Annotated in this window: 32 protein-coding genes and 5 pseudogenes (2 of these 37 running past the window's edge); 23 read left to right on the forward strand and 14 right to left on the reverse strand. The window is 71.1% G+C overall.

The window, feature by feature from the left end; translation table 11 throughout:
- The 6 genes and pseudogenes from ACH4U7_RS22130 to ACH4U7_RS22155 form a co-directional block, all read left to right on the forward strand.
- On the forward strand, nt 1-547 hold the 3' portion of the coding sequence (locus tag ACH4U7_RS22130) for an HAD-IIIC family phosphatase (protein ID WP_398529571.1). It extends 560 nt beyond the left edge of the window; 547 of the gene's 1107 nt are visible here — the last part of the coding sequence; its start codon lies beyond the left edge, outside the window; it ends in the stop codon at nt 545-547.
- 141 nt (nt 548-688) lie between these two features.
- Nucleotides 689-15238, forward strand: coding sequence for an SDR family NAD(P)-dependent oxidoreductase (locus ACH4U7_RS22135; RefSeq protein WP_398529572.1), 14550 nt, complete (start codon nt 689-691; stop codon nt 15236-15238).
- Between the two features lie 58 nt (nt 15239-15296).
- A complete protein-coding gene (locus ACH4U7_RS22140; protein WP_398529573.1) occupies nt 15297-19154 on the forward strand; it encodes an amino acid adenylation domain-containing protein in 3858 nt (1285 codons plus the stop codon).
- A gap of 60 nt (nt 19155-19214) precedes the next feature.
- Nucleotides 19215-20351 carry an OzmP gene (locus ACH4U7_RS22145; RefSeq protein WP_398529574.1) on the forward strand — a complete coding sequence of 379 codons (1137 nt, stop codon included), beginning with the start codon at nt 19215-19217 and terminating at the stop codon, nt 20349-20351.
- Nucleotides 20352-20362: 11 nt separating this feature from the next.
- Nucleotides 20363-22909 (forward strand): type I polyketide synthase, encoded by a 2547-nt coding sequence (locus ACH4U7_RS22150; RefSeq protein ID WP_398529575.1) that lies wholly within the window; start codon nt 20363-20365, stop codon nt 22907-22909.
- Between the two features lie 969 nt (nt 22910-23878).
- Nucleotides 23879-24324 (forward strand): annotated as a pseudogene (locus ACH4U7_RS22155) (transposase); the annotation flags it as partial.
- Nucleotides 24325-24385: 61 nt separating this feature from the next.
- Here the strand turns inward: ACH4U7_RS22155 and ACH4U7_RS22160 are convergent.
- Nucleotides 24386-25039, reverse strand: coding sequence for a class I SAM-dependent methyltransferase (locus ACH4U7_RS22160; protein WP_398529576.1), 654 nt, complete (start codon nt 25037-25039; stop codon nt 24386-24388).
- A gap of 140 nt (nt 25040-25179) precedes the next feature.
- On the reverse strand, nt 25180-26394 hold the full coding sequence (locus ACH4U7_RS22165; RefSeq protein ID WP_398529577.1) for an MFS transporter: 1215 nt from the start codon (nt 26392-26394) through the stop codon (nt 25180-25182).
- Nucleotides 26395-26467: 73 nt separating this feature from the next.
- Here ACH4U7_RS22165 and ACH4U7_RS22170 point away from each other — a divergent pair, with 73 nt between their 5' ends.
- The 5 genes and pseudogenes from ACH4U7_RS22170 to ACH4U7_RS22190 all read left to right on the forward strand — a co-directional run bounded on the left by ACH4U7_RS22170 (nt 26468) and on the right by ACH4U7_RS22190 (nt 30013).
- Nucleotides 26468-27310: a LysR family transcriptional regulator gene (locus ACH4U7_RS22170; protein WP_398529578.1), complete on the forward strand. Its 843-nt coding sequence runs from the start codon at nt 26468-26470 to the stop codon at nt 27308-27310.
- Nucleotides 27307-28046 (forward strand): annotated as a pseudogene (locus tag ACH4U7_RS22175) (transposase). The gene ACH4U7_RS22170 and the pseudogene ACH4U7_RS22175 overlap by 4 nt, the downstream one beginning before the upstream one ends.
- A 556-nt stretch (nt 28047-28602) precedes the next feature.
- Entirely contained in the window at nt 28603-28770 is a 168-nt protein-coding gene (locus tag ACH4U7_RS22180; protein WP_398529579.1) for a hypothetical protein, read from the forward strand.
- A gap of 464 nt (nt 28771-29234) precedes the next feature.
- On the forward strand, nt 29235-29393 hold the full coding sequence (locus tag ACH4U7_RS22185) for a hypothetical protein (RefSeq protein ID WP_398529580.1): 159 nt from the start codon (nt 29235-29237) through the stop codon (nt 29391-29393).
- A gap of 215 nt (nt 29394-29608) precedes the next feature.
- Nucleotides 29609-30013, forward strand: a complete 405-nt coding sequence (locus tag ACH4U7_RS22190) for a peptidase inhibitor family I36 protein (protein WP_398529581.1) — start codon at nt 29609-29611, stop codon at nt 30011-30013.
- Between the two features lie 44 nt (nt 30014-30057).
- Here the strand turns inward: ACH4U7_RS22190 and ACH4U7_RS22195 are convergent, their stop codons facing one another.
- From ACH4U7_RS22195 to ACH4U7_RS22230, 8 genes are all read right to left on the reverse strand, one after another.
- Nucleotides 30058-30495 carry a cupin domain-containing protein gene (locus tag ACH4U7_RS22195; protein ID WP_398529582.1) on the reverse strand — a complete coding sequence of 146 codons (438 nt, stop codon included), beginning with the start codon at nt 30493-30495 and terminating at the stop codon, nt 30058-30060.
- Between the two features lie 572 nt (nt 30496-31067).
- The gene (locus tag ACH4U7_RS22200) at nt 31068-32240 is read right to left on the reverse strand and encodes an SGNH/GDSL hydrolase family protein (protein WP_398529811.1); all 1173 of its coding nucleotides are present in this window, start codon (nt 32238-32240) and stop codon (nt 31068-31070) included.
- Between the two features lie 38 nt (nt 32241-32278).
- On the reverse strand, nt 32279-34651 hold the full coding sequence (locus ACH4U7_RS22205; protein ID WP_398529583.1) for a glycosyl hydrolase family 95 catalytic domain-containing protein: 2373 nt from the start codon (nt 34649-34651) through the stop codon (nt 32279-32281).
- A gap of 99 nt (nt 34652-34750) precedes the next feature.
- Nucleotides 34751-36568: an alpha-galactosidase D gene (locus ACH4U7_RS22210; protein WP_398529584.1), complete on the reverse strand. Its 1818-nt coding sequence runs from the start codon at nt 36566-36568 to the stop codon at nt 34751-34753.
- A 47-nt stretch (nt 36569-36615) separates the two neighbouring features.
- On the reverse strand, nt 36616-37542 hold the full coding sequence (locus ACH4U7_RS22215; protein ID WP_398529585.1) for a carbohydrate ABC transporter permease: 927 nt from the start codon (nt 37540-37542) through the stop codon (nt 36616-36618).
- On the reverse strand, nt 37539-38450 hold the full coding sequence (locus ACH4U7_RS22220) for a carbohydrate ABC transporter permease (protein ID WP_398529586.1): 912 nt from the start codon (nt 38448-38450) through the stop codon (nt 37539-37541). The genes ACH4U7_RS22215 and ACH4U7_RS22220 overlap by 4 nt, the downstream gene beginning before the upstream one ends.
- A gap of 25 nt (nt 38451-38475) precedes the next feature.
- The gene (locus ACH4U7_RS22225; RefSeq protein WP_398529587.1) at nt 38476-39789 is read right to left on the reverse strand and encodes an ABC transporter substrate-binding protein; all 1314 of its coding nucleotides are present in this window, start codon (nt 39787-39789) and stop codon (nt 38476-38478) included.
- 25 nt (nt 39790-39814) lie between these two features.
- Nucleotides 39815-41032, reverse strand: a complete 1218-nt coding sequence (locus ACH4U7_RS22230; RefSeq protein WP_398529588.1) for an ROK family protein — start codon at nt 41030-41032, stop codon at nt 39815-39817.
- A gap of 178 nt (nt 41033-41210) precedes the next feature.
- Between ACH4U7_RS22230 and ACH4U7_RS22235 the strand changes: the two genes are divergently transcribed.
- Complete coding sequence (locus ACH4U7_RS22235) at nt 41211-43349, forward strand: alpha-galactosidase (RefSeq protein ID WP_398529589.1); 2139 nt, start codon at nt 41211-41213, stop codon at nt 43347-43349.
- Nucleotides 43350-43599: 250 nt separating this feature from the next.
- Here ACH4U7_RS22235 and ACH4U7_RS22240 read toward each other — a convergent pair.
- Nucleotides 43600-44285 (reverse strand): annotated as a pseudogene (locus tag ACH4U7_RS22240) (GntR family transcriptional regulator); the annotation flags it as partial.
- 282 nt (nt 44286-44567) lie between these two features.
- Here ACH4U7_RS22240 and ACH4U7_RS22245 point away from each other — a divergent pair.
- The 8 genes and pseudogenes from ACH4U7_RS22245 to ACH4U7_RS22280 all read left to right on the forward strand — a co-directional run.
- Nucleotides 44568-45656: a sugar ABC transporter substrate-binding protein gene (locus tag ACH4U7_RS22245; protein WP_398529590.1), complete on the forward strand. Its 1089-nt coding sequence runs from the start codon at nt 44568-44570 to the stop codon at nt 45654-45656.
- A gap of 35 nt (nt 45657-45691) precedes the next feature.
- On the forward strand, nt 45692-46777 hold the full coding sequence (locus ACH4U7_RS22250; protein ID WP_398529591.1) for a mandelate racemase/muconate lactonizing enzyme family protein: 1086 nt from the start codon (nt 45692-45694) through the stop codon (nt 46775-46777).
- On the forward strand, nt 46774-47850 hold the full coding sequence (locus ACH4U7_RS22255) for an ABC transporter permease (protein ID WP_398529592.1): 1077 nt from the start codon (nt 46774-46776) through the stop codon (nt 47848-47850). The genes ACH4U7_RS22250 and ACH4U7_RS22255 overlap by 4 nt, the downstream gene beginning before the upstream one ends.
- Complete coding sequence (locus ACH4U7_RS22260; RefSeq protein ID WP_398529593.1) at nt 47847-48923, forward strand: ABC transporter permease; 1077 nt, start codon at nt 47847-47849, stop codon at nt 48921-48923. The genes ACH4U7_RS22255 and ACH4U7_RS22260 overlap by 4 nt, the downstream gene beginning before the upstream one ends.
- Nucleotides 48920-50458, forward strand: a complete 1539-nt coding sequence (locus ACH4U7_RS22265) for a sugar ABC transporter ATP-binding protein (RefSeq protein ID WP_398529594.1) — start codon at nt 48920-48922, stop codon at nt 50456-50458. The genes ACH4U7_RS22260 and ACH4U7_RS22265 overlap by 4 nt, the downstream gene beginning before the upstream one ends.
- A gap of 19 nt (nt 50459-50477) precedes the next feature.
- A complete protein-coding gene (locus tag ACH4U7_RS22270) occupies nt 50478-50798 on the forward strand; it encodes an L-rhamnose mutarotase (protein WP_398529595.1) in 321 nt (106 codons plus the stop codon).
- A gap of 117 nt (nt 50799-50915) precedes the next feature.
- The gene (locus ACH4U7_RS22275; RefSeq protein WP_398529596.1) at nt 50916-51671 is read left to right on the forward strand and encodes an SDR family NAD(P)-dependent oxidoreductase; all 756 of its coding nucleotides are present in this window, start codon (nt 50916-50918) and stop codon (nt 51669-51671) included.
- A 95-nt stretch (nt 51672-51766) separates the two neighbouring features.
- A pseudogene (locus tag ACH4U7_RS22280) lies at nt 51767-52266 on the forward strand (amidohydrolase family protein); the annotation flags it as partial.
- 28 nt (nt 52267-52294) lie between these two features.
- On the opposite strand, the gene ACH4U7_RS22285 reads toward ACH4U7_RS22280, so the two are convergent.
- The 3 genes and pseudogenes from ACH4U7_RS22285 to ACH4U7_RS22295 form a co-directional block, all read right to left on the reverse strand.
- Complete coding sequence (locus tag ACH4U7_RS22285; protein WP_398529597.1) at nt 52295-53014, reverse strand: GntR family transcriptional regulator; 720 nt, start codon at nt 53012-53014, stop codon at nt 52295-52297.
- Nucleotides 53015-53519: 505 nt separating this feature from the next.
- Nucleotides 53520-54090 (reverse strand): annotated as a pseudogene (locus ACH4U7_RS22290) (transposase); the annotation flags it as partial.
- Complete coding sequence (locus ACH4U7_RS22295) at nt 54074-54574, reverse strand: hypothetical protein (protein ID WP_398529598.1); 501 nt, start codon at nt 54572-54574, stop codon at nt 54074-54076. The pseudogene ACH4U7_RS22290 and the gene ACH4U7_RS22295, both read right to left, overlap by 17 nt.
- A 230-nt stretch (nt 54575-54804) precedes the next feature.
- Between ACH4U7_RS22295 and ACH4U7_RS22300 the strand changes: the two genes are divergently transcribed.
- The 3 genes from ACH4U7_RS22300 to ACH4U7_RS22310 form a co-directional block, all read left to right on the forward strand.
- The gene (locus ACH4U7_RS22300; RefSeq protein WP_398529599.1) at nt 54805-55905 is read left to right on the forward strand and encodes a Gfo/Idh/MocA family protein; all 1101 of its coding nucleotides are present in this window, start codon (nt 54805-54807) and stop codon (nt 55903-55905) included.
- 197 nt (nt 55906-56102) lie between these two features.
- Complete coding sequence (locus ACH4U7_RS22305) at nt 56103-56942, forward strand: hypothetical protein (protein ID WP_398529600.1); 840 nt, start codon at nt 56103-56105, stop codon at nt 56940-56942.
- Nucleotides 56943-56945: 3 nt separating this feature from the next.
- On the forward strand, nt 56946-57671 hold the 5' portion of the coding sequence (locus ACH4U7_RS22310) for a BTAD domain-containing putative transcriptional regulator (protein ID WP_398529601.1). Its footprint extends 87 nt past the window's final position; only the first 726 of its 813 coding nucleotides appear in the window; its start codon is at nt 56946-56948; its stop codon lies off the right edge, out of view.

The raw sequence follows: 57671 nt of genomic DNA on the forward strand, positions 1-57671 counted from the left end.
CATCGAGCACGCGGGCGACGAGGAGATCTCCCGCGTCGAGGAACTCACCCTGCGCACCAGCCAGATGAACGCCACCGGCGTCCACTACTCCGACCAGGACCTGCGCTCCCTCATCGTGGACGAGCGGCACGAGGTGCTGGTCGCCTCCCTCACCGACCGCTTCGGCCCGCACGGCGCCATCGGCGTCATCCTCCTCGAACGGCGCCCCGACGCCCACCACATCAAGCTCCTCGCCACCTCCTGCCGCGTGGTGTCCTTCGGTGTGGGAGCGGCCCTGCTGCGCTGGCTCACCGACGAGGCCGCCCGCGCCGGCACCACCCTCACCGCGGCGTTCCGCCGCACCGAACGCAACCGGATGATGGAGGTCGCCTACCGCTTCGCAGGCTTCGAGGACGCACCCGGCCGGCCGGACCCGGCGGAGGACGGCGTCCAGACCCTCCTCCTCAAACCCTCCCGCCAGTCCGCACCGCCTCACCTCAAGGTGCTCGCCCCGCGCCTGTTCGGCCCCGGGCGCGAGCTGATCGAGTGGGGCACGGCGGACGGCTGACCCGATCGCCGCGGCTGAAGGGTGTCAGCAGGACCCCGAGTACCTGGTCCGGCTGGAGGCTGCCGAGGGCCCGTACCGAACCAGAGCCACCACCTGCCCGTCCGGACCGGAACGGGCGTACGAAGAGGGGAGACAGGGCCAGTGAGCAGCCAAGAGGTCCAGGCAGCCGAGACGGATGTCGCGATCATCGGCATGGCCGGGCGTTTCCCCGGCGCCGATGACCTGGACTCCTTCTGGCGCCTGCTGAGCGAGGGCCGCGAGGGCATCACACACTTCAGCCGCGAGGAACTGGCGGCGGCGGGGGTGCCCGCCCGGCTGCTGGACGACCCGGAGTACGTCCCCGCCCACGGGATCATCCCGGACGTCGACCTGTTCGACACCGGGTACTTCGAGTTCACCCCGGCCGAGGCCGCGATCACCGACCCGCAGCACCGCATCCTGCTGACCGCCGGCCACGCCGCCCTGGAGCACGCCGGCTACGACCCCGCCCGCTACGACGGGCTGATCAGCGTCTACGCCGGCGCGGCCATCAACACCTACCTCCAGCAGCAGGTCCTGCCCCACGTCGACCAGACCACCACCTCCCAGCACTTCGCGGTGATGGTCGGCAACGACAAGGACTTCCTGGCCACCCGGCTGTCGTACAAACTCGACCTCAAAGGCCCCAGCTACGCCGTCCAGACCGCCTGCTCCACCTCCCTCGTCGCTCTCCACCTGGCCTGCCAGGGCCTGATCAACGGCGAGTGCGACATGGCGCTGGCCGGCGGTGTCACCGTGAAACTGCCGCAGGCCAAGGGGTACCTGTACGAGGAGGGCGCGATCCTGTCCCGGGACGGGCACGTGCGCACCTTCGACGCGGACGCCAGCGGCACCGTCGTCGGCAACGGCGTCGGTGTCCTGGTCCTCAAGCTCCTGCGGGACGCCATCGCGGACCGGGACACCATCCACGCCGTCATCAAGGGCACGGCCACCAACAACGACGGCTCCGGCAAGGTGAGCTTCGCCGCGCCCGGCGCCGCCGGCCAGACCGCCGTCGTCCGTGAGGCGCACACCGTCTCCGGCGTCGACCCCCGCTCCATCGGATACGTCGAGGCACACGGCACCGCCACCCGCCTCGGCGACCCGGTCGAGGTCTCGGCGCTCACCCGGGCGTTCAGGGAGTCCACCGCCGACACCGGGTTCTGCGCCATCGGCTCGGTGAAGTCCAACATCGGCCACCTGGACGCGGCGGCCGGTGTCGCGGGCGTGATCAAGACGGTGCTGATGATGAAGCACCGGACGCTGGTGCCGACCGTCAACCACACCACCCCCAACCCGGCCATCGACTTCGCGGCCGGCCCCTTCAAGGTGAGCACCGACACCGCCCCCTGGACCGGGGAGGGCCCCCTGCGCGCGGGCGTCAGCTCCTTCGGCATCGGCGGCACCAACGCGCACGCGATCCTCCAGGAGGCCCCGCCCGCCCCCGTCACCGGCGACGCACACCGCGCGCAGCAGCTGCTGGTGGTGTCCGCCCGTACCGCGACCGCGCTGGTCACGGCCGCCCAGAAGCTGGCCGCCCACCTCGACGGCGACGACCCGGCCGCGCTCGCCGACGTCGCCTACACGCTGGCGGTGGGCCGCCGCGCCCACGAGTACCGGCTCGCCGTCACCGGCTCCGACCGCGCCGCCCTCGCCCGGGCGCTGCGACAGGCCCCGGTCCCCGAGCGGCCCGGGACCGGCGAGGTCTCCTTCGTCTTCGCCGAGGACGTCCCGGACGCGGAGGGCCTGGCCGACCGGTGGGCCGCCGCCGAGCCCGCCTTCGCCGGGCACCACGAGGCCGCACTCGCCGCGGGCGCCGACCGACTCGGCGAGCGGGGGCGGGCGTTCGCCGTGCAGTACGCGCTCGGCAAGCTGTGGCTCGGCTGGGGACTCACCCCGGTCGCGGTGCACGGCGACGGGCTCGCGGCCCGGGCCGCCGCCTGCGTGACCGGGGCGCTGCGGCTCCAGGACGCGCTGACCGGCGACGGCCCGGTACCGCCCGCCGCCCGCGCACGGATCCCCGTGCGCGGCGCCCACGACGAGGTCCGCGGTGTCGCCCTCGGCGTGACCGACGGCCCCTGGGACGGTGTGGCCCGCGCCTGGCAGGCCGGCGCCGCCGTCGACTGGGCGGCCTGGTTCGAGGGCGAGGAGCGCGGCCGCGTCCCGCTGCCGACGTACCCCTTCGAGGGCCGCCGCTGCTGGCTGACCGGCCCGGACGCCGGCACACCCGCCGACCGGGTCACCGGCCCCGGCCCGCACCCCATGCTGGACGAGAACGTCTCCACTCTGGACGCCCTCGCCTACCGCAGCTCCCGCACCGGCACCGAGTTCTACCTCGCCGACCACCGCGTCGACGCCGAGCCCGTCCTGCCCGCCGCCGGACAGCTGGAACTGGCCCGCGCGGCCGGCGAACTCTCCCTCGGCGGACCGGTCCGGCTGCGGGGAGTCTCCTTCCAGCAGCTGCTCTCCTACGCCACCGGGCCGCGCACCGCGCTGGTCCAGCTCTGGCGCGAGCGCGAGGTGGTCGGGTTCGAACTCACCGCCGACGAGCGGGTGGTCACGGCCGGCGAGATCCACCTCGGAGCCGCCCCGCGCCCGGCACCGGCCGACCCGGCCGCCGTCGCCGCCCGCTGCGCCGAGTTGGTCACCCACACCGACTGCTACGACATCCTGCGCGCTCACGGCCTGGACTACGGCCCCCGTATGCGCGCCCTCACCGAGGTCCGGCTCGGCGACGGAGAGGCCCTCGGCACCCTCGAACTGCCCGACGGCGCCTCGCTCGACGGCGTGGCGCTCAACCCCGCCCTCCTGGACGGCGCCCTGCACGCCCTGGTCGTGCTGCTGGCCCGCGCCTACGGCGAGAGGGCCGACGGCTTCCTGCCGCTGGCCCTGGGCGAACTCACCGTGCACGCCCCCGTCACCGGATCCTGCCACGTCCACGTCACGACCGGCCGGCTGGGAGAGCGGACCGCGCACGCCGACCTCACCGTCGTGGACACCCACGGCCAGGTCCTGGCCCGCCTGCACGACCTCGCCGTGCGTGTCCTCGGCGAGCCCCGCGAGTCGGCCCTGCTGGTCCGCCGCTGGACCGCCGCGCCCGCCGAGCCCACCGGCGCACCCCTCGGCGACACGGCCGCCGTCGTCACCGCCGACCCGGCGCGCGGCGCACAGCTCGCCGCTCACCTCACCGCGCTGGGCATCGGCACGGTCACCCGCGACCTCGACCCCGCCACCGCGCCCGACGTCGTCCTCGTCGACGAACCGACCCCCGAACAGGCGCTGCACGTCGTCCGCACGCTCCTCGCCGCCCGCCCCACCGCGCCCGTGCGCGTCCTGCTGCTGCACCGCCATGACACCGACGGCCCACGCCCCGAACGCGCCGCACTCGCCGCCTTCGCCCGGACCGTCCGCGCGGAGAACCCCCTCCTCGAAGTGCAGGCCGTCGGCCTCGCCGAGGACGTGGCCGAGGCCGACGCGCTCGCCGGCGAACTGGCCGGCCACGGCCGTGACCCGGAGGTCGCCCACACCGCACAGGGCCGCCGGATCCCGCAGGCCGAGCCGGCCCCGGCCGCCGGCCCGGCAGCAGTCCGCGACGGCGGCGTGTACGTCGTGACGGGCGGCGCCGGCGGCCTGGGCCGCGCCGTCGGCGGCCTGCTGCTCTCCCGGGCCGACGCCCACGTGGTCCTGCTCGGCCGCCGCGAACGCCCCGCCGACCTGGACGCGCGCCTGGTCTACCGCAGCGTCGACGTGTCCGACCCGGACGCCCTGACCGCCGGACTCGCCGCCATACGCGAGGAGTTCGGGCCGCTCACCGGCGTTGTCCACGCCGCCGGTGTGCTGCGCGACGGCTTCGCCCTGACCAAGTCCGCCGAGGACTTCGCCGCCGTCCTCGCCCCCAAGGCCGCCGGACTGCGCGCCCTGGACGCGGCCACCGCCGACGACCCGCTGGACTTCTTCGTCGCTTTTTCCTCCATCGCCGCCCACATCGGCAACCCCGGCCAGACCGACTACGCGTACGCCAACGCCTACCTGGAGGCCTACGCCGAACGGCACGGCCGGATCACCGCGATCGCCTGGCCGATGTGGGCCGACGGGGGGATGCGCCAGAGCACCGAGGCCGCCGCGGACATCGCCGCCCGCACCGGCTTCGGCGTACTGCCCACACAGGCCGGCCTCGCCCTGTTCGAGCAGGCCCTCGGCACCCCCGGCGCGCTCGTCGCCGGCTACGGAGACCTCCGCACCATCACCACCGCGCTCACCGCGCCCGCCGCCCGGGCGGCCCGGACCGCCACGGCCACCGCGCCTGCCGAGGGCGGCGGCCCGCACGAGGCGGCCCTGCGGCTGCTGCGCGAGCTGATCGCCGCCGAGACCGGCCTGGATCCGGCCGAACTGGCCAAGGACGCCCCGTTCGACCGGCTCGGCATCGACTCGCTGATGATCGCCAAGCTCAACCGCGAGCTGGACCGGCACTTCGACGCCCTGTCCAAGACCCTGTTCTTCGAATACGCCACCCTGGGCGAACTCGTCGGCTACTTCGCCGAGCACCACGCGGCCGAGCTGACCGGCGGCACACCGGCGGCCGCACCGGTCACGTCCACGGCCGAAGACACCGCCCCGCGCCCGCCGCGCGCCCCGCGCCGTACCGCACGAGCGGGCATCATCGAACCAGCCGAGGACGCCACCGACGCCGCCGACAACACCGACGCCATCGCCGTCATCGGCCTGGCCGGCCGCTACCCGGCCGCTGACGACCTCGACGAGCTCTGGACCACTCTGGCCGAGGGCCGCGACGCCATCACCGAGATCCCCGCGGAGCGCTGGGACAGCCGCCGCTGGTACGACCCGGACCCGGCGGCCCCCGGCCTCGCCCACACCCGGTGGGGCGGATTCCTGCGCGACGTCGACCGCTTCGACCCGCTCTTCTTCGGCATCTCCCCGCGCCAGGCCGAACTGATGGACCCCCAGGAGCGCCTGTTCCTGCAGAACGCCTGGCACGTCCTGGAGGACGCCGGCTACCGCCGCTCCGACCTGGCCGACCGGCCCGTCGGCGTGTACGTCGGCGTGATGTACGGCGAGTACCAGTTCCACGGCGCCCTGGACGCCCTGCGCGGCGGGCGGCCGCTCACCGGCTCGTCCTTCGCCACCATCGCCAACCGGGTCAGCCACGCACTGGACCTGTCCGGTCCGAGCATGGCGCTGGACACCATGTGCTCCTCCTCGCTCACCGCGATCCACCTGGCCTGCGAGAGCCTGCGCCGGGGCGAGAGCGAACTGGCCATCGCCGGGGGCGTCAACGTCTCCGTCCACCCGTACAAGTTCGCCTTCCTCAGCCAGGGCCGCTTTCTGTCCTCCGACGGCCGCTGCCGGGCCTTCGGCGTGGGCGGCGACGGCTATGTGCCCGGGGAGGGCGTCGGCGCCGTCCTGCTCAAGCCCTACCGCAAGGCACTGGCCGACGGGGACCGCATCCACGGCCTGATCCTGGGCAGCGCCGTCAACCACGGCGCCCGGACCAACGGATACAGCGTGCCCAACCCGCGCGCCCAGCAGCGTGCGATCACCACCGCGCTGGAACGGGCCGGCGTCACCCCGCAGGACATCGGCTACGTCGAGGCGCACGGCACCGGCACCGCCCTGGGCGACCCGATCGAGCTGACCGGCCTCACCCACGCCTACCGGTCCGCCGAGGCCGCGCCCGGCACCTGGCCGATCGGCTCGGTCAAGTCCAACATCGGGCACCTGGAGTCCGCGGCCGGCATCGCCGGACTCACCAAGGTGCTGCTGCAGTTCCGGCACCGCACCCTGGTGCCCTCACTGCACTCGGCCGAGCTGAACCCCAACATCGACTTCGAGCGTTCCCCGTTCCGCGTCCAGCGCGAGCTGTCCGCCTGGCCCGACGGGGACCGGCCGCGCCGGGCCGGCCTCAGCTCCTTCGGCGCGGGCGGCGCCAACGCGCATCTCGTCCTGGAGGAGTCCCCGAACCCCGACCCGGTCACCGACGTACCGGCGGGCGAGCAGCGCACCGGCGAACCCGTGCTGTTCCTGCTCTCCGCCCGCGACGAGGAACGGCTGCGCGCCTACGCCGAGTCGGCCGCCCGCTTCCTCCGGACCGAGCGCGTGCCGCTCGCCGACCTGTGCTTCACCACCCAGGTGGGCCGCGAACCCCTCGACGCCCGGCTCGCGGTGGCGGTCACCGACGGCGCCGAACTCGTCGCGGCCCTGCGCCGGTTCGCCGACGGCGGCCCGGCCCCCGACCTCGCCGACGCGGGCCCGCTGGCCGAGCCGGCCCGCCGCTGGCTGGGCGGCGCCGACGTGGACTGGGCGGCCTGGCACACCGGCCGGCCGGGGCCTGCCCCGCGCCGGGTGCGCGCCCCGCGGTACCCGTTCGCCGCGGAGCGCTACTGGATCCCGCTCGACCCCGACCTGGGCACGGCCGCTCCGCATCCGCTGGTCGACGCCAACGAGTCCACCGTCACCGAGGTCCGCTTCCGCAAGACACTGCGCGCGCACGACCCGCTGCTGCGCGACCACGTGATCGAGGGCCGGCCGCTGCTCGCGGGCGCGGCGACGCTGGAGTTCGTCCGCGCCGCCGCCGCGCTCGCCGAGCCCGGCACCCGGCACGCCCTGCGCGAGGTGGTGTGGGGCCGGGCCGTCGAACTCGACGACGGCGAACTGGAGCTGTACGTCTCCTTCCGCCCGGACGGCACCGGGCTGGCCTTCGAGGTGTACAGCGGGACCGGTGCCGGCCGCACCACCCACGCCCGCGGCAGTGCCGTCCCGGCCCCCGCCGCCCCTGAGGCCGCCGAGGACCTCGCCGCGCTGCGCACCCGGCTGTCCGTCGTACGCGACGGACCCACCGCGTACACCGAGTACGCGGCCGCCGGGTTCGCGTACGGCCCCTCCTTCCACGTCATCGACGAGATCCGGGTCGGCCCCGGCGAGGCGCTGGTCCGGCTGGCCCAGGCCGGCACCGCCCCGGGCACCCAGCTGCCCCCGGCGCTCCTCGACGGCGCCCTGCGGGCCTGCCACTGGACCGGCCGGACCACCGCGCCGCGCCCCGGTGAACTCGCCGTCCCCTTCAGCCTCGGCGCCCTGGACTCCTTCGCCCCGCTGCCCGAGGTCTGCCACGCGCACGCCCGGCTGGCCGGAGAGTCGGCGGGCGTGCGCCGCTTCGACCTGACCGTGTACGACGACCAGGGCCGCGTGCTCGCCTCCGTACGGGACTTCGCGGGCCGTCTGCCCGCCGCGCCCACCGCGCAGGCCGAGCCTGAGCCCGCCTCCGGCGAACCCCGCCTCTACGAGCCGTACTGGCGCCCCGCCGCCGACCCGGAACCGGCGGACACCGCCGGGACCCTCGTCCTGCTCGGCCGCCCCCCGGAACTGGAGTCCGCGCTGGCCGCGACCGGCGTGTGGCGGCGCGTCGTCGCCGTCGGCGAGGACACCGGCCGACTCGCCCCCCTCGCCGACGAGGACGGGCTCGACCTCGCCGTCGTCATCGGCGACGTCCTCGGCGACGCGGACGACGGCTCGCCCGCCGACCTGCTCGACCGCGCCTGCGCCCCCGTCCTGGACGTGCTCGACTCGGCCCGCACCGGCGTGCTGCCCGGCCGGGTGCGGTGCCTGGTGCTGCACCCGCAGAAAGCCGGCGAGGACCGGCCCGAGTGGGCCGCCCTGGCCGGGTTCGCCCGCTCCACGGGGCCGGTCGCGCCGCGCCTGGAACTGCTCACCCTCGGCGTTGACATCGCGGCCCCGGCCGCCGAGGTCGCCCAGGCCGTGGCGGTGGAACTGCGCGCCGCGCCCCGCGCCGCAGGCCTGGAGGTCCGCCGTACGGCCTCCGGCGAGCGGCAGGTACGGGCCCTGCGCCCGCTCACCGGCCCGGCCGCCCCGGCCGACGTGCCCCTGCGGGACGGGGGCGTGTACGTCGTGACCGGCGGCGCCGGTGCCCTCGGCCGTGTCCTCGCCGAGCATCTGGCCCGCACCCATGCGGCCAAGCTGGTGCTGATCGGCCGCTCCGAGCCCGACGAGCGGACCCGCGCCTGGCACCGCACGCTGACCGGCCTCGGTGCCGAGGTACTCGCGCTGCGCGCCGACGTGGCCCGGGCCGACGAACTCGGCGCGGCGCTGGCCGCCGCCCGGGACCGGTTCGACGCCCTGCACGGCGTGTTCCACCTGGCGGGCGTCGCCGACGAGGGCCGCGCCGACGGCGACCGGGAGCGCTTCGCCCGGCTGCTCGGCGCCAAGACCCACGGCCTGGTCCACCTGGACCGGCTGACCCGCGAGGACCCGCTCGACCTCTTCGTGGTCTTCTCCTCCGTCTCCTCCCTCATCGGTGACTTCGGAGCGGCCGGCTACGCCACCGCCAACCGCTTCGCCGACCTCTACACGGTGGACCGCGACCGCCGGGTGCGCCGGGGCGAGGGGCACGGCCGCAGTCTGTCCCTGGCCTGGCCGCTCTGGGCGGTCGGCGGGGTCGACGGGCTGGTCCACGAGGAGGAGCTGGCCGCGTACACCCACCGCAGCGGGATGCGGGCGCTGACCGCGGAAGCGGGCCTCGACCTCCTCGCCCGCTCCTTCGCCCCCGGCGCCCCGTGGCTCGTGCCCGCCTGGGGCGACCCGGCGGCCGTCGACGCCGCCCTGACGGGTACGCCCGCCCCGTCCCGGCCCGTCGCGGCGTCGCCCGGCGCGGCGTCGCCCGGCGCCGCCGCCCGCGCCGGCCGGCTCCGGGACCAGTTGGTGGAGCATCTGCGCGAGGTCCTCGCGGGCGTGCTCAAACTGCCCGCCGGGCGCCTCGACAGCCGCGTCCCGCTGGACGACTACGGCCTGGACTCGGTGCTGGTCATGGAGTCCAACTCGCTGCTGGGCAAGGACTTCCCGGGTCTGCGCGGCACCGTGTTCTTCGAGTTCCGGACGGTCGACGAGCTGGCCGGCCACATCCTCGCCGAGCAGCCCGACGCCGTCACCCGCCTGTTCCCCGAAGGGACCGAGCCGTCGCGGCAGGAGACACAGCCGTCGCGGCAGGACGCCGCGCCCGCGTCCGCGCCCGCACCGGGCCCGCACACCCCGCCCGCCCGCCGGGACGCCGACGAGCCGATCGCCATCATCGGCATCAGCGGCCGCTACCCCCAGGCGGACACCCTGGAGGAGTTCTGGCGCAACCTCGCCGAGGGCCGCGACTGCGTCACCGAGGTCCCCGCGGACCGCTGGGACGCCGACGCCCTGTTCGACGCGGACCCCGCCGCACCGGGCCGCAGCTACAGCCGCTGGGGCGGCTTCCTGTCGGACGTGGACTCCTTCGACTCGCTGTTCTTCCAGATCGCGCCCAAGCAGGCCCGCACGATGGACCCGCAGGAGCGGCTCTTCCTGGAGACGGCCTGGTCGGCGCTGGAGAACGCCGGTTACCCGCCGTCCCGGATCCCGGCGCCCCGCCACGGCGGCCAGGGACATGACGTCGGCGTGTTCGTCGGCGTCATGTGGGACGACTACGCGATCCTCGCCGCCGCCGAGTCAGCCCGCGGCAACCACCAGGTCGTGCTGGCCAACCGTTCCGCAATCGCCAACCAGGTCTCCTACTTCGGCGACTTCCGCGGCCCGAGCGTGGTGATCGACACCGCCTGCTCCGCGTCCCTCGTCGCCGTGCACCAGGCCTGCGAGAGCATCCGCCGCGGCGAGTGCTCGTACGCCGTCGCGGGCGGCGTCAACGTCGCCGTGCACCCCGACAAGTACGTGCACCTCAGCCGCAAGTCCATGCTGTCCGCCGACGGCCGCTGCCGGTCCTTCGGCGCGGGCGGCACCGGGTACGTGCCCGGCGAGGGCGTCGGCGCGGTGGTGCTCAAGCGGCTGTCGGACGCGGTCCGCGACGGCGACACCGTGCACGCCGTCATCCGTGCCAGCGCCGTCAACCACGGAGGCCGGACCAGCGGCTACACCGTGCCCAACCCGCAGGCTCAGCAGGCGCTGGTGGAACAGGCACTGGCCGCCGCGGGCATCGACGCCCGCACCATCGGCTGTGTCGAGGCGCACGGCACCGGCACCGCCCTGGGCGACCCGATCGAGCACACCGCGCTGGCCCAGGCCTTCGCCCGGCACACCGGCGACACGGGATTCTGCGCGCTCGGCTCGGTGAAGTCCGCGGTCGGCCACCTGGAGGGCGCCGCCGGGATCGCCGGGCTCACCAAGGCCGTCCTGCAGCTGCGCCACGGCACACTGCTGCCCACGCTGCACGCCGAGGAACTGAACCCGGTCATCGACTTCGAGAGCTCGCCGTTCACCGTGCAGCGACAGAAGGCGCCGTGGCCGCGCGCGTACGACGGTGACGGCCGTCCGCTGCCGCGCCGCGCAGCCGTCAGCTCGTTCGGGGCGGGCGGCACCAACGCGCACGTCGTCGTGGAGGAGTACCTGACCCCCGAGCCGGCCCCGGACGGGCCCGAACAGCCCGAGCAGCCCGAGCTGATCGTCCTGTCCGCCCGCGACGAGGACCGGCTGCGCGCCCGCGCGGCCGACCTGGGCCGCGCCCTCGCCGTACCGGGTGCCCCGAGGCTGGCCGACGTCGCCCACACCCTGCGCGTGGGCCGCGAACCCCTCGCCGTACGGCTGGCGTTCGTCGCCGCCGACCTCGCGGACGCGGCCGGCAAGCTCGCCGCCGTCGGGCGGGGCGAGGGCGGCCAGTGGCTGCACCGGGGCCGGGTGGAGCAGCACCCGCCGCTGGCCGGCCTGCTGACCGACGGCATCGGTGGCGAGGACTTCCTCGCCGCCCAGATCGCGGCCGGCGCCGACGACCTCCTCGGCCGGCTGTGGGTTTCGGGCGTCACCGTCGACTGGGACCTGCTGCACCGCCTGCGCCCCGCCGAGCGCCGCCGGGTGCCGCTGCCGGCGTACCCCTTCGAGCGGGTACGGCACTGGCTCGACACCACGCCCGCTGCCGCCCCTGCGCCAGGCCCGCGCCGGTGGGAGCGCCGGCTCGCCGCCGACGAGCCGGTGCTGCGCGACCACGTGGTCGACGGGCGGCCCATCCTGCCCGGTGTCGGCCACCTGGACCTGGTCGCCGAGGCGAGCGGGGGACTGGCCGGGCGGGCCTGTGTGGACGTCCGCTGGGTCGTCCCGCTGGCCCTGGGCGGGGCCGAGGAGACGGTGGCGGTGGCCTTCGACGGCGACCGGTACGAGATCCGCGGCGCCGACGACGCCGTACGCTCCTGCGGCCGCCTCGCCGCAGCCCCGCCCGCGCCCGCCCCCCTCGACGTCACCGCGCTGCGCGCCCGCCTGGACGAAGGCCCGGGCGAAGGCTCCTTCTACCGGGCGCTGGCCGGGCAGGGACTGCCGTACGGGCCGTTCTTCCGCCGCGTCCGGCAGGTGTGGACCGGCCGGGACGAGGTGCTCGGCCGGATCGGCGAGGCCGCAGGCAGAGACCCGGCGCACGCCCTGCACCCGGGCGTCCTGGACGCCGCCCTGCACACCGTCGCCGCCCTGCTGGTCCGCCGCCGGGGCGAACACGCCCGGCCGATGCTGCCGTTCGCGGCCGACCGCGTCGAGGTGTTCGGCGCCGTCCCCACGACCGGCTGGTCGTATGTCCGGGAGACCGCAACCGACCGCTGCGAGGTGTTGCTCTGCGACGACACCGGCGCGGTACGGGTCCGGTTCGAGGGCCTGACCTACCGCGAGGCCAAGCCGTCCGCGGTGGTCGTGCACCGGCCGGTGTGGACCGCCCGGCCCGCCGAGGAGCGCGCCGCGGCAGCCCACAGCGTGCTGCTGGTCGGGGAGCGGCTGGACGCCGAGCCCGCCTCCGGCATCGCCCGCGCCCATCACGGCGCCGACGTACGACGGCTCCCGGTCGGCCCCGGCGGCCTCACGGACGCCGAACTCGACCGCGCCCTGGCCGGATCCGGCGCACCGGACCTGGTCTACTTCCTTAGCCCGGCCCCCGGGCGCGAGCCCGCCGGCCGCGCCGAGCTGCGCGCCCTGACCGACCGGGGCCCGGTCGCCCTGTACCGCCTGGTGCGGGGGCTGGCGCGGCACGGCCTGCTGGAGCGCGAGACACGCCTGAAGGTCGTCACCACGGATGTCCACCCGCTGGAGGCGGGCGACGACTCCTCCCCGTGGGCCGCCGGGACCGCGGGCCTGGCCGCCGTCGCGGCCAAGGAGTTCCCCGCGCTGCGCGTGGCGCTCGTCGACGTACGCGCGGCGGAGGCCGCCCAGGCGGCCGACGCGATCGTGGCCGAGCCGTTCCCGGCCCGGCCGGTGCCGGTGTCGCTGCGCGCGGGCGTCCGCCGGGTGCGCACCCTGGAGCGGGTCAAACTGCCCGCCGCCGCACCCCGGTTCCGCCCGGGCGGCGTCTACCTGGTCGTCGGCGGGCTCGGCGCCGTCGGCCGGGACACCTGCCGGCACCTGGCCCGCGGCTACGGAGCGAAGCTGGTCGTGGTCGGCCGCTCCCCGCTCGACGAGACCCGGCGGCAGACCGTCGCGGAGCTGGAGAAGGCGGGCGCCGAGGTCCGCTACCTCGCCCTCGACGCCACCGACCCGGACGCGCTGAAGGAGGCCGTCGAGAGCGCCGTACAGGAGTTCGGCGCCCTGCACGGGGTGATCAACGCCGCGATGGTGCTGGTCGACCAGGTGCTGAGGGAGCTGCCTGAGGCCGGGCTGCGGACCGCCCTGGAGTCCAAGACCGACTCCACCTGGAGCCTGCTGCACGCGGTGCGCGAGGTGCCGCTGGACTTCGCGCTCTTCTATTCGTCCGGCGTGGCCTTCGAGGGCAACCACGGCCAGGCCGGCTACGCCGCCGGCTGCACCTTCGCCGACGCCTGTGCCCTGCACGCCGCCCGCACCCTGCCCTTCCCGGTGCGGGTCCTCAACCTCGGCTACTGGCACGCGGGCGGCGACCCGGAGCGGGAGCGGGTGCTGCGCCGCTTCGGCGCCGCCGGCCTCCGGCCGCTGAGCGCCGAGCAGGGCATGACCGTCGTCGAGCGGACCCTCGCGGCCGGGCTGCCCCAGGTGTTCGCCCTGGACGCCGACCGGCCCATCCTGGCCAACCTCGGCATCGACCCCGACCGCACCCTGAGCGTGCTGCCGGGCGGTGCGCCGGACCCGCTGCCCGAGGTCCGCTTCCCGGGAGCGCCCGGCCCCGAACTGGTCACGCATCAGCACGCGGTCGCCGAGCTGGAGCGACTGGCGGCGTCCCTGCTGGCGTCGGTGCTGCACCGGGCGGGCCTGTCCGACGCGGGCGAGGCGTCCGGAGCGGAACTCGCCGGACGCCTGGGCGTGGTGCCCGAGCACGCCGCGCTGTTCCGGGCCCAGCTCGACATCCTCGCGGAGACGGGCTGGCTGACGGTCACCGGCACCGGTGGTTTCCGCCCGACGGGCCGGGCGGTGGAGCCCGAGGCCGTGTCGCTCGCCGCTCTGGACGGGCTGACGGTCCGCCACCCGGCCCTCGCACCGGTCGGCACGCTGCTGCGCGACTGCCTGACCGAGCTGCCCGGCATCCTCACCGGCCGCCGCCCCGCCATGGAGATCCTCTTCCCCGACGGATCCGCCGAGCGGGTGGCCGCCGTGTACCAGGGCGACCCGGTCACCGACCGCTGCAACGCGGAGGTGGCCCGGCTCGTGGTCGAACAGGTCGAGGCGCGCCGGGCCGCCGACCCCGCGACACCGGTTCGGATCCTGGAGGTCGGCGCCGGGACCGGCGGCACGACGGCGACCGTCCTCGACGCACTCGCCCCCTACCAGGACGCGGTGGAGTACGTGTTCACCGATGTCTCCTCGGCCTTCGTCCGCAAGGCCAGGAGCCGGTTCGGCGCGCGGTACCCCTTCGTCCGCTTCGAGACGCTGGACATCGAGGCCGACCCGGCAGGGCCGGGACCGACACCCGGTGGCCACGACGTGGTGCTCGGCACCAACGTCCTGCACGCCACCCGGCGGCTGTCCGACACCTTGGCGCGCGTCAAGGCGCTGCTGCGAGGGGGCGGGGTGCTCCTCCTCGTCGAGGGCACCAGGCCCCGGCACCAGCTGGCGCTGATCTTCGGCCTGACGGCGGGCTGGTGGCTGTTCGCCGACCCCGAGCAGCGCCTGCCCCGTTCGCCACTGGCGAGCGAACGGCAGTGGCGGGACGTCCTGGCGGCGTGCGGATTCCCGCACATCAGCGCGGCGGCGCCCACGACGGAGGCCGGAGCGGCCTTCCAGAGCGTCATCGCCGCCGTCAGCGACGGCGTGGTGTCCGTCGTCGGGCGACCGGCCCCGGTCCCCGCCCCTGTCTCCCCGTCCCCCGCCCCCGCGTCCGCGCCGACTTCGGCTTCCCGTGACGACGACGAGCTCCGGCGGGTGACGGAGGTCTTCGCCCGGGTCCTGGAGATGACCCCCGACCGGCTCGACCCCGACCTCACCTTCGAGAACTATGGAGTGGACTCGCTGGTCGTCCTCGAACTGACCAGAGCCCTGGAAGTGGTGTACGGCCCCCAGCCGGCGACTCTCCTCTTCGAGCGGATCACCATCCGGCAGCTGGCCGACCACCTCCGCGTCGAGACACCCGCCCCCGCCCCCGCCTCCCCCGCCCCCGCGGAACCCCGACCCGCCCGACCCGCCCGGGCCGACGACGCCGAGCGGCTGGTCGCGTCGCTGTCCGACGCGGCGGTCGATGAGCTGCTGGCCGAACTGCTCTCCCAGCGCGGCGAGCCCGAAGAAGGCGGACGATGATCGCCCTGCCGCGCCCGTCCGCCGCGGGCCCCGACACTGACGAAGGGAACCGCCCGTCATGACGGCGTACCAGGCGGCAGAGCCGTACGAGTCACCGCTCACCGCGCTTCAGCACGGGATGCTGTTACACAGCCTCAGCGCCCCGGACGACGGCGTGTACGTCCAACAGAAGATCGTCACCCTGCGCCATGCCGTCGACGCGACCGTGCTGCAGCGGGCGCTCGACGACCTGGTGGCCCGGCATCCGGTGCTGCGCACCACCTTCGTACTGGATGACCCGGCCGCTCCCCGCCAAGTGGTCCATCCGCACGGCCGGGCCCCTCTGATCCGCGACGACTGGCGCGGCGACGCGGACCCCGACGGCCGCCTGCGCCGCTTCCTGCGCGAGGACGCCCGGCGTCCCTTCGCCTTCACCGAGGAACCGCCGACGCGCTTCGCCCTGCTGCGCATCGGCCAGGCCGAGTACCGACTGCTGTGGACGTCGCACCACGCGCTGATGGACGGCCGCTCCTACGCACTGCTGCTGACCGAGCTGTTCGAGTCGTACGACGCCGCGGTCGGGGGCCGCGAAGCCGTGCTGACACCGCGGCCCGGGTTCGAGGCGTATGTGCGTCGGCTCACCGAGCAGGACCCCGCGCCGGGTGAGGCGTTCTGGCGGGAGTACCTGGACGGGGTCCGCGGCCCCACGCCGCTGGTGGTGACCACCGAGCGCACGCTCGGCCCCGGCGAGGACGCCTTCGGCACCGTCCGGGCGGAACTGGACGCGGACACCGTGGAAGCCGCCGCCGCGTTCGCCGAGCGGTGCGGCGGCACCCTCAACAACGTCGTCCAGGCCGCGTGGTCCCTGCTGCTGGGCAGCTACAGCGGCCGCGGCGAGGTGGTGTTCGGCGTCACCAAGTCCCGCAGGTCGTTCGCGCCCGAAGGCCGCGACATGGTGGGCCTGCTGATCAACACCCTGCCGCTGCGCGTGGTTCTCGACGCCTCGGCCACCGGAGCCGACCTGGTGCGCGCCCTGCGCGAAGGGCATCTCGCCCTGCGTCGCGGCGAGCACATCGAGCTGCCCCGCATCCACCGGCTCAGCGCCGTCCCGGACGGCTCCGCCCTGTTCGACAGCGTCGTCGTCTTCGAAAGCCGTACCGTCCAGGCCGAGCTGCGGCAGCGGGGCGGAGCCTGGCGGGACCGCGACTTCCACCTGGAGGAACGCAGCAACTACCCGCTCACCCTCAGCGCCTATCAGGGCGAGCGGCTGCTCCTCAAGCTCGGCCACGACCGCCGGCAGCTGACGGACGCGGTCGCCCGGCAGGTACTGCACGACACGGTGACGCTGCTCAGGGCGCTGATCGAGGCACCCGACCTGCCGACCGGAGACCTGTGCGCCGGGACCGGCCCGCTCTCCGGCGCGCTGGCCCGGCGCCGGGCGGCGTGCCGCCCCGACGCGGAGCGGCACTGGGCCGAGCGGACGGCCCGGCTGAACCGCCCGCAGGCCGACCCCACAGGGCCTGCCCACGTGGTCCGGCTGGACACCCGGCGCACGGCCGATCCGGAGCTGCTGCTCGCCGCGGTCCTGGCCTTCGTCTCGCGCGGCACGGAGGAGGCGGACACCGGGGTCGCCCTGCGTTGGCGGCACCTGGCCGCCTGCCCGCCCCACCCGGCGGTGGCGACCCACGTTCCGTTCCCCCTGCCGTTCATCGCCGACGGCAGGCCCTTCGCCCGGATCCACGACGAGGTGCGGTCCCTCCTGCACGACGACGAGACGATGGGCGTCCCCGCCCGGGATCCGCGGACGGCAGGCTGGCCGGTCCGCATCGAACTGCACACCGGCGCCGCCCCGGGCGGCGCCGCGTTCCCCGACGAGGCGACCGGTCTCGCGACGACCCGGCTCGTGCGGATCGCCGAGGACGGCTCGTGGGTGCGCTGGGCGGACCCCGACCCGGCGGCGGCCGCGCGGTTCGCGGCCTTCCTCGACGCCGTCGCGGCCGACCCCGGCCGACCGGTGACCGAGGTGGCGGAGCTGACACCCGACGAGCGCGCACGTGTGCTGGAGGAGTGGAACGACACCGCGGCCGACTACCCGTCCCACCTCTGCGTGCACCAACTCTTCACCGCCCAGGCCCGGCGCCGCCCCGACGCCGTCGCCGTCGCCTGCGGGAACCGCACGCTCACCTACCGGGAACTGGACGAGCAGTCCGACCGACTCGCGGCCGAACTCGCCGCACGTGGCGCCCTCCCCGGTGAGCTGGTCGGCGTGGCCCTGCGCCGCTCCCCGGAACTGCTGGTCGGTCTGCTCGCCGTGCTGAAGGCGGGTGCCGCCTACGTCCCCCTCGACCCCGTGTACCCGCCGGAGCGCATCACCGCCATGGCCGACGACTCGCGGCTGCGGCTGGTGGTCACCGAGTCCGCGCTGCGGCCCGCCCTGAGCGGCGTACACGCCGACCTGCTGCTCCTTGACGAGGACCGGGAACGCCCGGCCGGCCAATGCGTCCCGGCCGGTGCCGATGACCCGGCCTACGTCATCTACACCTCGGGCTCCACCGGGAGCCCCAAGGGCGTGCGGATCGGGCATCGCGCGCTGACGAACTTCCTGTGCGCCATGGCCCGGCAACTCGGCTGCGCCGAGCACGACCGGCTGCTGGCCGTGACCACCGTGTGCTTCGACATCGCGGGACTGGAGCTGTACCTGCCGCTGATCACGGGTGCGCGGGTGGAGATCGCGCCCGCCGAGACAGCGGCGGACGGCTTCGCCCTGGGAGCCCTGCTGGAGCGGACCAGGCCCACCATGATGCAGGCCACGCCCGCCACCTGGCGCATGTTGCTCACCGCGGGCTGGACGGGACATCCGGGCCTGAAGGCGCTGTGCGGCGGTGAGGCGCTGCCGTCGGACCTGGCCGAGGAACTCCTCGCCAGGGCCGGGGAACTGTGGAACCTGTACGGGCCCACCGAGACCACCATCTGGTCGACGGTCTGCCGCGTCGAACGCGGTGACCGGGTGACGATCGGTCGTCCCCTGGCGAACACCCGCTGCTATGTGCTGGACCGCTTCGGCGAACCCGTCGCTCCGGGGACACCGGGGGAGCTGTACATCGGCGGGGACGGTGTGGCCGACGGATACCTCGGGCGGCCCGAGCTCACCGCCGAGCGGTTCGTGAAGGATCCCTTCGGGCCCGGCGGTGCGCGGATGTACCGGACCGGCGACCTCGTCCGGCAGCTGGCCGACGGCCGACTGGAGTACCTCAATCGCATCGACAGCCAGGTCAAGCTGCACGGTTACCGCATCGAACTGGGCGAGATCGAGCATCACCTGCGCGCCCGGCAGAGCATCCGGGAGGCGGTCGCGGTGGTCCGCGAGGACAGCCCCGGCGACCGTCGGCTCGTCGCCTACGTGGTGGCCGACCCCGGCACGGAACCGGACACCGCGGCACTGCGCGACGCCTTGCGCGGCGTGCTGCCGGGCTACATGGTGCCCGCGGCCGTGGTCGTTCTGGACGAGGTGCCGCTCACCCACAACGGCAAGGTCGATCGCAAGGCCCTGCCCGGCCCGGCCCAGGCCGGGCCGGACAGGGCCCAGACGGGGCCGGACGCGCTCACCACCGACACCGAGCGGGCGGTCGCCGCCGTCTGGCGCCGGGTGCTCGGCGTGCCCCTGGTCGGCCCGCGCGACAACTTCTTCGACCTGGGCGGCAATTCCCTTCTGCTGATGCACGTGGTCAAGGAGTTGCGGGACACGCTGGATCCGTCGGTCACCCGCGTCGACGTGTTCCGCTATCCCACCGTCGGCGAGATGGCCCGCCACCTCGCCGCCCCGCGGGCCGGCGAACGGCCGACCGCCGCTGCCCGGCCGACCCGGGCCCGGCGCGAGTCGCTGGAACGGCTGCGCCGCAGACGCACCACGAGGGGAACGGGCCCCACCGCCACCTGACGACACACGTCATTACGCCCGCGTCATTCCGCGTACGACCATCCGTGAAGGGAAGGACCCATGGCCCACTGCGCCGTGTGCTCTCTGCGAGAGGGCCATCCCGGCATCACCCTGGACGAGAACGGGACCTGCAACCTGTGCAACCTCGAAGTGGCTGATGAACTGCTGGAGAACTTCACCTACACCAACCGGATCTTCGAGGAGTTCACCGCCGCCGGCCCCAACCTCGACGGCGAGTTCGACTGCCTGTTCATGTACAGCGGCGGCAAGGACAGCACGTACATGCTGGACAAGTTCGTCAACGAATACGGCAAGCGTGTCCTTGCCTATACCTTCGACATCCCCTTCGAGAGCGAGCACGCCGCCGACAACATCAAACTGGCGAAAGAGAAGATCCCCGCGCATTTCGTGCTGGATTCGGACGAGGCCGGCATCACGACGATGATGCGCGACGTCTTCAACCGGCCCGCACCACAGAAGCCCGGAGAGTATCTCGACGAGAAACTGCCGTGCGTGTCCTGTCGGACGTTCTTCGTCATCCGGGCCATCCTCTGCGCGATCCGTAACAAGATCCCGTACATCGCCCTGTGCGCGGACCCGCAGCAGATCCTCACCATGGAGTCCAACGTCCGGGAGATCGCGCGCGGTTTCTACGAGACCTTCGGCCGCGAGCTGACGGGTCGGCTCTTCGGGGAGGAACTGGAGAACGTGCTGTTCGCCACCGACGAGGAACTTCCGAAAATCGTCTTCCCGTTCATCGCGATGCGCTACGACTACGACCCCGACGCGATGGTGCGGGAACTGAAGGAGAAGGGGCTCTACCAGTCCTCGCCGCTGGAGACCCACTGCACCCTGTATCCGCTGCTGAACTACTACTCGTTCAAGAACTGGGGCTGCATGTTCTACAAGCTGAACGCTTCCAGTTACCTGCGCGCGGTGAAGAAGAACAAGAACTACGACCGCTCCACCTACAGCATCAAGTTCCCGCGCGCGGCGAATCTGCCGGACATCGAGCAGCGTCTCCAGGACATCGTCTTCGACATTGCCCGGGGTGATGCCGACCCGCGGGCACACGAGCCGGCGCTCGTCGAGATCTTCAGGGAACTCCATGGAGACGAGAACGCGGCCCACTTCGTGGCCCGCAGTTTCCTCGACATGCGCAGGACGGCCACCCGTATGGGAATCAAGCTCGCCTGAAGGAGGCAGAGATGGACCAGCACGACGTCAGGGAATCCGATATCGCCATCATCGGCATGGCATGCCGCCTGCCGGGCGCTCCCTCCGTGGATGCCTTCTGGCGCAATCTGCGGGAGGGCGTGGAGTCGACGACCTTCCTGTCCGACGAGGAACTGCTCGCCGCGGGCGTGGATCCGCAGCTCATCGATGACCCGAGCTATGTCAAGGCCGCCCAACTGCTGCCCGATATCGACAAGTTCGACGCCGACCTCTTCCGTGTCACCGCGGACGAGGCGGAGATACTCGACCCGCAGCAACGGCAGTTCCTCGAATGCGCCCTGGAAGCGCTGGAGGATGCCGGATACGATCCCGGCGCCTACGACGGCGCCATCGGCGTGTACGCGGGCGCCGGCCTGAACACGTACCTGCTGCACAACCTCCACGACCGCTACCGCAACGCCTCCACCCTCGACGACTACCGGCTGATGCTCGCCAACGACAAGGACTTCCTGGCCACGCGGGTGTCCTACAAGTTGGACCTGCAGGGCCCCAGTCTCAGCGTCAACACCGCGTGCTCCACCTCACTGGTCGCCGTGCACACCGCCTGCCTCAGCCTGATCAGCGGCGACTGCGACGCGGCGCTGGCCGGGGCGGTGCACATCAAGGTGCCCCAGCGGAAGGGGTACCGCTACCAGGAAGGCATGATCCTCTCCCCGGACGGACACTGCCGCGCCTTCGATGCCAAGGCGCAGGGCACCATCGTCGGGGACGGCGTCGGTGTGGTGGTCCTCAAGCGGCTGCGCGACGCCCTCACTGACGGCGACTTCATCCACGCGGTCATCAAGGGCACCGCCGTCAACAACGACGGTGCGGCGAAGGCCGGATACACCGCACCGACCGTCGAGGGCCAGGCGGCCGTCATCCGCGACGCCCAGCAGATCGCCGACTGCCCGCCGCACACCATCGGATACCTTGAGGCACACGGCACGGGCACACCGCTCGGCGACCCCATCGAAGTGACCGCGCTCAACGCGGTGTTCACCGAGGACACCGAGGCGATCGGCCGCTGCGCGATCGGCTCGGTGAAGACCAACATCGGCCATCTCGACGTCGCCGCGGGCATGGCGGGCCTGATCAAGACGTCGCTGATGCTGCGCCATGCCGAGCTGGTCCCCAGCCTGAACTTCGAGTCGCCCAACCCGGAGATCGACTTCGACGCCGGGCCGTTCCACGTCGCCACCGAACTCACCGACTGGCCCGCCATCGACGGCGCGCCGCGCCGCGCCGGCGTCAGCGCGTTCGGGATCGGCGGCACCAACGCGCACGTCGTCCTGGAGGCGCCGCCGGCCCGCCCGGCGCCGTCCAAGCCCCGCCCGGCCGAACTCCTGGTGCTCTCGGCCCGCTCGCCGCAGGCCCTGCAGCGGGCCATGGCCGACCTGGCCCGGCACCTGCGAAAGCATCCGGAACTCTCGCCCGCCGACGTGGCCAAGACCCTCGGCGTCGGCCGCCGTGCCCATCGTCACCGCTGCGCCGTGGTCTGCTCCGACCTGCGCGAGGCAGCCCTCGCCCTCGCCCTCGCCGACCGCGAGCAGCTGATCACCGGGGATGTCGTTGACGACCGCCCCGACGTGGTCTACGGCGTGGCCGACCGGCTCGGGGACGGCGGCACCCACGCCGTGGCGCTGCTGCGCGCACTGCCCGCCTACCGCGCGGAAATCCAGGCATTGACCGGCACGGACGGCACGGACGCCGAAGCGCTGCTGGGCTCCGACGACACGGCAGCGGCCCTGGTCGCCCAGCTGGCCGCCGCCCGCCTGTTCACCGCGTGGGGTGTGCGGCCCGCCGCCGTGACCGGTGGCCCGGTAGCCCGGCTCGTCGCCGCCTGCCTGTCCGGCGAGCTCACCGTCCCGGAGGCACTGCGCCTGCTCGACACGGACCCGGACTCCTGGACCGGCGTTCCGCGGACGCCCTCCGACACTCCCCCGGGCGCCCTGCTGCTGCGCCTCCAGCCCGACGGCACCGCTCCGCCCGGCTTGCACCGCACCGCACACGACCTGGCGACGGTGTGGACCGCGGGAGCCGACGTCGACTGGGACGCGTTCTACGGCGGCGAGCAGCGCTGCCGTGTCCCGCTGCCGCATTACCCGTTCGAGCGCACGCGTCACTGGGTCGAACCGGAACACCGCACCGCGCGGCGCACACCGGAACCCGACACCCTGACCGAGCGGCTCGCCGCGGCTGTCGGGCCCGAACGTGTCGACATCATCACCGAGTTCGTGCGGCAAAAGATCGCCACGGTCCTGGGCGGGGAGGCAGGCGGGCTCCCGGAGACCGACCGCAATCTCTTCGACATGGGCCTGGACTCGCTCATCCTGATCGACGTCACCGCTCACCTCGGCGACGCGCTGGGCGAGCAGGTGGAGGCGTCCGCGTTCGTCGAGTACCCCACGATCCGCTCCTTCTCCGAGCACCTGGCCATCGTCCTCGGCCTGGTCGAGGAGTCCCCGCCGCAGCAGGACGGCATCCGGACCTCCCGGCGGGCCCAGCGCGCGGCCGCCCGCCACACCGGCCAGGCCTGACCCCCTCCCGCGCGACCGCGGACGACAAGCGAAAGCTGCTGCCGAGCCTGCCGGCCCGGGCCCGGCGAGCGACGGCGTGGCGATCGGATCTGATCGCCACGGTCACCCCGGCCTGAAGCCGCGCCGGCTGCGTCGCCCGCCTGGCGCAGCGCCCCGACCGTGGCGTGGTGGGGCGCTCCGCTGTCCGCGGTCAGGCGGGCGCGGCTCGCTGGCGTGGTAGCTGTCGAGGTCGGGCTGCCAGTTGGCGGGGTCTTTGTCGTCCTTGGTCCGGTTGGACCGTGCTGAGACGGCGATCAGCTGACACATGGGCCACAGGAGTACCCACCCTTGCGCCTTTCGAACAGGATCATCCGATTGAAACCATCACGTGCAAAAAATCCTGTTCCCCTAGGCCTCGCTGGGCACGTCAACAACACTCCGGCGAAGCCCGATAGTCCGGGCATTCCGAACCACTGCCCCGATGCCGCCAGGCATCCTTGACCGGCACCCAACCTGGGAGCGCCTCAACGAGACACCTCGAATTTACGGGGAAAAGGAGTGTCGACTTGAGCCGCAAGACCAGCTGGCCGCTCTCACGCTGTCGGGAGCCGGGACAGGGGGTGTGGTGGTCGTCTATCGCTGCCTCGATGCGCAGGCCGGTGCCGAGGACTGCGAGTGAGATGGCTGCGGTGTTCACCCAGTCGTGGCCGCCGACGGTGAGTTGGTCGAGAGCGAGGATCAGAGCCGCGACGGCGAGGGCCGTGTTGCCGAAGGCCCTCGCCGTGCTGGTGGTGTGTCGTGTCATGTCGAGCAGATTCCAGCTCACAGGTCCAGCCGCCCACTGGCCGCATCGAAAACGACCACCAGACCGACTGACCGCCCCTGAACCGCACCCAGCTCACAACCGCATCGGCTTCTCGGCACGATCGGCTCGGTGGCCTCATCCGCGAATACAAGCAGGTCGCGTACGGTGACACCGTTTCCGGCACCCACACCGTCGGCGACGACACGTTCGGGGGTGTCAACCGGCGTCGCAAGGGTGCCGATCACAGTCTCGCCGCGCTCAAGAGCATCCGGGCCGTCCGCCCGGACGGCGCCCCGATCTACGTCATCCTCGACAACCTCTCCGCCCACAAAGGCAGCAAGATCCGCCGGTGGGCGGCCGGGAACAAGGTCGAGCTCTGCTTCACGCCGACCAACGCGTCCTGGGCCAACCCCATCGATGCGCACTTCGGGCCGCTGCGGCAGTTCACTCTCGCCAACTCCAACCACCCCAACCACACCGTCCAGACCCGCGCGCTGCACCACTACCTGCACTGGCGCAACCAGAACGCCCGCCACCCGACGTCCTGACCGCCCAGCGCCGGGAACGCGCCCGTATCCGCAGCGAGAAAGGCATCCGCTGGGGCGGCCGCCCTCTCAACCCCGCGGCCTGACCACCGCGGCGTGGCCCTCGGCGATCTGACATGAGCGGCCTCGCCGCAGGAACAAGCCCCGTCAGGTCCCTTCGGGCTTGCGGGCCAGCAGGCAGGCGTGCGGTCTGTTCACCCGTCCGCCAGGCTCCTGCTCCAGCCTCGCAGTGACGACGAGTCCGGCCTGCTCCAGCAAGCCGACCAGGCGGTCCAGGGGCAGGAGATACGACTCGTAGGACACCGGACGGCCATAGCCCTGGGTCGGCTGCAGCCGTTCATCGCCGACATAGTCTCCCCAGAGCAGGTAGCCGCCGGGCGCGAGCGTGCGGTGGAACTCGGCGAACACCGCCGGCAGCCACTGCGGGGGCGTGTGATGGGTGGAATACCAGGCCAGGATGGCGCCGAGCTCGTCGTCCCTCATCTCCAGCGCGGTCATCGAGCCCTCGGTGAACCGCAGGTTCGGATAGGCGTGCCGGGCCAGCCCGATCATCTTCGGCGACAGATCGACGCCGAAGGCGGGCACCCCCAGCCCGGCCAGGTGCGCCGTCACGCGGCCGGGGCCGCATCCCAGGTCCGCGACCGGCCCCAGACCGGCCGTCCGCACGAGTTCGGCGAACCCCGCCAGCATCGCGCGTGACAGCGGGTCCATCGCGGCTGGAGGCGGGACGCGTTCGACGTAATCGGCGGCGACCGTGTCGTACGACTCGCGGACGGCGGTCAGAAAAGAGGGCTCAGCCATGCGGGCGACCCTAGACCAGAGAACTGACACACTAGAGGTTGTCCCGTATGGGGTTGGGGTTATCCCGTGAGGGCCATGTTGTGGAGGCGTGCAGCGCCGAGCATGGCCTGAGAAGGCTCAGCCACTGGACGGCAGGCAGATCATCGCGCGTCCGAGGCCTCGATGAAGCTGGGATCGCTGCGCACCGACCGCGTTCGGATGGGTGAGCGCCGGGACAGCAGCCATCCCATCAGCGCGGCGGCGAGGCCGGCCAGGCCGGCCGCCGCGAAGCCGCCTGCCGGTCCGGACGTGTCGATCGCCCCGCCGACGATCGGGACGCCGAGGGCGAAGCCCGCGCCCAGCGCCGAGGACTGCAAGCCTGTCGCCTCACCGCGCACGCTCGCGGGTGCGAGCCGGCTCACGGCGTCGGACAACGCGGAAAGAGCCGGTGCGGCAAGCAGCCCCGCGCCGCAGCCTGCCACACACAACCAGCGCCAGTCGTGGGCCAGTCCGGCGGGAATGGTTACCAGCCCGAGCAGGCCGAGCAGCAGCCAGGTGGGCAGCGGTCGCGGGAGCGCGCCGTACAGAAGCCCGCCGGCGATGGAGGCCGCGCCGTACACGGCCACCACGACGGCGGCCCAGGAGACCTGGCCGGCTTCCTTGAGAGTGGCCACGATGGCCAGGTCGGTACCGTTGAGCACGATCGTGGCGCCGAACGCCATCACCAGCACCGCGATCATTCTCGGGCCCAGCCACTCCCGGCGACGGGGGCGGTCGGCTGGGTCGGCCGGCGCCTCGTCCTCGGCCCGCAGCGGGGGGTTGAGCAGGGCGATCCCCGCTCCGCCCGCCACGATCGCAGCGCCGACGCCCCAGGCCACCACGCCGGAGGGCAGTTGTGTCGCGCAGAGGATCACGATCGGCGGGCCCACCATGTAGGACAGCTCGCCCTGTACCGCTTCCAGCGCGAAGGCGGCCCGGCGCTGTCCCGCCTTCGTCATCGCGGCGATCGCCTGCCTGGTCACCATCGGGGCCGGCACCATCAGCAGACCTGCTACGAAGGCGGCGGCCAGCAGGGTCGTGTACGGCAGTACCGCGACGCTCAGCCACCACGCGACCTGAACCACGACGGTGATCAGCAGCACGATACGCGCGCCCCGCCGGTCGATCATGCGGCCCAGCAGCGGACCGCCCAGCGCCAGACCGGTGGTCATGGCCGCCGCGGCTCCTCCCGCTGCCGCGTAGCTCATGTCCAGGCCCAGAACGACGTACATCGTCAGCGCCATCCCGGAGGCCGTGATCGCAATGCGGGCGAGCAGCGAGACGCCCAACAGCGATGCCATCCCGGGCACGGCGAGCACCTGTCGGTATCGAGTCACCCGCGTGACGCTAGCTCCCATCATCTGGCGATAGGAAGTGGCCATATGATTGGAGCCGATATAATGGATTTTTATGGCCAGGGATCTGGAGATCGTACTGCTGCGGTCGTTCGTTACCGCTGTGCGGGCGGGCAGCATCAGCCGCGCCGCAAGCGCGCTGGGGCAGAGCCAGCCCGCGCTCAGCCAGCAGTTGCGCAAGCTTGAGAACACCGTCGGTAGCCCCCTGCTCCTCCGGTCCACGACCGGCGTCTCGCCGACCCGCGCGGGTGACGAACTCCTGCCATACGCGGAGCGCATCCTCTCGCTCTCCGCGCAGGCACTCACCGAAGCCGGCCGCGCACTGACCGGCCACTGCGGCGTCGGGTTGCTCGAAGACCTCGCCGCGTCCCAGCTTCCGCAAGCCCTCGCCGACCTCGCCCGGCTGCATCCAGGCGCGACGCTTGAGGTGCTCAGCCTCTCCGGCGACGCGAGGCGCGAGGCGTACGACGCGGGACGCGTCCAACTCGTGCTCGACGAGGCGGCGGACGTTCCCGGCCGGCCGCGCTGGACGGTGCGCCGACCGCTGGTCTGGGCGGTCGGCCAGGGTGTGGACTTGGCTGCCGATCCGCTACCCGTGGTGCTGTTCTCGGGCCCGTGCACATGGCGTGCGTCGGTGCTGGAAGGGCTGGAAGGTGCCGACCGCCGCTGGCGGGTGGCGTTCGAGAGCAACAGTCTCGTCGGTGTGCTCGCCGCGGTGCGGGCCGGGCTCGGCGTTACGGCGGTGCTGCCCGGGAATCTCGAACCGGCCATGGCGTGCCACGACGCGGACGCCCTGCCCAGCCTGCCGGACGTCGAACTCGGCCTGGCCAGGCACCCGCGGACCGAAGGCGATCCGCTGGTCGATGCCGTGGAGACCGCGCTACGACGCATGGTCTGAGCGGCGCCGCCCTCTGCCCGTCGTTGAGCCCGGTGCAGTTCGACCGTCTCGTCGCGTTGGTGCTGCGGCGGGGTGGTGACATCCAGCGAGGCCGGCCGTGGCATTGCCGCTGGAGGACCGGGTGTTGCTGGTAGCCACGTACTGGCGCACGAACTTGACGTTGCGGCAGGTGGCACTACTGTTCGGGATCTCGAAGTCGGCCGCGGACCGGATCCTGAACCATCTCGCGCCGCTGCTGGCGATCTCTCCGGCCCGCCGCGGACGCGAGGGCACCGTGTACATCGTCGACGGCACGCTGGTGCCCACCCGGGACCGCACTGTCGCGGCCTCGAGCAAGAACTACCGGTACTCGACGAACCCGCAGGTGGTCATTGATGCCAACAGCCGCCTGGTGGTGGCCATCGGTGACCCGCTACCCGGCAGCCGCAACGACTGCCGGGCCTTCACCGAGTCCGGTGTCGACCGTGCCTGAAATGGTGTTCCCACCCTCGCTGATGGCGGCTACCAGGGCACCGGACTGCTCATCCCGCACCGCAAAAGACGAGGCCAACGGCGTCTGAGCCCGCAGCAGGAGGCCAAAAACGCTGTCCACCGTCGGGCCCGGGCACGTGTCGAGCATGCCCTGTCGCGCCTCAAGAACTGGAAGGTTCTGCGGGACTGCTGACTCAAGGGCAACGGCGTTCACCTGGCCATGCTCGGCGTTGCACGCTTTCACAACATGGCCCTCACGGGATAACCCCAACTCCATACGGGACAACCTCTAGCCACCCAGACATCGGTCATCAACGCTGGGACGTCTGCTGCGGCGACACCACGCCCCGGCATGCCCCTGTCTCGCTTGGCACACTTTTTCTTCGCTGTGGGTCCCAGCGGACTGTCCCGCTACGGCGCCACAGAGCCGGATACGGCGCTCATGTGTGCCGTTCAGAAATGCGTCGCTGCAGCTCATAGGCTGTCTGGTGGCCTCGTGGGCACGCTGGGATCATGCCTGGGTGACCGTCTCACTGGTGTATCAGGTGACGCGGAGGCCGCTCTCCGTTCCGGCGGTGCCGTTACGCAGGCAGGCAAGGACGCCGAACTGCTGGTACTTCGGCATGAGAACGTGGTGCTGCGCAGGCAACTCGCGGGTCCGGTGCGGTACGAGTCGGTGGATCGGCTGTGGTTCGCGGCACTGGCTCCCCGCCGTAGCGGGCCGCCATGGGGTGCTGCGCCGGCACCGTGAGCTGCTGCGCCGCCGCCACGCGAAGGCCTCCCGCCCCAAACGGCCGGGACGACCCCGCGCTGTACGATCCGTGCGCGCCCTGGTGTTACGGCTGGCACGAGAGAATTCCAGCTGGGGGTACCGGCGCATCCACGGCGAACTCGCCGTCCTCGGTATCAAGGCCGCCGCCGGCACCGTGTGGAACATCCTCAAGGACCACGGCATCGACCCCGCACCCGAACGCCAACACACCACCTGAGCGACCTTCCTGCACTCCCAGTCCCAGCCCATCCTCGCCGCCGACTTCTTCGAGACCAAAACCCTCACCGGAGCGACTCCGTACGTCCTCGCGGCGATCGAGCACACCACACGCCGCGTGCGGATCCTCGGCGCCACCGCACCAGGTCATCCAGACCGGCATCCGGATGCCGCGCATGAACGCGATCATGGAACGTTGGGTGCGGTCATGCCGAACCGAACTCCCAGGCCGCACCCTCACCTGGAACCAGACCCATCTCCTCCACGCGCTACGCGAGTACGAAGCGTTCCACAACGAGCACAGGCCTCACCGCACTCTCACAAGCGCCACACCGCTCCACCCACTACCCGAACCGATTACCGACCCCGACCAACTCGCCCATCTCCACATCCACCCATGCGACCGCCTCAGCGGCATCCTGCACGAGTACCGACATGTCGCTGTGACCAGCACGGACGAGGTTCTTGGCAGGTCACTGGTCAAACGGCGACATCGGCAACCTCGCTGCCGCCAACCTGGCCCAGATCACCCGAGCAGTCAAACTCAGACTCAAGCAGATCCACTACCGCCCCCACCTCGTCGACGGCTGCCTCGCCGACACAGACCTGATCATGGACGGTTGACCGACATCACGCATTCAAGTTCGGTAGTCGCTACGACTTTTCGGTCAAATAACACTGGAATTTCGCCGGGACACTCCCGCGTCCGGCGCCGGACAACCCATCCGCGCTACACCATAGCTCGCACCTCAGCCCACAGGGGGACGGGGGGAAAGCCGGGACGACCGGTGCGGATGGATCGACGGAAGGCAGTGAATACTGTGCGTTGGTTGAAAGGTATGAACACGGCCCTGGGGCTCGCCGCCGCGGTTGCGGTCACGGTGCCCACCACGGCCCAGGCAGCACCTCTGGACAACACGCGGGTGACTTCCGCGAAATCGATCAGCTCATGGGAGCAGTGCCCCGAGTACTACTTCTGCATCTGGGAGTACGGGAACGCCAACGTGGGATCGGTCGGGGGCCATTGGGCGCGCTTCTACTACGGCTCGGAGAACTTGGCGAACCCGGTCGAGGGCTACGTCTTCAACGATAAGGTCCGCTCCGTCTGGAACCGCACCGGCGATGTCTGGTGCCTGTATGTCGACAAGGAATGGGGCGGCCCCAATTGGCCCGTCGGCAACTGGCGCGGCAACTCCTCGCAGTACGGTCATGCGAACGACATCAGTTCACTGAAGAGGTGCTAGCAAGTGCCGTATCAGGCAAAAGTCTCTCGTGTCGATCTCGCGGGTCAGCCTTCGGAGGGACGCGGGGCGCGCAGGTGCGCCCGTTCCTTCAGCTCCTCCTCGTCGACCAGCGTGAGCATCGGCCGGCCCGGCGCGCACACCATGATCACCACGAACTTGGTCTGTGCGTCCGACAGGGCGTTGCCGTCCTGGTAGTGGATCACGTCACCGCCTGGCTCCCAGAACGTCCCACCGGCCTCGACCACACGCTCCAGCTCACCCTCGAGCTCGAACCGGAGCGCGCCCTCCATCACATAGCCGAACGACGGGCCCGAGTGGCGGTGCGGAGGGAGCCCGGGGTGACTGGGAGGCCACTCGACGAGGATGGTCATTCCCGAACCACCTTCGGGAAAGAAGGGCGGAGTGACTTCCTGCAGCAACTTGACTTCGGGCGGCAAGGAGACCTCGTGGGCGCTCCCGCGCTCTGGGTTCTTCGCTGACATGTACCACACCTCCATAAGCCTGCCCGAATGGATGATCTTGCGTCGGCCACCGCATTCCGGACCGGTGCACCGACCCACTCGTTCGGCTGTGACCAAGGTCGCCGGTTCCCTGCTCACACAACTCGCTTCGCGATGAGGACATGCCACAGCCCGCATCCGTGACAGGCCGTGTGCCTTCTGTCTCGCCCAAACCGTCTCGACACCACCCTCCCTCCCATCGGCGGCCGCCGCAATCCGGGAGCCTGTGCCGCTCGAAAAGTCATCGCCGCAGGTGAGCGGGGCGCGATCAGTCCACTGGGATCATGTCCTCCGTGATCGTGTCCTTGCTGCACAAGGTGACCCGGAAACTGCTCACTGTTCCATCGGTGCTCCTGCGTCGCCGGACGGCGAAGGAGGCGGAACTGCTGGTGCTGCGGCACGAGAACGCGGTCCTGCCCGCCAGTTGGCCGGACCGGTCCGCTATGAGCCCGCCGACCGGTTCTGATTCGCCGCCGTGTCCGGACAGATACCCCGGCGCCACTGGCGCGAGATCTTCCCTGCCACCCCCGGCACCCTGCTTGCGCCGATGCACCCTACGTCGCGGAGCAGTCGAGGCTTGCGAGGTCGACCGCGTCGGCCATGGCCTGCATGCCTTTGTCGTTGGGGTGCACGTGGTCGCCGTTGTCGAGGAAGGGGAGCATGCGCTCGGGGTCGTAGGGACTGCGCAGAGCCCGGTCGAAGTCGGCCACGCGGTCGAACTCGCCGCTGTCCCGGATGAATGCGTTGATCTCCTGCCGTACGGCCTCGCCTGCCGGGTCCCATTCGGGCCAGCCCTTGTAGGGGCCGACCGTGGCGCCGACCACGCACAGTCCGGCGTCTTGGGACCGCTGGATGATCTCCCGGTAGCCGTCGATCACATCCTGCGCCGTCACCCCGGTGTGGGCCTTGATGTCGTTGATGCCCTCGAAGAGGAACACGGTCCGGACCCCGGGGTGGGACAGGACATCGCGGTCCAGCCGGTTGAGTGCGCTCTGTCCGGCGCCGTCGGCGAGCAGCTTGTTGCCGGAGATTCCTTCGTTGGCAACTCCCTCGACGGTCGTCGCGGTGGACGTGCGCAGCCGGCGGGCCAGGTAGTCGGGCCAGCGGCGGTTCAGATCGGTCGAGGACTGCCAGCCGTCCGTGATGGAGTCGCCCAGCGCGACCACCGCGCCGATGGAGGCACTTGTCCGTACGGTGACGGCGTCGAGGTAGTGCCAGGAGCCGGTCCGGTTGACCCAGTTGGTGGCGCTCTCTTCTGCCGTGTGATCGCCCTGGGTGATGTACGACGTCGCCATGGCCATGCCGTGGCCGGTCGCGGGACCCGCGGCGTCCGGGCTGTGCACGCTGATGACCAGGTCGGACCCGGCGGCCAGCCGGCCGGGCAGCGGGTCGCTGAAGACGGTGCGTCCGGCGGGGACGGTGACCGAGCGGGCGCCGTCGAACGTGAGCCGCTTGTTGGTGCCGCGCACCAGTTCCGCACCCGACTTCCGCACGCCCGCGTAGACGCTGTCGAAGGTCACCGGCCGGTCGCCGAAGGCGTTGGACAGGCGGATCCGCAGGTTGTCGCCGCCGGCGCTGGTGTGCACGACGAGCCGGTAGCCGCGCCCGGCGACACCCTCGCCCAGGCGGTCGGCGCTGGCGCCCCAGGTGATGACGTCGTGCCGGCGAGCCGCCTTCCCGGAATCCTCGGCCAGCGCCTGCCCGGACGGGACGACCAGGGCGCACATCATCGCGAGCGCCCCGCCCGCGGACGCGATCCGGCGGATCACCGGTCGAAGTCCTTGAGCGTGACGGACGCACCGGCCTTGAGCACCACATTGCGGGTGCGGCCGGCGAACTCGACGGTGGTCGTGCGCCCGCCGACGCTGCGGAGCCTCACCGAAGTGGGCTTCGCGTCCTGCCACTTCACATCCACGACGAATCCGCCGCGCGCGGGAAGGCCGGTGATGTGGCCGGAGGAGGCCCATGCGTCCGGCAGGGCCGGGAGCAGTTCCAGATGGCCGGGCCGCGAGTACAGCAGCATCTCGGACATCGCGGCCGGAGTGCCGAAGTTGGCGTCGATCTGAAAGATGCCGCGGCCCTGCTCCACCTCGTAGACGTCGAAGAGGTTGAAGGCGGTGCCGTTGCTGCCACCGCTGGACGGGCGGAGGTTGTTGACCACGAGCTGGTAGGCCTTCTCGGCGTCCTTGAGCCGGGCCCAGCACAGGCTGCGCCAGGCGTTGGCCCAGCCGAAGCTGTTCATGCCGCGCGCGGTCAGCTGGGCGGTGGCTGCGTCGACGATCTTCTTGGGGGTGGAGCCGTCGGGGCGGATGCGGTCGCCGGGGAAGAGGCCGACCAGCCCGGACAGGTGCCGGTGCGTGGTTTCGCCGAGGTTGTCGGGCGACATCCACTCCTCCAGCCAGCCCGTCTTCGGGCTCACCTGCGGCAGGTACAGGCGCTTGCGCATGCCGGTGATGGTGTCGGCGTAGGCGGTGTCCTTCTTCAGCAGGGCGGAGGCGGCCGCAAAGTTGCCGAACAGCGCCCACACCAGTTCCTGGGCGTAGGTGATGCCCTTGGCGTCGAGCGGGCCGTGCTCCGGGGACCAGTCGCTGTCCGCGATCAGCACCTCCTTGGTGGTGCCGGGGAGGGCGTGGGGCAGCAGCCGTGCCTCCCAGAACTCGCAGGCGCCCTTGAGAAGCGGGTAGATCTTCGTGAGGTAGGCGCGCGACTGGGTGTACTCGTAGTGCTCGTACAGGCTGTTGCACAGCCAGGCGTTGCCCGCCGGGTGCCACCACCAGCCGCCTCCGCCGTAGGGGTTGGTGGAGATGGCGACGGTCCAGCCGGCGACCCTGCCGGTGGAGTTGCGGTAGCGGTTGCGCGGGTCGTTGAACAGGGTCCGGGTGAGCTTGGTCCAGGAGGGGAGCTGGGCGAGGCAGTAGTCGGTGAAGGTGTCGAAGCACTGGGAGAGGCCGGTCCGGTCGGCCATCCAGTAATTCATCTGGATGTTGATGTCCGTGTGGTAGTCGCCCATCCAGTCCGGGTCGTTGCCGTCCAGCCACAGGCCCTGGAGGTTCAGGGGCAGGCTGTCGCGAGATCCGGAGATCATGAGGTATCGGCCGAACTGCAGGTAGGCGGCTTCCAGTTCGGGGTCGGGGACGAGGTCCCGGGTGCGGGCGTGGAGACGTTCCCAGGTGTCCAGCTCGCGCTGCTCGGCGCTGGACGTGCCGAGCGAGAGGTCCAGTTTTGCGTAGAGGGCACGATAGTCGGCGATGTGGGTGCGCCGGAGGGCGTCGGCGGACTCCGACGCTGCGTCGCGGACCTTCGTACGGGCCAGCCGCTCGGGGTCGAGGGAGGGGTTGCGGAAGCCCGCGGCGGCGTCGGGCGCGTAGTTGGTGCCGGCGCTGACGACGATGGTGAGTTCCCTGCAGTCGGAGAAGTCGATCCGGGTGTCGTTGACGGTGACCTTGCCGCCTGTGGCGCGGGCCTTGACGGCGGCGCCGTAGCGCAGGCCGTTGGGGAGGGTCGCGCCGAAGGACTCGGCGGCGGTGGGGTTCTCGCCGTGGGTGCCGGTCAGGGTGATGGTGCCGGTGTAGCGGCCGCCGCCACTCTGTGTGAAGCGCAGGACGATGACGTCGTCGGGGTGGCTGGCGTACATCTCGCGCCGGTAGGTGATGCCGGAGCGGACGTAGGAGCTGGTGACCAGGCCCTGGGCGAGGTCGAGGGTGCGGCGGTAGGTGTTGACGGCGCCGAGGTCGTGGTCGGGGATGTCGACGGTGAGCTTGGCGAGCAGCGTGAACGAGCCGAAGTCGGAGCGTCCATAAGGGAACTGGCCGTCCTTGTCCAGGGTGTCGTTGAGGCCGCCGGTCCACATGGTGGCGTCGGAGATCAGCAGCACTTCGCGGCCGGAGTCGTTGCTCGCGAGGGCGCCTATGCGGCCGTTGCCGATGGGCAGGCCCTGTTCGATCAGGGAGCCCTCGTCGCCAGGGGCTTGCCACCACAACTGCTGACGGGCGGCGTCGGCGGGCAGCGGAGCTTCGGCGGGGCGGGCGGGCGCGGCGGAGGCGGTGAAGGTGGGCAGCGTGCCGGCGGCGGTGAGGGCCGCCGTGGTGGCGAGGGAGAGGAGGGTTCTTCTGCTCGGGTCGTCAGGGCTGGTGTTCATGGCGGCTCCGGATGCGTCTGGAGTGGGGGGACGGCGCAGGGCCGGGCCCCGGGTGGGGGCTGCGCAGGGCCGGGCCCCGGGTGGGGGGGCGGAAGGAGATCAGCGAGACTTCTGTACGTCGATCCGGTCGATGTCCGGCGCGTAGCCGTCGCTTCCGCTGTCGATGGTGATCGTGTTGGCCCCGGACTTCAGCTTCACCGGCACATAAACGCTGTTCACCGTGGTCCAGTCACCCGTGGAAGCGAACTTGTGCGAGGTGGCGCCGCCGCCGTTGGCGGAGACCAGGGCAGACCGGGCGTCGCCGCTGATGTAGGAGACCTTGACCTGGTAGGTGCCTGCCCTGGGCACGACGACGTCGTTGACGGTGAGCTTGCCGCCGCCGTAGAGGTTGCCGACCTTGCGGCCGTCGGAGCAGGCGGAGCAGTCGGCCACGGAGGCGTTGCCGCTCAGGTCGCCCGCCTCGGCCTCGTAGCCGGTCCACGTGAGGCCGGTGCCGCGCGGGGTGACGGTGAACAGCCGCGAGCCGTGCGCGGGCAGCGCCTGGGTGATCTTGTCGGTGTAGGTGCCGAGGTTCTCCTTGTTCCACACGTCACGCACCGAGGCCTTGCCCTGGAAGCCGAGGGTCGACCAGTTCGCCGTCACGGAGGCGGGTGCGTCGGACAGGTTGAACAGCGCCACGCTGTAGGTGCCGTCGGGGTTCTTCGCGGCCCACACCTGCTGCGGGTCGGATGCGGTGACGGGCTCGGCGGGCGGCGCGCTGCTCTGGTTGATCGCGATGACCTCCCGGTTGGTCAGCAGCGACAGCCCGTAGGAGTCGAGGCGGGTGAGGTCGTCGCCGGTGTAGAGCGGAGACTTGGCGATCGCCCACAGGGTGGCGTAGCTCTGCCGCTCGGCCTTGGTGAGGCCGTCCATCTCGCCGTTGCCGACGTTGAGGGAGTCGAGGTCGTTCCAGCCGCCGGGTCCGGCGTGGTCCGTCCAGGCCGGGGCGTGGTCCCACCGGTCGTCGACCGAGTTCTCCCAACTGACCAGGGTGTTGCAGTAGCACTCGACGTCGGTGTCGATGCGCCAGCCGTTGGAGTACTTCTTCCAGTCCTCGGCGTGGCTGTAGGCGAGGGACCAGGACAGCTCCAGGTGGAGGGGGCGGCCGGCGGTGTCGATGGCCTTCTGCCAGGCGGCCACGTCGGCGACGTTGTCGTAGTTGTCGCCGCTCTTGAAGGAGCCGGGTCCGACGCCGTCGAGCTTGAGGAAGTCGTAGCCCCAGTCGGCGAACATCTGCGCCTGGGAGTCGATGTACTTCTGCGCGCAGGGATCAGAGAAGTCGATCTTGTACGAGCTGTCCCAGCCGTTGGTGGTGCGCAGGTCGTCGTAGACGATGTCGGCGGTGGTGCAGCCCTCGGCCTTCCAGATCGGCGTCCTGCCGTCGTTGTACGCCTCCTTCTGCAGGCCGACCGGGAGGTAGATGCCGGCCTTCAGGCCCCTGGAGTGGATGCGGTCGGCGACGGCCTTCATACCGCTCGGGAAACGCTCCGGGTCGGCCTTCTGTCGGCCGTACTCGTCGAACTGCGACTTCCACGACCAGTCCATCCACCAGCCGGCGTCGATGTTGATGTACTCGTAGCCGAACTTCTTCAGCTTGGCCGCCATGGCATCGGTCTGCTTGTCGACGTTCGCCTCGGTCAGATAGCTGTAGTCGCCCTTCGGGTTGAGGCCCGGGTACTTCGACGACTGCATGGTCCAACTGGTCCAGCCCATGTAGGGCTTGGCGGCCAGGGTGGTGGTCGTGGCGGCCGGGGTCGTGGGGGCCTCGGTCTCGGCCCGCGCGGCGGGAACGGTCGTCGCGAGTTGGGCGGTGAGGGCCAGGACGACGACGGTTCTCAGCCGGCGTCCGGGCAGGGCTGCGTTCGAGGTTGACCGCATGGGCCGTACCTCCTTGTGTTCGGTGCGGCGAGGGATACGAGGGCGGCTCAGCCCTTGCTCGAGCCGATGGTGAGCCCGCTGATGAACTGACGCTGGAGCGCGAAATAGACCAGCAGCGTGGGGATCGCGGTCATCAGGGCGCCGGCCGCGATCAGATTGGGGTTGGTGAAGTACGCGCCCTGGAGGTTGGCGAGTGCGGAGGTGATGGGCCGCTTGTCGCCGGTGTCGATGAGGACGCGAGGCCAGAAGAAGTCGTTGTAGATCCAGATGGACTCCAGCGTGGCCAGTGCGGCGAAGGCCGGCCGGCACAGCGGCAGGATGATTTGGAAGAACTGCCGCCACACCGGGGCGCCGTCGACCTGTGCGGCCTCGGTGATCTCCTTCGGGATCGTCTGCATGTAGTTGCTGAGAACGAAGGTGCAGAATCCGCACTGGTACGCGACGTGGATCGCGATGATGCCCCAGGCCGAGTCGTACAGCAGCATGGAGTCGCTCATCCACCACGGCAGCGGGATCAGCAGGTACAGCCGGTACAGCGGGGTGATGAGCACCTGGGCGGGCAGCAGGTTGCCCGCGGTGAACAGCATCAGCAGGGCGAGGTTGAAGCGGAAGTCGAAGCGGGAGACGAAGAACGCCACGGCCGCGGAGAACAGCAGCGTGCAGAGCACCGCGGGCACGGTGATGAGGATGGAGTTCCAGAAGAAGTGCGGCATGCCGGACTGGGTCCAGGCATCGGTGAAGTTGTCCAGGCCGAAGCTGCGCGGCAGGGAGAAGTAGCCGTTGCTCGCGGTGTCCTCGTACGACCTGAGCGAGGTGTACACGGCCCACAGCAGCGGGACGAGCCACAGCAGGGCGATACTGCCGAGCAGCATGTGCCGCCCGAGGGCGCGGGGCGGCCGCCTGGGTCCGCTCTTCGGCGGTTGCCGGCGTCCTGTCCGGGTGCGGGAGGCGGGCCGCTCGACGGTGGAGGTCACTGGTCCCCCTTTCGGAAGGTCTGCACGAGGAAGGTCCCGATTGCCGCGAGCGACATGAGCAGCAGGATCACGGCGAGGGCGGAGCCGTAGCCGATGTGGCCGGCCTCGCCGACGATGTTGTCGGTGATCAGCAGGGAGAGCAGTTCCATGCCGGGTTTGCTGCCGGTCCCCCCGCCGAGGACGTAGACGATGTCGAACGCGCGCAGCGACTCCATCACCGTGACGACGAGGATGATGTTGTTGACCGGTTTGAGTGCCGGGAAGATCACCTTGAGAAAGGTCTGGCGTCCGTTGGCGCCGTCGAGGGCGGCGGCCTCCCGGAGGGCCGGGTCGACGCTTTTCAGTCCCGCCAGGTAGAGGATCATGATGTAGCCGGTGTGCCGCCAGCCCGAGGCAACGAGGACGGCCCACAGATTCAGGTCGGGGTCGCCGAGCCAGTCGATGTGGTGACCGGCCCCGACGACGCCGAGGAAGCTGTTGAGCAGCCCGGTGTCGGGGTTGTAGATGATCTCCCAGATGAAGCCGACCACCGCGAGGGACAGCACCATCGGCAGGAAGATCGCGGTCTGGTAGATCCTGGTGAATCGAATCTTCTTGTCGAGCTGGTACGCCAGGAAGATACCGAACGGGGTCGGCAGCAATGCCGTGAACAGCAGCCAGATCACGTTGTGCTGGACGGCCGGCCAGAACGGCGGGTAGTTGGTGAAGATCTGGGCGTAGTTCTCGATGCCCGTCGGGTGGATGTCGGACAGGTCGATGCCGTCCCACGTGGTGAACGACAGCGCGATCGAGGCGAGGGCGGGCAGCCAGACGAAGACGAGCAGGGCGAGCAGGGGCAATCCGATGACGAGCGTCAGGAAGAGACGGTCGCTCCGGCTCAGCCGCCCGGGGGAAGTCGCGGAGGACACAGTGCGCAGGCCTTTCCGGTCCCGGTCAGGAAGTGAAGAAGCGTGAGCGCTGGGACTCGATCTTCTTGAGGGTGGCGGTGCCGTCGTCCGGGTGGCCCAGCCACTCGACCAGGCCGGGCAGGACGACGGTGGAGATGAAGCCGGGGTCGCTGTCCCGGTCGGCGAACTGGCTGATGTTCTTCGCGGAGTTGATCAGTTCGGCCGACTTGGTCTGCAGGGCGTTGTACGAGCCGGTACCGGCCTGCTCGTTGGCGGCGAGGTTGCTCGGGTCGACGCCCATGTACAGCTCCTCGGCCCGGGCGCCGCCCAGGAACTCCAGGAACTTTTTCGCACCGTCCTCGTTCTTCGGCTTCCGGCTCAGCATGAAGCCGTCGGTGGGTGCCTCGACGGCGTCCAGGCCGTGGACGCCGTCGATCTCGGGGAAGGGGAAGAAGTCGATGTCGCCGCGTATCGCCTCGTCGGTGATCTGCTGGCCGATGAACAGGCCGATGACCGCCATGCCCGACTTCTTGTCGATGAGCGACTGGGCGGCGTCCTGCCATGAACGGCCGCCGCCGCCCGTCTGGTAGTAGGGGGTCAGCTCGCGCCACAGGTCGAAGATGCGTACGACGCGCTTGTCGGTCCAGGAGACCTCGCCGCGCATGAGCTGCATGTGGAAGTCGTAGCCGTTGGCGCGCAGGTCGAGGTAGTCGAAGGCACCGAGGACGGACCAGCTGTCCCCGCCGCCGTAGCCGGCGGTGACCGGAGAGAGTCCGTCCTTCTTCATCCGCTTCGCGAGAGCGATGAAGTCGTCCCAGGTGGCGGGGGCTTCGTACCCTCGGTCCTGGAAGAGACTCCTCCGGTAGAACACCGCCCAGGGGTAGTTGTAGAGCGGAACGAAGTAGTACTTGCCGTCCTCACCGCGCGAGAGCTGCTTGGTGGCGTCGCTGAACCCGTCGCCGATGACGTCCCAGACCTCGTCGACGGGGCTCGCGAGCCCCTTCTTCGCGAAGTACTTCATGCGGTAGCCCGCGAACCACGTGAAGACGTCGTCCGGAGTGCCCTGCAGATAGCTGGTGATGCTGTTCTGAAAGGTGTCGTGGTCGACCGTGTTCGTCTTCACCGTGAGGCCGGAGTCCTGGGTGAACGCCTTCGTGACGGCCTCGTAGGCCTTCTTGGGCGTGGCGTCGGCGCCGTTGGAACCGAACGTGACCGTCTTGGGGTCGGCTCCCGGGCCGCCGCCGCAGGCGGTGAGGACGGGAGCGGCCAGAGCGGCCGCGGACAGGCCGAACAGTCCGCCGACCACTCTGCGCCGGCCGGGGCTCCGCGCAGCCAGGGGGAAGCTGCTGTGCTGCGTCATTCGTCGCTCCTCGTGCTCGTGCGTGCTAGGTGCGCGCGGCAGCGCCATTGGTGCGCTGCTGGTGGGTGTCGGATCTGATGAAGCTCTGGATCGCGGTGGCGGCCGCACCGCGCGCCCACTCCTCGAAAGGCAACGGGCGGGTCTGTACGTCGCACTGCGCGGCGGAGCCGAACGCGTACGCGGCGAAGGTGTCGCGGATCTGGTCGGCGAACAGGTCGTAGGCGGCCAGGCCCTCGCCGGAGATGATCACTCGCTCGGGCCCGAACAGGTTGGCCATGGTGGCGATGCCGCGGCCGATCGCCTCGCCGGCGGCGGCGTAGACCTCCCGCACTCCCGGGAACCCCCGGCGCGCGAGGTCCACGGCATGGGCGGAGTCGGTGACCGCGGTCCCCGTCGTCTCGGTGATGCGGGCGAGGATGGCCTGGTCGGCCGCGATCGCCTCCACACAGCCCCGGTTGCCGCACCGGCACATCGGGCCGGCCGGATCGATGGCGACGTGCCCGATTTCGCCGGCCACCCCGTGCGCCCCGGCCACCACCTGCCCATGCACCACGAGTCCGCAGCCGATGCCCGCGCCGACGGTGACCAGAGCAAAGTCGGACAACCCGACGCCGGCGCCGAACCACTGCTCGGCGACGGTCAGGGCACGCACGTCGTTCTCCACGGTGACCGGCAAGCCAGTGATGGTGTTGGCGAGTTCGCCGAGCGCCACGCCACGCCACTCCAGAAACGGCGAGTAGCGGACGGTTCCGTCGAGGCGGTCCACGTCGCCGGAGACGGCGAGGCCGAGGCCGAGCACCGGGACACCGAAGCCTTCGGCCTCGGTGAGCAGCTCCCGCACAAGCTCCGAGATCGCGGCGAGCACTGCTGCCGGGGCCTGATTCGTCAGCGGCAGGTGCCGGGCCACGCGGATCCGGCAGCACAGGTCGGTGAGGACGCCGATGAGTTCGTCGCCGGTCGCCTTGATTCCGACGAACAGCGCTCGGCCGGCGTCGACCCGCACCGGATTGGCCGGTCGCCCCAGTGCCCGGCGGGCGTCGTCGACGTCCTCCACGAGATACCCGGCCCCGATCAGCGGCCGTACCGCCTTGGTCACCGCCGCGGCTGACAGCCCCGTGCGCTCGGCCACCTCGGAACGGGTCAGGGGACCGTGCGAGAGCAGCGTGGTGAAGATCTGGGCGGCGGCGGGCGTCTGTGCCGGTAGGGCCTCGGGAGGGGGCGTCGGAGGGGAAGTCGACTGCATGGCCGGGAACTTAGGGCCCTTATTTTCTGGTGTCAATGAAAGAAGCGGGAACTCGTGAAAACTCTGGTGGTGCTCGCTCGAGGCATTCAAACTGGGTGCTGTGCATACCAGTTGACAGCTGATCGAAGGTCACGTTTGCTCACGGTCAGCATCGTCCCCGCTTGGAACGTGAGGCCTCATGCCGCTGATCTCCCATTCCCCCGAGGCCGGGGTCTGGCTGCTCACCACCCCGCGCACGTCGTACGCCCTGCGTATCGACGAGACCGGTGCACCCGGCCATGTCGCGTGGGGACCACGGCTGTCCCTGGCGGAGGCCCTGGAGCTGGCCGTTCCGCTGCAGGAGGCGCACAGCAGTTTCGAAGGGCGACGTGCGGTGGGCGAGGAGCTGCCGGCGGATGACGGCGTCCACTACGGGCCGCCGTCGCTCCAGGTACGCCACATCGACGGCACCCGCGGTTTCGAGTGGTGGCTTCAGGGGCACGAGGTGCTCCGGCGGCCGTCATCCGGCGCGGAGGAGCTGGTCCTGAGGTTCCGCGACCGTCTGTACCCACTGGAGGTGGCGCTGCACTACCGGGTACGCGAGGACACCGACGTCATCGAGCGCCGGACCGTGCTGCGCAACGCGGGCGCCAACCGTGTCGACCTGCTGCGCGCCGACTCCGCCGCCTGGACGCTCCCGCCACTGCCCGGGTACCAGCTCAGCCATGTCACCGGCCAGTGGTCGGCGGAGACCCAACTGCGCCGAGAGCCACTGCCGTACGGCGAGACCGTGCTGACCAGTCGCCGCGGCATCACGGGTCATCACGCCAACCCGTGGGTCATGGTGGACGCAGGCGAGGCCGACGAGGAACACGGCCGGGTCTGGAGCGCGGCCCTGGCCTGGAGCGGCGGCTGGCGCGTCACGACGCAGCGCACGCCCGACGGCCGGGCCGGCTTCACCGTCGGCGTCGGACACGAGGGCACGGTCCTGCCACTCAGTCCGGGCGAGAGGTTCGAGACGCCGATGTGTGCCGGGCTGTTCACTGACGGCGGGTTCGGTGCCACCACCGGGGCGTGGCATGACTACATCCGGACCCATGTGCTGCCGCGCGCGGGCGAGTTGGCTCCGGTGCTCTACAACTCCTGGGAGGCGACGGGCTTCAACGTCGACGAGGACGGTCAGAAGGCGCTGGCCAAGCGGGCTGCCGCGCTCGGCGTGGAGCTGTTCGTCGTGGACGACGGCTGGTTCGGCGCGCGCCGCAGCGACCGCTCGGGCCTCGGCGACTGGACGCCGGCCCCCGACCGGTTCCCCGACGGGCTCGGCCCGTTGGCCGACCATGTGCACGGGCTCGGCATGCGGTTCGGGATCTGGGTCGAGCCGGAGATGGTCAATCCGGACAGCGACCTGTACCGCGAGCACCCCGACTGGGTGTTGCACCTGCCCGGCCGGCCACGCACCGAGATGCGCAGTCAGCTGGTCCTCGACTTCTCCCGACAGGAGATTGCGGACTGGGCGTACGGCTGGCTCACCCGGCTGGTCGCCGACCACGGCATCGACTTCCTGAAGTGGGACATGAACCGCGCCATTGGCGAGGCGGGCCGGCCCGGCGAACCGGGTGGCGGCGATGCACTGTGGACGCGGTACGTGACCAATTTGTACGGGGTCCTCGACCGGCTGCGTGCCGACCATCCGCAGCTGCGCATAGAGACGTGCAGCGGCGGTGGCGGCCGGGTCGACCTGGGCATCCTCGCACGCACCGACCAGGCGTGGACGTCCGACAACACCGACGCCGAGGACCGGCTCGCCATCCAGCACGGCTTCGCCCACATCTATCCGGCGTGCTCCATGTCCGCGTGGGTGACGGACGTGCCGAACCAGCTCACCGGCCGTTCCGTACCCTTGTCGTTCCGCTTCCACGTGGCGATGTCCGGCCTGCTCGGGATCGGCGGCGACCTCTCCCGCTGGACGGAGGACGAGGTCACCGAGGCCGCCGGACTGGTGGCCACCTACAAGCGGGTACGTCATCTCGTCCAGCAGGGTGCCATGTACCGCCTCTGCGGGCCGACGGGGGAGGGCCCGACCGTCGTGCAATACGCCGGAGACGGCGCCGACGAGGTGCTGCTCCTCGCGTGGCAGCGCGGACCTCGGCACGGTGCCCCGCGCCAACCGGTCCGCCTGCGGGGCTTGACCCCGGGCGCCCGCTACCGCGACACATACACCGGAACGGTCCACCATGCGAGGATCCTTGCCGACTACGGGCTGCACCTGGACCTGCCGCCCGGCGACTGGGCGAGCACGGTGCTGCACCTGGTACGTGTCCCGGCAGAGGGCTCGTGACGTGTTACCCATGCCCGACGGACTGCGTCGATGCAGCGGGCGGAGAACGAAGCGACCCTGGGGGTGCCGCCCGACACGGAACGCGCCCTGAGGCAGGACGGCGCGGCGGAAGGGCCGGCCGGTCGGCCGAGGTGTCACCGACGGCGGCGCGTTCGGGGCGACCGTGGGCCCCGTGGCCGACCGCCGCCCCAACGGGCGTAGCTTCCGGCGCCCGGACGGCGGCGCCCGCAGACTCAGGCGACGTCGTCCCATATCGGTCGAGATATCGCGCCAGACTCAGTTCCAGATGCTCGCGCATGGCATCCGCCGCCCGCTCGGGACGGCGACGCAGCACAGCCCGCAGGATGCGGCCATGTTCCATCACCGTCGACGGACTGCCGTCTGTGACGGCGCTCAGCCGGAAGAGGTGGAGGTGCGTGTGCAGCCGCTCCACCGCTGCGGCAAGCAGCGTACTCCCCGACGCCGGGGCCGGCGCGTCGTGGAACCGCTGATCCAGCACCGCGAAGCGACCGTAGACGGCGTGACTGTCACCCTTGTCGGGCAGCCCCTGCACTTCCTCGACCAGCGCCTCGATGCGGTCCAACTCGGCGTCCTCGACGCGCTCGGCGGCCGGCGCGGCGGCCCGCGGCTCCAGGAGCAGCCGCATCTCGAAGAGTTCCTCCACGCCCTGGCGGGTCAGCAACTCGGTGGCGCGATACCCCGACAGGGCACGCTTGACCACCAGTCCGTCCGACTCGAGCCGGGCCAGGGCCTCGCGTACGGGTGTGGCCGACACCCCGAGAGAGCGGGACACCGCCTCGATGCCGACCGTGCGCCGGGCGCGATGACATGATCCATCACCATCGTCTTGGCGGCCTCGTAGACGCTGTCCGTCAGCACCTCCCGCCCCGTGACGAAAGCCGGCGCGTTCCTGGACCCCTCCCTGCCCAGCGGCATCCACAGCTCACCCCTTCTTCACCCGCTCCCGTCCGTGACAACCCATCAACTAGCTGGTTTCTATAGGATTCTGTAGAACTTGACGGCACAGGGCACAGCGCTCTGCAGGCGCCAACCGGGCCATGGCGGAGTGCGACGGGGTGTGGGCCGCTACCTTCTCGCATCTTGTGTCCGGTTTGCAGTGGAGATTCGTCGGCCCGATCCCTGCAGGGGCCTTGACGCGGGTCGGGGTGCTCCCCGAGCATCACGGCAACAAAATCCTATTTGATTCGGGGCATCATCATGAGCCGTCGCAGCACCGCCATGACAGCCGCCGTCACCCTCGTAGTCCTGGTCGCCGCCTCATCGGCCTGCACCATCAAGAACTCGGACGAGCCGGGCGTCGCGAGCGCCGCTTCCGGGAAGACCGGCGGCGGGACGGCCGAGCTGGCCGACGGCTCCGCGACCAAGGTCGCGCTCGTACCGGGCGGCGCCCACCCCTACTTCCAGCCCTGGAAGCAGGCCGGCGAGAAGGCCGAGAAAACGCTGGGCCTGGGCGACGTCACCTTCGACGAGACCGCCGAGTGGGACCAGCAGAAGCAGAACAACCTGGTCTCGACGCTCGCCGCCCGCGGCTACAACGCCTTCGGCATCTTCGGCGTCTCCCCGACCGACATCAACACCACCTTCACCGACCTCAAATCCCAGGGCTTCGCCGTCGCGTCCCTGGCCTCCTGTCCGGCCGGCGACACGAACGAGGCGGACTTCTGCCTCTCCACGGACGTCGAACTGGCCGCGTACAAGGCCGCGAAGGCCGCCATCGCAGCCATGCACGGCAAGGGCGCCCTCGTCCATCTGACCGGCAACAACGTGGACGCCAACACCCAGCTGCGCAGGCGGGGGGTGGAGAAGGCGGTGAAGGAGACCGGCGGCAAGGTCACGCTGCTGCAGACCATCACCGACATCGACAAGGATCTTCAGACCGCCCAGAAGGCCGTGTCCGACCTGCTCGCCGCCAAGGGTGCGCAGATCGCGGGCATCGTCTCCACCGCATACAACCCGGCGGTCGCCGCCGCCGAGGCCGTGCGGGAGTCCGGCTCCAAGGCCAAGGTCGTGGCCGTCGACGACGACGCCAAGATCCTCTCGTCGATCAAGAACGGCTCCGTCAGTGCCACCGTCGTGCAGAACCCGGTCGGTCAGGCGGAGATCGGCGTCTGGGCGCTCGCCCTGCTGCAGACGAAGCAGTGCACCATGAAGGATCCCGGCAAGATCGTCGACTCCGGCTCCTTCATCGTCACGAAGGACAACGTCTCCGACTACGACGACGCACGCAAAGCCAAGACGGCGGAACTGAAGAAGCAGTTCGCCGACGAGTTCCTCACCTGCGGCTGACCGCCGGGCCTCCGACACAGAAAGTCAGTACGCGCATGCTCATCACCAACGCGACGGCCCTGCTGGCCGACATCGCCGTGGAGACCGACCGCACCGACGCCGTGCAGTCGTTCGTCAAACAGGAGACCGTCCTCGTCACCATCACCACGGCCGATGGCCTGGTGGGTACCGGCTACGCCTACACGATCGGTACCGGCGGCAGTTCGGTGGTGGCGCTGCTCCGGGAGCACCTGCTGCCCTTGATCACCGGCAAGGACGCCCGCAACGTCGAAGGCCTCTGGCAGTCCCTGTTCGCCCACACCCGAGCCACGACCACCGGCGCCATCACCTCACTGGCGCTCGCCGCCGTGGACACCGCCCTGTGGGACCTGCGCTGCAAGCGCGCCTCAGAACCGCTGTGGCGGCTGGCGGGCGGGCACCGCCAGGAGATCCCGGTCTACGACACCGAGGGCGGCTGGCTGCACCTCGGCACTGAGGACCTGGTCAAGTCCGCGCTCGCGGCCAGAGACGCCGGGTTCTCCGGGGTCAAGATCAAGGTGGGCAAGCCGCACGTCGCCGAGGACGCGGAGCGGTTGCGCGCCGTCCGTGACGCTGTCGGCCCCGGGCTGCACATCATGACGGACGCCAACCAGTCCCAGTCGCTGTCCTCCGCCGTGCAACTCGCCGCAGCCCTCGAACCGTACGGCCCGTACTGGCTCGAGGAGCCCCTGCCCTCCGACGACATCAGCGGCCATGCCCGGCTGGCCCGCTCGACCCGGATCCCGATCGCCGTCGGCGAGTCCCTGTACGCGCCCATGCAGTTCCGCAGTTACCTGGAGGCCGGCGGCGCCTCCATCGTGCAAGTGGACGTCGCCCGTGTCGGCGGCATCACCCCGTGGCTGAAGGTCGCTCACCTCGCGGAGACCTTCAACGTCGGGGTCTGTCCGCACTTCCTGATGGAACTGCACGTCAGCCTGGTCGCCGCGGTGCCCAACGGCGTGTTCGTCGAGTACATCCCGCAGCTGCGCGCCGTGACCCGCACCGAGATGGCCCTGCACAACGGCCTCGCCGTGGCGCCGGACGAGCCCGGCATCGGCATCGACTGGGACATGGACGCCATCGACGACCGGAGGGTCTCATGAAGACGGCGGTCACACCCACCGACGGCGAGACCGACCGTCCTTCCGAGCGGGCCCGCGCGGCCCACCGGCTCCCGTTCTGGGTCAATCAGCGGCTCGGCCTGCTCGTGCTCGTCGTCGCGCTCGCCGCCCTGTTCGGTGTGGCGCGCCCCGCCTTCTTCGACGAGCGGCTGGTGCTTTTTCCCCTCCTGAGGGACATCTCGACGCTCACCGTGGTGGCACTCGCGCAGATGGTCGTCCTGTCCATCGGACACATGAACCTCGCCGTGGGACGCATGGCCGCCTTCGGTGCCTTGTTCGCAGGGTTCGGCTACGACCGGCTCGCACTGCCGCTGCCGCTCGGCCTCGTGCTGTGCCTCGTCGCCGGGGGAGCCATCGGGGCCCTCACCGGCTGGATCATCGCCCGCACCGGCGTGAACTCGTTCGTCGTGACGCTGGCCATGGATTTCGCCCTGCTGGGTCTGGTGTCCCTGCTCTACTCGGCCCTCACCGAGAACGCCGCGTTCACCACCCGGCCCGACGGGCTCGCGGAGCTGCGTTCCTACTCGCTCGCGGACATCTGCGCCGGCCCGATCTGCGGCTCACCCGCCATCCCGCAGCTGGCCCAGTTCACCGTGCTCGCCCTGGTCGGCCTCGGCTTCCTCTACGCCCGCACCCGCTTGGGCCGGGAACTACTGCTGACCGGCGCCAACCCCGCCGCCGCCGAGCTGTCGGGTATCCCCACCGGCCGCCGGATCATCCTGGCCCACGCGCTGTCCGGGCTGCTCGCGGCCCTCGCCGGCTTCATGGCCGCCGTCGGCACCGGCACGTTCCGCGCCTCCATCGGCGACGACTTCATGCTCCCCTCGTTCCTCGGCGCCGTCCTCGGCGGGACCCTCCTCACCGGTGGTGTCGTCTCCGTCATCGGAGCCCTGCTCGGCACCTCCCTCGTCGGCGTCATCCGCAAGGGGCTCGACCTGCTCAGCGTCGGTCTCGAAAGCCTCAATATCTACCTCGGCTGCGTGCTCCTGTTGGCCCTGTCCGCGGACCGGGTGCGCACCGTCGTGTCCTATCGCAAGGTGGTGCGCTCCACATGACGACGCTCCGCGACAAACAGGCCCTGGCCCTCCCGGCCCTGCGGCGCTACACCGGGTCCACCACGACGACCCTGCTGTGCGTGGTCGTCGTCGGTTACGTGGGCCTCGGCATCGCCTCCTCCGGTTCCTTCTTCGAAGGCTCCTCCCTCCGCACGTTCCTCCAGTACCTCGCCACACCCGTCCTCATCGGCCTGGCCCAGATGGTGGCTCTGTGCGTCGGGCAGCTCAATCTCGCCGTCGGCGCGCTGGGCGGGTTCACCGCCTGCCTGATGGGTGTACTGATGGCCGACCAAGGAGTGCCCGCCGGCCTCGCCGTGCTGACCGGCGTCCTCACCGCCACCCTGATCGGGCTGCTCACCGGCGTGTTCATCGTCGCCACCCGCATCAACGGCTTCATCGTCACCCTCGGCACGATGACGATCCTGGTGGGCGCGCAGTACCGGCTCTCCGGCACCCGCACCATCGACGGCTACTCGACGACGCTCCGCGACTTCGGCCACGCAGCGCCGCTGAACATCCCCCTCGTCTTCGTCACCGCTCTCGCCGCGGCCACGCTGCTCGCCGCCTTCATGTACCGCACCATCGCCGGCCGACGGCTGCTGGCCGCCGGCGGCAACCCGCTCGCGGCCCGCCTGTCCGGCATCTCCACCGACCGGCAGATCGTGCTCGCCCACACCTTGTCCGGCCTGCTCGTCGGCCTCGCCGCGCTGATCGCCACCGCCTCTCTGCCCGGCGTCAACCGCAGCGTCGGCGGAGACTGGCTGCTCCCCAGTTTCGCCGCTCCCATCATCGGCGGCGTCGCGCTCACCGGTGGCTCGGTCGCGGTGCTCGGCACCGTGCTGGCCGCTTTCGTGATGCGGCTCATCGACACCGCGCGGGCCCAGTTCTCCCTCGACCCGAGCTGGGTGAACTTCCTCATCGGCCTGGTGGTCCTCGGCACCGTCGTCGGTGGCCGCATCCACCAGACCCACCTCGAGAAGAAGGGCAGGGCACCCGGACGCACACCACCCGCGCCACCGGAAAGCGACACGCCGCCGGCCGCGGTCCCGCCGAGCACGGGAGGCGCCCGATGAGCGGCCACGTTCTGCTGGAATGCGAGAACATCGTCAAGGTCTTCCCCGGAGTACGCGCCCTCGACGGCGTGAGCCTGACCCTGACCGCCGGTACTGTGCACGCCCTGCTCGGGGAGAACGGCGCGGGCAAGTCCACGCTGATCAAAATGATCACCGGGGTGCACCCGCCCGACGGCGGCAGACTGCTCCGTCACGGCGAGGAGATCCACCTGCGCTCCCCGCTGGAGGCCACCCGGGCCGGCATCGGCGTGGTCCACCAGGAGCGCAACCTGATCCCCGGCTTCTCCGTGGCCGAGAACATCACGCTCCAGAACCCGCCCTCGCACCGGGGACTGGTCGATCGGGAGGCAATGACCGCCCTCGCCCAGCGCTGCCTGGCCGAACTCGGCCTGGACCTCGACCCGCACCGACCGGTACGCGAACTGTCCGTGGCCATGCAGCAGTTGGTGGAAATCGCCAAGGCCCTGTACACCGACAGCCAGGTGCTGCTTCTTGATGAGCCCACCGCGTCGCTCTCCCCCGGGGAAGCGGAGCGCCTCTTCGACGTCGTACGCCGGCTCAAGGAGCGCGGGACCTGTGTGGTGTTCGTCAGCCACAAGCTGGAGGAGGTCTTCGCGATCTGCGACACCGTCACCGTCCTGCGCGACGGCCGACCGGTGCTCGAGTCGGCCCCCCTCGCCGAGTACGCCCAGGACGAGGTGGTCACCCTCATGGTCGGCCGAGCCCACTCGGTGACGGACCTGACGCCGCGCGCGGTGGACACCTCCGTACAACCGGCCCTGTCCCTGTCGGGACTGTGCACGGCGGCCGGACACCAGGACGTCTCGCTCGACGTCCGGCCCGGCGAGATCGTCGGCTTGTACGGTCTGGTCGGCGCCGGCCGCAGCGAACTGGTCAAGGCCGTCCTCGGCCTCGACCGGATCACGGCCGGCGAGATCCGCGTGTACGGCCGACCCGCGCGGATCAGCTCCCCGCGGGAGGCCCTGCACACCTACGGCATCGGCTATCTGACAGAAAACCGCAAAGAGGAAGGCGTCTTCCTGGAGCAGCCCATCGTCCGGAACATCACCGTGACGGTGTGGAACACACTCGGCCGGTTCCTCGGCGACATCTCCCCACGCCGGGAAAGGAAGGTCGCACAGGACCACGTCGACCGTCTCGGAATACGTGTCTCCGGGTTGCAGCAGAACGCAGGTGAACTGTCCGGCGGCAACCAGCAGAAGGTGAGCCTGGCGAAGTGGCTCGCGGCCGATACCCGGCTGCTGGTCGTCGACGAACCGACCGTCGGTGTGGACGTGCGGGCCAAGCATGCCTTCCACGAGCTGATCTGGGAGCTCGCCCGCGACGGCCTGCCGATCCTGCTCATCAGCAGCGACCTGACCGAGATGATCACCCTCGCCGACCGGGTGGTGGTCATGGCCGACCACCGCGTCCGCGGGAAGGTGGACAACGACCACGACTACGACCGCATGAGCGGGAAGATCATCCGGATGATCCACGACCGTGCCGCCTCGACCGTGCCGCCTCGACCGTGATCGCGAAGGGCTCCGCCACATGAAGCGGCTTGCCCAGGTCTTCCAAGTCCTCCCCGAAAAGGTGGAGGAGTACCGGGCGCTGCACCGCGACGTACCCGAACCGGTCCTCGACCGGCTGCGGCGCTCCCACATCGCCAACTACTCGATCCGCCTCCTCGGCGACCGGCTGTTCGCCTGCTTCGAGTACCACGGTGACGACCTCGCGGCCGACCTGGCCGCCATGGCCGAGAACCCGGCCACCCAGGCATGGTGGCGGCTCACCGCACAACCACCACGCGGTAGGAGCCCGTACTTACTTACCGCGACCGCAGGGAGAACACGTGAAAGTGCTGACGCATGAACCGATGAGCAACCAGAACACGGCCCGCATCACGGGCGTCGACGTCATCGACATCCGGTTCCCCACCTCACGGGAGCTGGACGGGGCACGGCCGAACACGACGAGGGGCACCCACGCATGAGCGAACTGAACGGGCTCAAGGCACTGGTGACGGGTGGCGCCTGCGGCATCGGCCGCGCCACCGCGGAGCTGATGGTCCAGCGCGGCGCCGACGTCGCCGTCCTGGACCTCGACCCATCCCCCGTCGGCAAGCCGCTGCGCGGGTACGCCGCCGACGTGTCGGACGACACCGCGGTGCGGTCCGCTGTCGCCGCCGCGGCCGGTGACCTCGGCGGCATCGACATCCTGGTCAACAACGCGGGCATCGGCGCCGTGGGCACCGTCGAGGACAACGATGACGCCGAGTGGTACCGCGTCCTGGACGTGAACGTACTCGGCATGGTCCGCACCACCCGGGCCGCGCTGCCCCTGCTGCGCGCCTCCGCGCACCGGGCCGTCGTCAACACCTGCTCGATCGCTGCCACGGCCGGGCTTCCGCAGCGTGCCCTGTACAGCGCGAGCAAGGGCGCGGTACAGGCCCTGACCCTGGCCATGGCGGCGGACCACGTCCACGATGGCATCCGCGTCAACTGCGTCAACCCGGGTACCGCGGACACCCCCTGGGTGGGCCGACTCCTGGACCGGGCATCCGACCCGGAGGCCGAACGGGCGGCGCTCAACGCCCGCCAGCCCATGGGCCGTCTGGTCACCGCGGAGGAGGTGGCCGCCGCCATCGCGTACCTGGCGAGTCCGGCCGCGGCCGGCGTCACCGGCACCGCGCTCGCGGTGGACGGCGGAATGCAGGGCCTGCGGCTGCGGCCGAAGGGGCAGTGATGGCCATGGACGCGAACGGGACCGGGCCCGCCGGGCTGCCGCTGCGGATCCCCGGACCCAGCGGTGTCCTCGTCACCGCCCTCGGCTTCGGTGGCGCCGCGGTCGTGGGGTGGGCCGGCCTCACGGCCCCGCACGTCGCCGGCGTCCTGGAGGCGCTGCGGTCCCTGCCCGGCGGGGATACCTGCGTGACATCCGCCACCAGGTCCAGGCGGAGCCCGACCCCGACTGGCTGACTCGGCCGGATGTCCTGCGCGGCCTGCGCGCGGTCGCCTCGGCGGGGCTCGTCTACGACCTGGTTGTCCTGCCGCACCAACTGCCCGCGGCGGCGCGGGCGGCCGCCGCCGTACCCCGGCTGAGGACGTCGTGGACCGTCGACGACCTGAGACCGTGCGCGGACACCGTGATCGACGCCTTCGGTCCCCGGCGCCAGATGTTCAGCTCGGACTGGCCGGTGTGCACCCTCGCCGCGAGCTATGGCGAGGTCGTGCACTCCGCCCAGGCTCTCACCGTGGACCTCGCCCCGGCCGGGCAGGCCGAGGTGTGGGAGGGCACCGCCCGGCGCGCCTACCGGATGACCGGGACGCACGCGGGCTGATCCCGCACCAGAGCGCCGGCTGATCCGGTCACTCCCCCTCGAACCGGGTCAGCTGGCGCTCCAGGCTGCGCGTGAGGTGATCGGCCATCGCCTCGGCGGCCCGTTCGGGCCGACGGCGCAGAATCGCCCGCACCACGCGCTCGTGCTCGGCCAGGGTGGGGTCGCCTGCGTCCTGGTTGCTGCTGAGGCGGAAAATGTGCAGGTGAGAGTGGAGCCGCTCCACCGCGTCAGCGAGCAGCGGCCGGTGGGTGGCTTCCGCGACGGCATCGTGGAAGCGCTGGTCCAGTGCAGCGAAGTCGCGATAGGAGGCGTACGGCCCGCCGGGGCCCGTCGGGTGGACCAGCATGGCCTCCAGCGTCGCTTCGATGGCGTCGAGCTGACCCTCGTCCGCGTTGCGGGCGGCGAGCGCCGCGGCGTGCGGCTCCAGGAGCAAGCGCATTTCGAACAGCTCCTCCACGCCCTGCCGCGTCAGCAACTCGGTCGCACGGTATCCAGACAGGGACCGTTTGACCACGAGACCGTCGGACTCCAGCCGGGCGAGAGCCTCACGTACGGGAGTCGGCGAGACGTCGAGAGCACTGGCCATGGCCTCGATACCGACGCGCGCCCCCGGGGCGATCTCATGGTCCATGATCCTGGCCTTGATGTCCTCGTAGACACTGTCGGACAGGGCTTGCCGGACCGGCGCGGTGGTCGGCTCACTCGCCCTGTCTGCATGAGCGGGGACAGGGGGGTCGTGTGCCGACATCCGAATCTCCCTGCGCTCAGTGTGCTGTGACCACCAGCAGTTTAGCGACGTACGTCAGTGCCCAGCGGGGCCCTCACACGCCCTGACCGCCCGAGAGAGGCCCATCACATCCTGGCCGCGCGTGCCGGCCCAGGGCGCGCGGTCGCGCCGAGGAGCCGGTATAGCCGACGACCTCGGCGTCGACGGTCCCGGCGTGCCGCACCTTCGGTCAGTGACGTCCGGCCCGGGACGCACCGTCGGCGCGTCAAACAGCGTCACCGCCGACGACGGGATCGGGAAACGACACCGGTCGGGGAAATACCGGCTGCCCGGGCCGACATCGAGATACGACCTCGCGACGTGGGCATTTGTGGTGATCGAGCGGTACCGGTGTCGGACATCGCCACAACTGGTCCGGATTCCTCCCGGCCGCGCTTCAGCTGCGCTTGGCCACCAGCAGGCTCCCGTGGGTGAAGCCGTCGAAGAACGGCGTGATCGACTCGACGTCGAAGCCGGCAGCGCCGACCCGGGCGGTGGCCGTTCCATACAGACGGGTCTGCGTCACGGTCGCCGCATCAGGGGTGTTCCCGGTGGCCGGGTCACTGAAGACGAACTCGCCCGCGTGGCGGGGCGGGCGGCCCATGGTGCCCGGAGTGCGGGGCGGGGCCGTCCGTCGCAGGACACGGTCCGAGCGCTCCGAACCGCGGCCGGATTCCAGCGCGCAGATCACCGGGTAGGCCAGCCGGGGACGGGGATGTGCTGGGCCTTGCCGCGTCCGTAGGTACGGCACAAGATCCGCCGCGGTGAGGTGCGGGCGTCAGGCCACAGCCAGCAGGTGATATCGGCACCCACCGCAGCCGGGCGATGTCCACCCGGCCCACGGCCGGGGCGTCGTAGAGCCCGCCGTGTCCACGACGGTGCTCGCCCACCAGCGACAGTTCCACCAGGGAACGGACCGGGCCGTCCGCACACAGCACGGCGTCTGCCAACTCGAACAGCGCGTCCGCACGCCTGGTCAGGCAGGAATGGAACTCCCCCCGGAAGCGGGACAGTTCCGCAATCGGCTCCTGCCGGACAGCGTCATGCAGCGGACTCATCCCTGCGGGCACGGGGAGCAGTGACCGCTGGTCCCGGCCCGCGATGCGGGCGCCGAGGGCCAGGCCACAGCCGAGGGAGAGCCCGTGTCCGAGGGCACCGGTGGCGGCCTCGACACCGGGGATGGTCGGACAGGTGGCCCGGCGGGGTGACCAAGTCATCGTGGAGTACGTCCAGTTCGGTGAGGATCGCGTACAGGCCGTACGCGCCGTGGCCCTTGCTGAGGACGAGCAGGTCTCGATCGGGCCAGTCGGGCAGGTCCGTGCGGTAGCGCAGGGCGCGGGTGTAGAGAACGGTCAGCAGATCGGTCATCGACAGGGCGGCGCCGAGGTGGATCGCCTTGCGTGCGGCCAGCTCGACGATCCGCCGCCGGGCGCGCCGGGCGAGCTCGTCGGGGTCGTGTGCCGTGTCCCCTGGGGGGCGGTGGTCGGGTGAGGTGCGGTCGGCGTATGTGCCGACCGGCGCGTGCGCGCTGGGCGGATGCATGCGATACCTCCTCGTGGCAGCGCCGGGCGAGGCAACCGTAGACAGTTTATTGACTGCTCGTCAAGATTACTGTCAACAAAGTCGGTCACTGACCGGTCATTAACCCTCGGTGAAGGCATTCTGCGCATTGACACGGTGAAATCGCTTCACATTTACTGAGGTGCGAACCCGTACGTGCGGCGATTCTTCGCGCCGTCACCGGCGGGAACCCGAGCATGAAGGAGTTCCAGGTGAAACCCCTTGTCCATGCCATCGTGGGGTGCGGACGCGTCGCCCCCAACCACGTCGACGGATTTTCCGCCCTGCCGGACGCCGAGATCCGCTGGGCGTGCGACCGGGACCTCACGCGCGCGCAGAGCCTGGCGCGCGAGCACGGCGTCCCCCGAACGACCTCCGACCCGCGGATCGTGCTGGACGACCCGGCGGTGGACAGCGTCTCCATCGCCGTCGACCACGCTCAGCACGCCGCGCTGGCCACCGCCGCTCTCGAGGCCGGGAAGCACGTCCTGGTCGAGAAGCCACTGGCGCTCGACCCCGAGGACGGCGCCGCCCTGCACGCGCTCGCGAAGCGCACCGGACGCGTGCTGTCGGTCGTGTCACAGCACCGGTACGACCCGGTCGTGACCGCCGTCCGGGACTGGATCGCCGCGGGGCTGCTGGGGCACCTCGTCTCCGGCACGGTCAGCCTGCAGTGCGGGCGCGACGCGGACTACTACGCCCAGAGCTATTGGCGCGGCACATGGGCGGGCGAGGGCGGGTCCGCCCTGGTCAACCAGGGCTATCACGCCCTCGACGTGGCCCGCTGGCTGTGCGGCGGTCTCACCGTCGCCGGCGCGGCCGCCGGCCGTACGGCACCGCGCGGGGGCATGGAGACCGAGGACACCCTCGCCGCCGTGCTCCGCGCGCCGGGAGGCGCGCTGCTGACGTACCACGTCACCGTGGCGAGCAGCATCACCTGGCGGACGCGGATCGAACTGATCGGCACCGAGGGCTCGGTGCTGTTCGACCTCGACCACCCCGGAACGCTGCACCTGGCCGAGGGCGGCGACGCCCTGCGGGCCGCCGCTCGGGCCGTCATCGACCGGGAGGTGGAGCCGGCGCCCGTCGGCATCGGCTACTACGGCATCTCGCACCGGCGGCAGATCGCCGACTTCGCCGGCGCCGTACGCGACGGCCACGTGATGGCCGCGAGCGGGGAGGAGGGCCTGCACACGCTGCGGCTCCTGGACGAACTGTACCGCTCGGCCCGCCGGGTGGACACGGCGTCCGCGCCGGGCCCCGGAGCGGCCACCGGCGCCGGCCTGGTGGCGTCCGTCGCCGTGCGCGGGTGACCACCGGTGGCGGAGATCGTCGCCGTCGCCGGGGTTCCGCACACGCCGGTGTTCCCGTCGCCGGCGAACGGTGACACGGTGGCGGGGGCCGAGGTGGCACGCCGCTACGCGGCCGCCGACGAGGTCCTCGCGCGGGCGGGTGCCGAGGTGTTCACCGTCCTGACCTGCGACCACATCAACACCTTCACGCCCGATCCGTGGCCCACCCTCGCCGTCGCCACCGGCGACAGCGCCATCGGCCCCAACGACGACGTGCCGGGGGCGCCCCGACGTCGTACGAGCCGGCCGGGGACGTCGGGGCGGTACCGCACCGGGGCCTGGTCGGCCGGGACTTCGACCCGGCGGCCGTCAGGCACTCGGTGGACCACTCGGTGGTGGTGCCGATGCACTTCCTCAACAAGCACCGGGTGCCCGTCGTCCCCGTCCATCTCAACGGCATGGTGGCACCGCGCCCCTCGGCGGACCGGTGCGACCGAGTGGGCCGCGTGCCGCGCGACGCGCTGGAGAGTCTGCCGGGCCGTCGCGTGGCGGTCGTCGCCGGCGGCAGCTTCTCCCTCGAGGTCGGCGGCCCGCGCGTGTTCCCCGACCTGTTGTTGGCATCCCCCGTCCGGCCTGGGCCCGGACCTTCAGCTAGAGGACAACCTCTCCTGAGTAGCGCTGCACGAAGGAACGAGGGCATGAATACGTTCAGCGAAGAAAACAATGAGCGCGCAATCCACCAGAGTAATAGCGATGTTGGCGCTGAATCCCTGGAGCATGCCGACAAGTTACTTGTAACTCCTGTAGGATTGAAGTTCCCGGATTTACTATCCTTCGAGGAGTGGGAACGCGCCGGCCATCGGCCAGGCGGGATAGTAAACACCATGTGTCGGTGCCTCGGGGACTGGCTCATCTTCGGTGAGAACACCTGTGCCGATCGGTACCGCCTTGCGGGGAGTCGACGGGATCCTGCGCCACCGCAACGACAGGGCGAGGACCCGAGGAGACTTCATGCCGGAACGCACCCCCGGTCCTGCGTCGATCCCGGAGGAGCGTGAACCATGACCCACGACTTACGCTTCGAGATCCTCGGTCCACCCCGCCTCGTCGTCGACGGTCGCCCCCACGCGATCCGGTCGCGAAACCTGTCAGTGATCCTGACCACCCTGCTGGTCCGGAGTGGCCGCGTGGTCAGCGTCGAGGAGTTGATCGGCGAGGTGTGGCACCAGCCGCCACGGCGGGCCCGGGATGCCATCTACGTCTACATCTCCAAGCTGAGGGACCAGATCGGGAATGGGGTCGTCGACAGCCAGTTCCCCGGCTACACCATGCTTGTCCGCGGTCAGCAGCTGGATGTGCAGCTGTTCGGCCGGTATCGGGCCGACGGCCATCTCAGCATGGCCAACGGTGATCACGAGGGGGCGGCGCGGGCGTGGCGCAAGGCGCTCGCCCTGCACCGGGGCAGCCTGGTGGAGGGCGTGTATTCGGGACCGATCCTCAGCTCGTTCGATTCGTGGCTGCGGCAGTCGCGCACCGAATGCGTGGAACTCACCGCATGGGCACAGCTCAGCGCCGGCCTATACCACGAGGCAATCGGCTTCCTCACTCAGCAACTGCCGCGGAATCCGCTCAACGAGATCCTGCACCAGCAGCTGATGCTGGCGTTTCTCCTGGCTCGTCATCGTGCCCAGGCGCTAAGGGTGTTCGGCAACGCCTGTCGGACGTTCTCGGACAGGCTCGGTCTGGAGCCCGGCGGCGACCTGGTGAGGGTGAACGACATCGTGCGG

The sequence above is a fragment of the Streptomyces sp. NPDC020845 genome (assembly GCF_044334165.1).
Taxonomy (GTDB): Bacteria; Actinomycetota; Actinomycetes; order Streptomycetales; family Streptomycetaceae; genus Streptomyces.

Coding starts and splice junctions, on each gene's coding strand:
- ACH4U7_RS22265 (WP_398529594.1), top strand. CDS start 48,920: ATGAGCGGCCACGTTCTGCTGGAATGCGAGAACATCGTCAAGGTCTTC.
- ACH4U7_RS22160 (WP_398529576.1), bottom strand. CDS start 25,039: ATGGCTGAGCCCTCTTTTCTGACCGCCGTCCGCGAGTCGTACGACACG.
- ACH4U7_RS22285 (WP_398529597.1), bottom strand. CDS start 53,014: ATGTCGGCACACGACCCCCCTGTCCCCGCTCATGCAGACAGGGCGAGT.
- ACH4U7_RS22270 (WP_398529595.1), top strand. CDS start 50,478: ATGAAGCGGCTTGCCCAGGTCTTCCAAGTCCTCCCCGAAAAGGTGGAG.
- ACH4U7_RS22140 (WP_398529573.1), top strand. CDS start 15,297: ATGACGGCGTACCAGGCGGCAGAGCCGTACGAGTCACCGCTCACCGCG.
- ACH4U7_RS22295 (WP_398529598.1), bottom strand. CDS start 54,574: ATGCATCCGCCCAGCGCGCACGCGCCGGTCGGCACATACGCCGACCGC.
- ACH4U7_RS22195 (WP_398529582.1), bottom strand. CDS start 30,495: ATGTCAGCGAAGAACCCAGAGCGCGGGAGCGCCCACGAGGTCTCCTTG.
- ACH4U7_RS22225 (WP_398529587.1), bottom strand. CDS start 39,789: ATGACGCAGCACAGCAGCTTCCCCCTGGCTGCGCGGAGCCCCGGCCGG.
- ACH4U7_RS22235 (WP_398529589.1), top strand. CDS start 41,211: ATGCCGCTGATCTCCCATTCCCCCGAGGCCGGGGTCTGGCTGCTCACC.
- ACH4U7_RS22150 (WP_398529575.1), top strand. CDS start 20,363: ATGGACCAGCACGACGTCAGGGAATCCGATATCGCCATCATCGGCATG.
- ACH4U7_RS22210 (WP_398529584.1), bottom strand. CDS start 36,568: ATGCGGTCAACCTCGAACGCAGCCCTGCCCGGACGCCGGCTGAGAACC.
- ACH4U7_RS22205 (WP_398529583.1), bottom strand. CDS start 34,651: ATGAACACCAGCCCTGACGACCCGAGCAGAAGAACCCTCCTCTCCCTC.
- ACH4U7_RS22170 (WP_398529578.1), top strand. CDS start 26,468: ATGGCCAGGGATCTGGAGATCGTACTGCTGCGGTCGTTCGTTACCGCT.
- ACH4U7_RS22190 (WP_398529581.1), top strand. CDS start 29,609: ATGAACACGGCCCTGGGGCTCGCCGCCGCGGTTGCGGTCACGGTGCCC.
- ACH4U7_RS22230 (WP_398529588.1), bottom strand. CDS start 41,032: ATGCAGTCGACTTCCCCTCCGACGCCCCCTCCCGAGGCCCTACCGGCA.
- ACH4U7_RS22250 (WP_398529591.1), top strand. CDS start 45,692: ATGCTCATCACCAACGCGACGGCCCTGCTGGCCGACATCGCCGTGGAG.
- ACH4U7_RS22260 (WP_398529593.1), top strand. CDS start 47,847: ATGACGACGCTCCGCGACAAACAGGCCCTGGCCCTCCCGGCCCTGCGG.
- ACH4U7_RS22255 (WP_398529592.1), top strand. CDS start 46,774: ATGAAGACGGCGGTCACACCCACCGACGGCGAGACCGACCGTCCTTCC.
- ACH4U7_RS22200 (WP_398529811.1), bottom strand. CDS start 32,240: ATGTGCGCCCTGGTCGTCCCGTCCGGGCAGGCGCTGGCCGAGGATTCC.
- ACH4U7_RS22145 (WP_398529574.1), top strand. CDS start 19,215: ATGGCCCACTGCGCCGTGTGCTCTCTGCGAGAGGGCCATCCCGGCATC.
- ACH4U7_RS22275 (WP_398529596.1), top strand. CDS start 50,916: ATGAGCGAACTGAACGGGCTCAAGGCACTGGTGACGGGTGGCGCCTGC.
- ACH4U7_RS22245 (WP_398529590.1), top strand. CDS start 44,568: ATGAGCCGTCGCAGCACCGCCATGACAGCCGCCGTCACCCTCGTAGTC.